The organism is Acidobacteriota bacterium (assembly GCA_016184105.1).
Lineage (GTDB): Bacteria > Acidobacteriota > Vicinamibacteria > Vicinamibacterales > 2-12-FULL-66-21 > JACPDI01.
Genome location: JACPDI010000046.1, coordinates 1 through 49,221, shown reverse-complemented (window position 1 = coordinate 49,221; position 49,221 = coordinate 1). Strand labels below are relative to the sequence as shown.

Annotated in this window: 43 protein-coding genes and 1 pseudogene; 20 read left to right on the top strand and 24 right to left on the bottom strand. The window is 68.4% G+C overall.

All coding sequences use genetic code 11. The features are described 5' to 3' along the window. Positions 1 to 424: hypothetical protein (locus tag HYU53_16125; protein MBI2222720.1), on the top strand; the 424-nt coding region annotated here is incomplete at its 5' end. Between the two features lie 994 nt (positions 425 to 1,418). Here HYU53_16125 and HYU53_16120 read toward each other — a convergent pair. The 3 genes from HYU53_16120 to HYU53_16110 all read right to left on the bottom strand — a co-directional run bounded on the left by HYU53_16120 (position 1,419) and on the right by HYU53_16110 (position 4,728). Continuing rightward, positions 1,419 to 2,927 (bottom strand): aldehyde dehydrogenase family protein, encoded by a 1,509-nt coding sequence (locus HYU53_16120; protein MBI2222719.1) that lies wholly within the window; start codon positions 2,925 to 2,927, stop codon positions 1,419 to 1,421. 32 nt (positions 2,928 to 2,959) lie between these two features. Further along, positions 2,960 to 3,313 (bottom strand): PilZ domain-containing protein, encoded by a 354-nt coding sequence (locus HYU53_16115; protein MBI2222718.1) that lies wholly within the window; start codon positions 3,311 to 3,313, stop codon positions 2,960 to 2,962. 83 nt (positions 3,314 to 3,396) lie between these two features. After that, complete coding sequence (locus HYU53_16110) at positions 3,397 to 4,728, bottom strand: M20/M25/M40 family metallo-hydrolase (GenBank protein ID MBI2222717.1); 1,332 nt, start codon at positions 4,726 to 4,728, stop codon at positions 3,397 to 3,399. Between HYU53_16110 and HYU53_16105 the strand changes: the two genes are divergently transcribed. Further along, on the top strand, positions 4,669 to 5,292 hold the full coding sequence (locus HYU53_16105; GenBank protein ID MBI2222716.1) for a four helix bundle protein: 624 nt from the start codon (positions 4,669 to 4,671) through the stop codon (positions 5,290 to 5,292). The genes HYU53_16110 and HYU53_16105 overlap by 60 nt on opposite strands. A 102-nt stretch (positions 5,293 to 5,394) precedes the next feature. Here HYU53_16105 and HYU53_16100 read toward each other — a convergent pair whose 3' ends face one another. From HYU53_16100 to gltS, 8 genes are all read right to left on the bottom strand, one after another. Continuing rightward, complete coding sequence (locus tag HYU53_16100) at positions 5,395 to 5,796, bottom strand: gamma-glutamylcyclotransferase (protein ID MBI2222715.1); 402 nt, start codon at positions 5,794 to 5,796, stop codon at positions 5,395 to 5,397. Positions 5,797 to 5,901: 105 nt separating this feature from the next. Further along, entirely contained in the window at positions 5,902 to 6,984 is a 1,083-nt protein-coding gene (locus HYU53_16095; protein ID MBI2222714.1) for a hypothetical protein, read from the bottom strand. A gap of 83 nt (positions 6,985 to 7,067) precedes the next feature. After that, complete coding sequence (locus tag HYU53_16090; protein MBI2222713.1) at positions 7,068 to 7,946, bottom strand: ABC transporter permease; 879 nt, start codon at positions 7,944 to 7,946, stop codon at positions 7,068 to 7,070. 30 nt (positions 7,947 to 7,976) lie between these two features. Continuing rightward, positions 7,977 to 8,900 (bottom strand): ABC transporter ATP-binding protein, encoded by a 924-nt coding sequence (locus HYU53_16085; protein ID MBI2222712.1) that lies wholly within the window; start codon positions 8,898 to 8,900, stop codon positions 7,977 to 7,979. After that, positions 8,900 to 9,739 (bottom strand): hypothetical protein, encoded by an 840-nt coding sequence (locus HYU53_16080; GenBank protein ID MBI2222711.1) that lies wholly within the window; start codon positions 9,737 to 9,739, stop codon positions 8,900 to 8,902. Before HYU53_16080 ends, HYU53_16085 begins: the two co-directional genes overlap by 1 nt. A gap of 19 nt (positions 9,740 to 9,758) precedes the next feature. Then, positions 9,759 to 10,709 carry an ABC transporter ATP-binding protein gene (locus HYU53_16075; protein MBI2222710.1) on the bottom strand — a complete coding sequence of 317 codons (951 nt, stop codon included), beginning with the start codon at positions 10,707 to 10,709 and terminating at the stop codon, positions 9,759 to 9,761. Between the two features lie 30 nt (positions 10,710 to 10,739). Further along, on the bottom strand, positions 10,740 to 11,306 hold the full coding sequence (locus HYU53_16070; GenBank protein ID MBI2222709.1) for an HDIG domain-containing protein: 567 nt from the start codon (positions 11,304 to 11,306) through the stop codon (positions 10,740 to 10,742). A 2-nt stretch (positions 11,307 to 11,308) separates the two neighbouring features. Next, a complete protein-coding gene (gltS, locus tag HYU53_16065; GenBank protein MBI2222708.1) occupies positions 11,309 to 12,538 on the bottom strand; it encodes a sodium/glutamate symporter in 1,230 nt (409 codons plus the stop codon). An 88-nt stretch (positions 12,539 to 12,626) separates the two neighbouring features. On the opposite strand from gltS, the gene HYU53_16060 reads away from it, so the two are divergent. Further along, on the top strand, positions 12,627 to 14,120 hold the full coding sequence (locus HYU53_16060; GenBank protein ID MBI2222707.1) for an amino acid permease: 1,494 nt from the start codon (positions 12,627 to 12,629) through the stop codon (positions 14,118 to 14,120). 269 nt (positions 14,121 to 14,389) lie between these two features. On the opposite strand, the gene HYU53_16055 is transcribed toward HYU53_16060, so the two are convergent. The 7 genes and pseudogenes from HYU53_16055 to HYU53_16025 all read right to left on the bottom strand — a co-directional run bounded on the left by HYU53_16055 (position 14,390) and on the right by HYU53_16025 (position 21,420). Continuing rightward, positions 14,390 to 14,890: an NUDIX hydrolase gene (locus HYU53_16055; protein ID MBI2222706.1), complete on the bottom strand. Its 501-nt coding sequence runs from the start codon at positions 14,888 to 14,890 to the stop codon at positions 14,390 to 14,392. A gap of 426 nt (positions 14,891 to 15,316) precedes the next feature. Further along, positions 15,317 to 16,417 carry a tRNA (adenosine(37)-N6)-threonylcarbamoyltransferase complex transferase subunit TsaD gene (tsaD, locus tag HYU53_16050; protein ID MBI2222705.1) on the bottom strand — a complete coding sequence of 367 codons (1,101 nt, stop codon included), beginning with the start codon at positions 16,415 to 16,417 and terminating at the stop codon, positions 15,317 to 15,319. Positions 16,418 to 16,428: 11 nt separating this feature from the next. After that, entirely contained in the window at positions 16,429 to 17,487 is a 1,059-nt protein-coding gene (gene mtnA / locus HYU53_16045; protein MBI2222704.1) for an S-methyl-5-thioribose-1-phosphate isomerase, read from the bottom strand. Positions 17,488 to 17,534: 47 nt separating this feature from the next. Continuing rightward, positions 17,535 to 17,951, bottom strand: coding sequence for a cytidine deaminase (locus HYU53_16040; protein ID MBI2222703.1), 417 nt, complete (start codon positions 17,949 to 17,951; stop codon positions 17,535 to 17,537). Further along, positions 17,938 to 18,762 (bottom strand): purine-nucleoside phosphorylase, encoded by an 825-nt coding sequence (locus tag HYU53_16035; protein MBI2222702.1) that lies wholly within the window; start codon positions 18,760 to 18,762, stop codon positions 17,938 to 17,940. Before HYU53_16035 ends, HYU53_16040 begins: the two co-directional genes overlap by 14 nt. A gap of 2 nt (positions 18,763 to 18,764) precedes the next feature. Beyond that, complete coding sequence (locus HYU53_16030; GenBank protein MBI2222701.1) at positions 18,765 to 20,150, bottom strand: NupC/NupG family nucleoside CNT transporter; 1,386 nt, start codon at positions 20,148 to 20,150, stop codon at positions 18,765 to 18,767. A gap of 5 nt (positions 20,151 to 20,155) precedes the next feature. Continuing rightward, positions 20,156 to 21,420: pseudogene (locus tag HYU53_16025) on the bottom strand (thymidine phosphorylase). 40 nt (positions 21,421 to 21,460) lie between these two features. Here HYU53_16025 and HYU53_16020 point away from each other — a divergent pair. The 16 genes from HYU53_16020 (at position 21,461) to HYU53_15945 (ending at position 41,454) form a co-directional block, all read left to right on the top strand. Beyond that, positions 21,461 to 23,722, top strand: a complete 2,262-nt coding sequence (locus HYU53_16020; GenBank protein MBI2222700.1) for a HEAT repeat domain-containing protein — start codon at positions 21,461 to 21,463, stop codon at positions 23,720 to 23,722. After that, a complete protein-coding gene (locus HYU53_16015; GenBank protein MBI2222699.1) occupies positions 23,719 to 25,104 on the top strand; it encodes an HD-GYP domain-containing protein in 1,386 nt (461 codons plus the stop codon). The genes HYU53_16020 and HYU53_16015 overlap by 4 nt, the downstream gene beginning before the upstream one ends. After that, on the top strand, positions 25,101 to 27,311 hold the full coding sequence (locus tag HYU53_16010) for a HEAT repeat domain-containing protein (protein MBI2222698.1): 2,211 nt from the start codon (positions 25,101 to 25,103) through the stop codon (positions 27,309 to 27,311). The genes HYU53_16015 and HYU53_16010 overlap by 4 nt, the downstream gene beginning before the upstream one ends. Continuing rightward, positions 27,312 to 28,667 carry an HD-GYP domain-containing protein gene (locus HYU53_16005; GenBank protein ID MBI2222697.1) on the top strand — a complete coding sequence of 452 codons (1,356 nt, stop codon included), beginning with the start codon at positions 27,312 to 27,314 and terminating at the stop codon, positions 28,665 to 28,667. 11 nt (positions 28,668 to 28,678) lie between these two features. Beyond that, the gene (locus HYU53_16000) at positions 28,679 to 31,363 is read left to right on the top strand and encodes a hypothetical protein (protein MBI2222696.1); all 2,685 of its coding nucleotides are present in this window, start codon (positions 28,679 to 28,681) and stop codon (positions 31,361 to 31,363) included. Between the two features lie 3 nt (positions 31,364 to 31,366). Next, positions 31,367 to 33,094 carry an amidohydrolase gene (locus HYU53_15995; protein MBI2222695.1) on the top strand — a complete coding sequence of 576 codons (1,728 nt, stop codon included), beginning with the start codon at positions 31,367 to 31,369 and terminating at the stop codon, positions 33,092 to 33,094. Then, positions 33,095 to 33,556 (top strand): hypothetical protein, encoded by a 462-nt coding sequence (locus HYU53_15990; protein ID MBI2222694.1) that lies wholly within the window; start codon positions 33,095 to 33,097, stop codon positions 33,554 to 33,556. Positions 33,557 to 33,579: 23 nt separating this feature from the next. Then, positions 33,580 to 35,166 carry an alkaline phosphatase family protein gene (locus tag HYU53_15985; protein MBI2222693.1) on the top strand — a complete coding sequence of 529 codons (1,587 nt, stop codon included), beginning with the start codon at positions 33,580 to 33,582 and terminating at the stop codon, positions 35,164 to 35,166. A gap of 8 nt (positions 35,167 to 35,174) precedes the next feature. Further along, on the top strand, positions 35,175 to 36,794 hold the full coding sequence (locus HYU53_15980; protein MBI2222692.1) for a peptidase M4 family protein: 1,620 nt from the start codon (positions 35,175 to 35,177) through the stop codon (positions 36,792 to 36,794). 7 nt (positions 36,795 to 36,801) lie between these two features. Then, the gene (locus tag HYU53_15975) at positions 36,802 to 37,557 is read left to right on the top strand and encodes a hypothetical protein (GenBank protein MBI2222691.1); all 756 of its coding nucleotides are present in this window, start codon (positions 36,802 to 36,804) and stop codon (positions 37,555 to 37,557) included. Continuing rightward, positions 37,526 to 37,876: an MGMT family protein gene (locus HYU53_15970; GenBank protein MBI2222690.1), complete on the top strand. Its 351-nt coding sequence runs from the start codon at positions 37,526 to 37,528 to the stop codon at positions 37,874 to 37,876. Before HYU53_15975 ends, HYU53_15970 begins: the two co-directional genes overlap by 32 nt. Continuing rightward, positions 37,863 to 38,465 (top strand): RNA polymerase sigma factor, encoded by a 603-nt coding sequence (locus HYU53_15965; GenBank protein MBI2222689.1) that lies wholly within the window; start codon positions 37,863 to 37,865, stop codon positions 38,463 to 38,465. The genes HYU53_15970 and HYU53_15965 overlap by 14 nt, the downstream gene beginning before the upstream one ends. After that, positions 38,462 to 39,232: a zf-HC2 domain-containing protein gene (locus HYU53_15960; protein ID MBI2222688.1), complete on the top strand. Its 771-nt coding sequence runs from the start codon at positions 38,462 to 38,464 to the stop codon at positions 39,230 to 39,232. The genes HYU53_15965 and HYU53_15960 overlap by 4 nt, the downstream gene beginning before the upstream one ends. A 2-nt stretch (positions 39,233 to 39,234) precedes the next feature. After that, positions 39,235 to 40,305, top strand: coding sequence for a DUF4097 family beta strand repeat protein (locus tag HYU53_15955; protein ID MBI2222687.1), 1,071 nt, complete (start codon positions 39,235 to 39,237; stop codon positions 40,303 to 40,305). A 72-nt stretch (positions 40,306 to 40,377) separates the two neighbouring features. Then, positions 40,378 to 40,920 carry an outer membrane beta-barrel protein gene (locus HYU53_15950; protein ID MBI2222686.1) on the top strand — a complete coding sequence of 181 codons (543 nt, stop codon included), beginning with the start codon at positions 40,378 to 40,380 and terminating at the stop codon, positions 40,918 to 40,920. Positions 40,921 to 40,932: 12 nt separating this feature from the next. Continuing rightward, positions 40,933 to 41,454, top strand: coding sequence for a hypothetical protein (locus tag HYU53_15945; protein MBI2222685.1), 522 nt, complete (start codon positions 40,933 to 40,935; stop codon positions 41,452 to 41,454). A gap of 3 nt (positions 41,455 to 41,457) precedes the next feature. Here HYU53_15945 and HYU53_15940 read toward each other — a convergent pair whose 3' ends face one another. The 6 genes from HYU53_15940 to HYU53_15915 all read right to left on the bottom strand — a co-directional run bounded on the left by HYU53_15940 (position 41,458) and on the right by HYU53_15915 (position 48,620). After that, complete coding sequence (locus HYU53_15940) at positions 41,458 to 43,038, bottom strand: Rne/Rng family ribonuclease (GenBank protein MBI2222684.1); 1,581 nt, start codon at positions 43,036 to 43,038, stop codon at positions 41,458 to 41,460. An 86-nt stretch (positions 43,039 to 43,124) separates the two neighbouring features. Next, positions 43,125 to 44,225 carry a rod shape-determining protein RodA gene (rodA, locus tag HYU53_15935; GenBank protein ID MBI2222683.1) on the bottom strand — a complete coding sequence of 367 codons (1,101 nt, stop codon included), beginning with the start codon at positions 44,223 to 44,225 and terminating at the stop codon, positions 43,125 to 43,127. A gap of 1 nt (position 44,226) precedes the next feature. Then, entirely contained in the window at positions 44,227 to 46,116 is a 1,890-nt protein-coding gene (gene mrdA, locus HYU53_15930) for a penicillin-binding protein 2 (protein ID MBI2222682.1), read from the bottom strand. A 9-nt stretch (positions 46,117 to 46,125) separates the two neighbouring features. Then, positions 46,126 to 46,641 carry a rod shape-determining protein MreD gene (gene mreD / locus HYU53_15925; GenBank protein ID MBI2222681.1) on the bottom strand — a complete coding sequence of 172 codons (516 nt, stop codon included), beginning with the start codon at positions 46,639 to 46,641 and terminating at the stop codon, positions 46,126 to 46,128. Then, positions 46,638 to 47,495, bottom strand: a complete 858-nt coding sequence (gene mreC, locus HYU53_15920; GenBank protein MBI2222680.1) for a rod shape-determining protein MreC — start codon at positions 47,493 to 47,495, stop codon at positions 46,638 to 46,640. Before mreC ends, mreD begins: the two co-directional genes overlap by 4 nt. A 30-nt stretch (positions 47,496 to 47,525) precedes the next feature. Then, complete coding sequence (locus HYU53_15915) at positions 47,526 to 48,620, bottom strand: rod shape-determining protein (protein MBI2222679.1); 1,095 nt, start codon at positions 48,618 to 48,620, stop codon at positions 47,526 to 47,528. 117 nt (positions 48,621 to 48,737) lie between these two features. On the opposite strand from HYU53_15915, the gene HYU53_15910 reads away from it, so the two are divergent. Further along, positions 48,738 to 49,221 (top strand): MBL fold metallo-hydrolase (locus tag HYU53_15910; protein MBI2222678.1); only part of this gene is annotated, 484 nt, incomplete at its 3' end.

Below are 49,221 nucleotides of genomic sequence, written 5' to 3'. Positions count from 1 at the left end.
TGACTTGGGCCCGCAGAGCGCCTCGGCACAGTCACTTATGCATGCGATCGCAGTGAAGACCGTGTCTTCTCCAGGGACCGCATGGCATTGCTGTCTGGAGTTCTTCTCAGTCGCGACGCGACTTCCGGCCGAATTCCGGCTGACGCCTGCCGACGCCTGCCTGTTGGTCCACGAAGAAGTGTTCCGCCGGATGGAGGTGTGCGATTTACCTTCGAAGGATCGGCTTGCGCTCCTTCGAAATGCCGCGCAGGAACGGGTCGCCGGCGGCCGCATCTACGATGCGCATATCGCGGAAATCGCGCGCGCCGCCGGCGCGGGAGTGATCGTGACCGCCAACCGTCGCCACTTTCTGGCCGCGCTCCGTCACGGCATTCGCGTGGAAACGCCGACGGAGTTCGTCGCGTTGCTCAAGGCTCGACGATAGCGCAGCGTTGGTTCAACACGAAGGTTGGCGACGATACACCACGAGGGTTCATCGCGGGTGTTCATACTAGCAGTCGCGCGGCGCACCGAGTCGCCATTGGTGGACTACGCTGTCGGTTCGGTGAAGATCTGAACCAAGAACCGCAGAATTGCTCAGCTCCGCCACCGAGAGTCCCCATTGAACGAATCTGCGGCAACGATCACAGGGTCCGCCAGCGTTACCGGTTTTCCGCAATTCCCCGCCGGACGACCGGCATCTCTTCGTAGGTGTCTGTCCTACAACGTGAGACCAGGTAGGTCCTGTGCCAGCCACTCAGGAGTGGCATCGCTTTCGCACGGCGTCGTACGGCTCGTGCCGCGGCAGTTGCCAGTCTCCGAACCACAGACACCGCCGGACACGACTGCGGACAGATCGGCTGCACGCACCGCCGCGCCACAAGTGGCCAAGCTGATCACAAGGACGCTGATCCGTCCGGACATCACTCACGGCGACTTCATTCAATGCGCCCAGGCCTTACGAGAGCTACTCGTTCACGCCTCAAAGTCACAGCGCGAGCAACTTGAAAGGATTGTTCATGCACTGAGTGGCTGTCTCTTCTCCCCCTGTGCCAATAATCCGTGAGACAACCTCCCGAGGAAGATTAGTGTAGGGGCGGGGAGGGCAATGTGGCACATTGCCCTGAGTTAACGCCGCACCTTGAGCGAATGCCGCTTCGTGACGTTGCGCCGATGTGGAGCGTCGAGACGCAAGCTGAAGTGAGTTCGGTCACCCCACCGCGCAATCGAAGTCCTGCCGGGGGTATCGAGGTCGAGCGGACGACTTCGAGCCTGGGTTTGCAGGCTTCCCTTAAAGAGAGAACCTCACGCGATAGCCACGCCGATCCACCTCTTTTACAGCCCGTAGAGTTAAGCACGGGTTGATAAAACTTGGAAGGCCAAAGAACAAATGCGGAAAACGTCTCCCGACGCTTTTGCCCTTCGTCCTTCGGCCTTGCCTAGACCTGTTCCGTGTCGATCTGCGCCCGCTGCAGCTTTCCGCTGTAGTCGATGTAGATCGACTTCCACTCCGAGAACAGGTCGAGCGCGGCGACGCCCGATTCGCGGTGGCCGTTGCCGGTGCTCTTCGTGCCGCCGAACGGCAGGTGCACCTCCGCGCCGATGGTGGGCGCGTTCACGTAGAAGATGCCGGTGTACAGCTCGCGCATCGCGGTGAACGCGCGGTTGATGTCCTGCGTGTAGATCGACGCCGACAGGCCATACTCCACGCCGTTGCCGATCTCAATCGCCTGGTCGAGCGACGTGCAGGGAATCACCGACACGACCGGCCCGAAAATCTCCTCGCGCGCGATGCGCATCTTCGAATCCACGTCGGCGAAGATCGTCGGCTCGTGGAAGTACCCCCTCGCGTGCGCCCCCTTGTCGAGCCGGTGGCCGCCGCACACCAGCTTCGCCCCCTCGCCCTTGCCGATCGCGACGTAGTCCATGTCGGTCTTCAACTGGCTCTCGCTGACCGCCGGCCCCATCTGGTTCTTCTCGTCCAGGCCGTCGCCCACGACGAGCGACCTGGCGCGCGTCACAAAGGCGTCGAGGAACGGCGTATACGCCTTCTCGTGCACGACCACGCGGCTGGCCGCCGTGCAGCGCTGCCCCGTCGTCCCGAAGCCACCCCAAAGGGCGCCGTCAACCGCCAGCTCGATGTTGGCGTCGTCCATCACCATGATGACGTTCTTGCCGCCCATCTCGAGGTGGACCTTCTTGAACGCCGGCGCGCACGCCTCGTTGACGTGCCGCCCCACGAGGGTGGACCCGGTGAACGACACGACGCGCACGTGCGGGTTGTCCAGAATCGAGTCGCCGACTTCCTCCCCGCCACCGGTGACGATGTTCACGACCCCCTTCGGGAGGCCGGCCTCCTCCAGGACCTTCACGAAGTTCACCGCCGAGAGCGGAGTCAGCGTGGCGGGCTTGAAGACGACGGTGTTGCCGCAGATGATCGCGGGAATGATCTTCCACGACGGGATCGCCATCGGGAAGTTCCACGGCGTGATGACGCCGCAGACGCCGATCGGCTGGCGGACCGACATCGCGAACTTGTTCGGAAGCTCGGACGGCGTCGTCTGGCCGAACATGCGCCGCCCCTCGCCGGCGTACAGGAAGGACATGTCGATCGCTTCCTGCACGTCGCCGCGCGTCTCGGCGAGCACCTTCCCCATCTCGCGGGTCATGTCGCGCGCGAACTGTTCCTTGCGCGCGACGAGGATCTGCGCCGCCTTGTAGACGATCTCGGCGCGGCGCGGCGCCGGCACGAGCCGCCAGCGGTCGTAGGCCCGCCGCGCGGCCTCGACCGCCGCCTCCACGTCCGTGCGCGTCGACTTCTGGAAGACGCCGATCAGGTCGCCGGTGTTGGCCGGGTTGCGGTTCTCGAAGAGCTGACCGGAGCTGGACGGGGTCCACTGACCGTCGATGTAGTTGTAGTAGGTGGTTGCGGTAAGCGCGGTCGGCATACACCGAAGATATCAGGGTTCAGGGTTCAGGGTCAGTCCACCCGCCTCGCCGCCTTGAGCGTGCTGACGAAGTCCTTGATCGCGCTGCGGACGTGCTCGGGGGGGTCGATGAATTCGACGCCGGTCCGGTAGCCGATGCGCTCCTCGTCGAGGTCCCCGATGTGGCAGTGCGCCACCCGCCCTTTGACCACGATCGAGCGGTCGCCGAGGGTCAGGCGGAAATCGTGGAGCGAGTCGAGCTGGAGCGGGAAGGCCGTCTCGATCTGCGCCCCTCCGGCGCTGATGTCGAGGATGTTCATGGGTTGAAACACCATGACCTCGCCCCGCAGCTCGCCGAGGATGGGAACCCGCTCGCGTTCCCGCTTGTCGTCGTCTTCAACGGCCATGAGGATTGCGGGATAGTAGCAAACGACAGTGGCCGGTGGCCAGTGGGCAGTGCGCCTTGTCCCTCGTGCCTCGTGCCCCGTGCCTATTCTCTGGTGATGACCCTCTCGTCCGCCCGTGGCGGGTTCACGTACGCCGAGACCAGGCTCTCGTGCCCCCCCGGCCCGATGGCGGCGACGCCGAACACGTAATCGTCAATCGACACGTCCTGGAGCACGTGCTCCGTCACGTTGCCGACGGCAAGCTCGTGCTCCCAGTCCGGCGCCCAGGCGCGGCGCCAGAAGATGCGATACCCGGCGGCGCCGGGCGAGGCGTCCCAGCGAAGGCGCGCGTCGTAGCCGCTCGGCTGCCGCCCGAGCAGAGGACCGCGAGGCCCGTTCACCTGCGGCGCCGGCGGCGCGAGGGCCAGCACGGCAGCCGCCGCCACGTTCACGCGCGCGTTGCGCGCGAGGTAGGTGAAGTCCACGCCGTCGACCGTGTCGTCCACGCTGTGCTGCCGCGCGTAGTTCTCGTTCGATTCGGTCAGGCGCACGCCGGCATATCCGTTCTGGTTGAACGCGGTGTGATCGCCGCCGCGGCCGAACCGATCGTGACGGGCAATCGGCCGGACCTGGTGCGAGGGGTAGTAGCGCGTCGCCCAGCGCTGGATGAAGCGCGCGATTTGCCGCGAAGGGGAATCCTCGGGGCCTTCCGCGAATACCCGCATCGACTCGCTGTCGATGGCGCCGTTCGCGCCGCCGCGGCTGTTCCCTACCATGTCGTTGTTCAGCACGGCCTCGATCGCGGCCTTCTCCGCCGCGGCCTTCTGCGCGTGCGCCTTTGCCCCGACGAGCCCCTGCTCTTCGCCGGCAAACGCGATGAACACCAGCGTCGCGTCGAACTCGATACCGCTCCCGGCAAACACGCGCGCCAGCTCCATCGTCAGCACCGTGCCGCTGCCGTCGTCATTGGCGCCGGGGGCGCGGTTGTCGGCATTCAGCCAGTCGAAGGACTGCTCCTGCGCCGCCCTCGGGCTGCGCGCGAGGGAATCATAGTGGCCGCTGATGTAGATGCGTCGCGCCGACTTGCCGGGCAGGACCGCCATCACGTTGCTCAGCTCGACGTCGCGAAGAATCCGCTGCCCCTGCCTGGGCAGTTGGTACGTGTCGAAGGTCACCTGCAACCGCGGGCTCGCGTTCTTCAACTCATCGAACATCCACTGGCGGGCCGCGACCAACGGCCGCGTGGGCGCGTCGGCGGTTGCCATGGTGTTGCGCGTTTCGAAGCTGGAAAGCTTCGTCAGAAGCCGCTCGAGCCGCTGCTCGGACACGGCGGCAATCAGTTTCTGAATCCTGGGATCGAGATCGGTGGCCTGGGCGTGCGCGACGGGCGAGACGACGGCCCACAACGTGAACGAGACGAGAAAGGTGCGAAGCATGGGGGGAATATAGCGCAAGGTTCGAGGGGGTTCGGTGCAAAAATCGCCTCGCCAACGGCTTTCCGAGTACGCAGCCACGGCACTCTGGAGCACGCCAGCTTCAAGAAAAGGCCGGTAAACGGCCTCGGCACGCTCGGTGCTTTGCCTTCACGCGTGGGCGCGAAATCGCACAAGGAGCTGATTGCGTGGCAGCTCGCTGACGCTCTGCGCCGCGAGATCTACTCGCTGATCTCCGGCGGACTCGCGGCAGCGGATCTGCGTTTCCGCTCCCAGGCGGAAGATGCGGCCAGTTCGACGTGCCGCAATCTCGCGGAAGGCTTTGCCAGGTTCAATCCGCGCGAGTTCGCGCAATACGCGCGATATTCCGCATCCTCGAACTGCGAAGTCGGGGACCTGATCGAGGACGGACTGGCGCGGCGCTTCTGGACGGCCGAACAGGCCGCACGGGCTCAAGACCTTCAGGTCAGAGCCGGAATTGCCGTGGGCCGCCTGCAGCGCTACCTGCGATCGAAACGCGCGAGGCGAAATGTGGTAAGAATCCTCAGCCGCGACGAAGCGAGGTGACCCCCCGGAACCTTCTCGAACCTTCTCGAACCGTTTCGAACCTTCTCGAACCTTCTCGAACCTTCTCGAACCCCCTCGAACCCCCTCGAACCCCCTCGAACCCTATCGAACCTTGATGTGCGCCAGATAGTCCCCCGAGGGGATTCGCTCGGCGCGCCCGAGTGGCGCGTTGTAGAAGTACACCCAGGCTCTCTCGTGGCGACCGTCCGTGAGCGCGACGTCCACCTGGGTGCGGATGTAGAGGCTGCGGTCGGGATCGTCCGGGCGGTAGCCCTCGATGTCGTCGAGGCCGCCAAGTGCCTTGTCCCGGTCTTTCACCGCGTACACTTCGCCCCACACCCGCCCGTCCGGCGCCGGCACCGCCGCAGGATAGATCCCCAGATCGAACAGGTCGGCGGCGATCGTGCCCCGCCCGAAGTACTCGATGTGCTCGTCGATACCGGCCCGCCGCCGGCGATCGAAGCCGGTCATCAGCGTGCCGTAGAAGAAAACGAGCTCAGGCATAGCGGGAACGAGAGCTTCGGAAGTGTAGGATCGACCGCACCCTGAGTCAAAAACAAAAGGGCGACCCCGGGGGGTCGCCCTTCGATACGTCCGGCGCGCGCTTCGTTACCGGTCCGGCACCGGCGGCATCGGCGGGCGGGGCGGCTCGGGGGGTTCCGGCGCCTCACCGCGCTCCATCTCCGTGTGGTGCCGGGCGCTCTTCGCAATCAGATCCACCACTTCGGCCGGCACGGCAAAGGAGAGAATCACCGTCTTGCCAGTGCCTCCAAGCTGCAGCGACTGGACGAGCGCCGCCGCGCGCGGATCGCTGCCGCCCTGCAGCTTCGCCAGCGCCAGCAGGCCACGGACCACGTCGCGCAGGTTTTCCGCCGCCGCGTCGTCGCGCGCCTCGGCCCGGAGGCTGCCAGACACGCCGCCGTTGACGTGGCCCGTCGCGGCAAACCACTTCACCGCGGAGAGCTGGTTGTGGACCTGCGCGGGAAGTTTTTCGTGGTTGCGCAGCGCGTCAAAGCGGCCGACCGCCCACGCGTTGCTGCCCGCCTCGATGTCGCCGACCAGGCGCATCATCTCTTCGTTGCCGGAAATGCTCTGCCCGGTGTGGTGGGCATCGATGGCTTTCTTGAGACCCGCCTCATCGCCGATCGCGACCAGACCTGTGTCCACGAAGGCAAGCGCCGGGTGCTTCCCGCCGTGACGGCGGACGCGGGGCTCGGTCGACTCTTCCGTGGCCTTCGCCACCATGCGCGACAGGATTCGCGCGCCCCGATATTCCTGGATCTGGCCGCCGTGCTCGCGTGCCAGAGCCTCCAGGCGCCCCTGGTTGAAGGTGCCGCGCGCCAGCACGACTCTGCTGCCGCCGTTGGCCGCGTCCGGACTCATCGCGGCGATGATGTACTGGATGTCGCGCTCGACGTCGATCCCGGTCTTCTCCTCGAACTCGTTCCGCTCGTTCTCCTTCATCGGAATCGCTTCGCGGAGCTTCTGCCGGAACTGCGAGTTCATGACGGTCTGGATGTCGGCGTACGCCACGACGGCGGCATCGGCCGGCACATAACTCAGCTCGTCTGGTCCGGTCCGCGACGCCGACAGCGCAGGAAGGCCGCCGTAATAGGCCACGAGGCCCGTGCAAAGGCCGAGGGCAAGCACCGTTGCCGCGCCAGCCATGAAGTACCGGGTCCGCTTGGTCATGGGCATGAACCTCTGTCTGAGTATAACGAGGTCGACGCTAAAAAGTTCCGTTTAAGGGACTTAGCTGTCCGGAAGCGGACAGCCTACTGCTCCAGCACGTACTCCTTCCGCTCCACCGTCCGCGCCGCCAACCATAAGAACCCGAACCAGATAATCGCCAGGCACAGCAGGCTTACCGGCAGGCTGGGCGTATCGCGGAAGAGCCCCTGGATGAGGCTCATCACCCCCTCCTGGGGCATGGCGTGCGGAACGAGCGCCTGGACGTAGTAGGCGATCGTGAACTTCTTCAGGTAGCCGGGAATCATCAGGGCTGCCTGCTCCCATCCGAACACGAAGATCAGGCCGGTCAGGAGGGGACGCTTGAACTTGGCCCCGATGAAGGCGAACAACGCCCCGTAGGCGCCCAGGCCGATGGCGAGCAGCGCGAGATCTTTCAGGAGCGGGATGAACGACACCGCCAGGCCGGTGCCGCCGATCGGCGCGATGAGCAGCCACACGATCATGACCGATGGCAGCACGACGAGCGACGTGACGGCGAAATACGCCAGGTATTTCCCGAGCAGCACGGCGCCGCGGCGGACGGGCCGCGTGAACAGGTATGTCAGCGTCTTGTCCTCGACCTCGTCGGCGATGAGCGCGGTGCCGTAGAACACGCCCAGCACCGGCACGGTGAAGCGCAGGTAGAAGAACCAGATCATCATGCCGAACATGGCCTGGCCCGTCATCGCGACGCCATCCACCCGCCCGACGCGCCCGGTCAGGAAGAGCGCGGCCCGAACGGCCAGCGCGATCACCACGGGCCCGCCGACGACGAGCGCCATGAAGATCGTGCGCCGCGACCACAGCATCTCGCCCACGGAGATGTCGAACACACGGACCGCGGACGAGAACAGGCTGGGCGAACCGCCGCGGGTGCTCCCGGTGCTTTGCGTGCCAGGGGTGCTCTCGGTGTCCATCTTCATCCCTCGTGCCTCGTGCCTCGTGCCCGGTGCCTACTGCTTGACCAGATACTTGAACACCGCCTGCAGGTTGTCGTCAGGCGACGTCACCTCGTCTATCCGCCCGAACTCGCCGGATGCGGCCATCTCGGTCAGCCGCGCGTAAAACGCATCCGGCCTGGCGGTCTCGATCACCACCGCGCCTTCCTCGAACCGCATGCTGAGCACGTCGTCGCGCGTGAGGAACTCGCGGGCGAGCCCGCGCGGGTCGGCGCCCCGGATGTAGACGGTATGTGGATGCTCGTCGATGAGATCGCGGATGTGGTGCACGTCCCCTTCGGCGAGGATCCGCCCGTTGTTGATCAGGAGGATGTTCGACGTCATCGACTCGATCTCGTGCAGGATGTGGCTCGAGACGACGACGCTCTTGCCGGCGCGCGCCCAGTCGCGGATGAAGCGGATCGTCTTGCGGCGCGCGAGCGGATCCATGCCCGAGAGCGGCTCGTCCAGGATCAGCAGCTCCGGGTCGTGGACGATGGCCTGTGCGAGCTTCACGCGCTGCCGCATGCCCTTGCTGTAGGCGCCGATCTTCTTGTTCGCCGCGTCCATGAGGTCGACCTGTTCGAGCGCGCGGCGGGCGGCCGCATCGGCGGATCCGTTGTCCAGGCCGTTCAGCCGCACGAGGGCGGTCACCCACTCGAGGCCGGTCATCCGGTCGTAGAAGGCGTCCTGCTCCGGGCAGAACCCGATCCGCCCGTACAGCGGCGGGTTATCCCAGATCGGCGCCCCGAGGACGCGGATCGAGCCTTTGCTCGGCTTCAACTGGCCGGTAATCAGCTTCAGGAACGTCGATTTGCCGGCGCCATTGGGGCCAAGCAGGCCGGTGACGCCGGGCGGCACCGACACCGTGACGTCGTTGAGGCCGATGACCTGTCCGTACCACTTCGACAGCTGCTCGGCGGTAATGAGCGGCGCCACTACGTCACCACTTCCACGCCGCGCACCCGCCGCTCGAGGACGGACGCGGACACGACGATCAGGCCGATGATGACGAGAAGGGACACGATCCACGGCACCTCGTACCGCGGCTTGAGCCGGAAGATCACGTCCACCACTTGAATGAGGTTGTCGCTGAACGACACCCAGGCGACACGGGTGCCTCCCGTGATGAGCGCCAGCGCGCCGAACATCGCCTTGGTGAAGAACAGCAGTCCGGCGTAGAGGATCGCGACGTACCGCGCGCTTTTCGAGAGCGACGAGAGCGCGAGCATCGTGAAGCTGGCGACGAGCACCTGGACGAGCCCCGCGAGCGTGATGGCCGGAAAGAGGAAGATGTTCTTTCTCGCGAACTCGAAGCTCCCGGCGAACGCAATCTGCAGCAGCAGCAGCAGGATGCCCGGCACGAAGGTCACCAGGGCCAGGAAGACGGCGAGGATCGCCAGCTTGCCGGCGATGTATTCGGCGCGCATCAGGGGCTTGGACAGGTAAATCTGCAGGGCGTTGGCGCGGCGATCGTTGGCGATGAGCCCGGCGCCGGCGTAAATCGTCACGAAGAAGACGAACGGCCCCTGCTGGTCCATGAACTCACGGAACGTCTCCGCGGTGGGCGCGAGCAGAGCGGCTTGCGGGAAGTTCGACGCGATGTAGATCTGCACCGCCCGGACGACGAACGGGAGCCACGCGAGGAGCAGCAGGCCGAGGAACATCTTCCGGCCGATCATGTTGCGGATCCCCGCCGCCGCGATGACCGTCCACGCCTTGCCCGGCTGGTCGCGCTTCCCGGCGTAGCGGCGGTAACTCTGATCGTGAATAGGCATTCGGGTCTCGCGTCTCAGGTCAGTCTTCGCCGACCGCCTTGGCGAACACGTCTTCGAGCGTCGGCAGGCTCGCCTTCAGGTGGCGCACCTGCACGCCGTGCTTCGCGGCCAGCGCGAACAGGGCCTGCTGGTCGTTCGCGGCCCCGAGCCGCGGCGCGGCGGCGCCTGGAACGAAGACGCGAATCACGTCCTCGTCCGTGTTGTGCGTCTCGAGGCCGGCCTCGTGCAGCCGCTCGAGGAAGCCGTGAAGGGTCCCGCCCGGGAACTTGACGCGCAGCTCGAAGACGCGGCCGGCCGGCCCTTTCAGCTCGCCGATCGGCCCCTGCGCGACGACCGTCGCCTTGTCCATCACGATGACGTGGTCGCACGTGTACTCGACGTCGGGCAGGAGGTGCGAGGAGAGAATCAGGTTCACGCGCTTGTTGTGCGCCAGGTCGCGGACGAGCTCGAGCATCTCCTCGCGCCCCTTCGGGTCCATCCCGTTGGTGGGTTCGTCGAGGAACAGCAGGTCGGGGTCGTGGACCAGCGCCTGCGCGAGCTTGATGCGCTGCTTCATGCCCGTGGAGTAGGTTTCCACGTTCCGGTAACGCGCCTCCCCCAGCCCGACGTAGTACAGCACCTCGTGCGCGCGCTGCATCGCATCGGAAAACGCCAGGCCGGCGAGCCGGCCGCAGTAGGCGACAAACGTCACGGCGTTCATGCCCGGAATGTGCGCATCGGTCTCCGGCATGTATCCCAGCCGCGCGCGAATCTCGAGCGGCTTGTCGGCCACATCCATGCCGAACACGCGCATCGCCCCCTCGTCCGGCTTCACGAAGCCGAGGAGCGCCTTGAGCATGGTGCTCTTGCCCGCGCCGTTCGGCCCAAGCAGCCCCACGGCCCCCGGCTGGAACGCCGCGGTCACGTCCTTGAGGGCGCGGTTGGTCCCGTAGGCGACGGTCACGCGGGAGAGGGTGACGATGGGGTCCATCTGCTCACTTTCCTTATACGTGTCCACCACTTACAGCGTTCCCCGCAGCCCGAGGTCGTCGGCGCGCTCGCGCATGCCGGCGATGACGTTCGTGATGTGCTGGTCGAGAGGCAGGCCCAGCTCCTCGGCCCCCTTCCGGAGATCGTCGCGCGGAACCGCGCGCGCGAACGCCTTGTCCTTCATCCGCTTCACCACGCTCGACGCCTCGAGGTCGAGCACGCTCTTCGAGGGGCGCACGAGCGAGGCCGCGGTGACGAACCCGGCCATTTCGTCGCACGCGAACAGCGTCTTCTCCAGCCGCGACTCGCGCGCCACGCCGGTGTAGTCGGCGTGCGAGAGGATCGCGCGCAGCACCCATTCGGGGTAGCCGAGGGCCCGCAAGTGCTCCACGCCGCGGTAGGGATGCTCCTCGCGCGTCGGGTGCCGCTCGTAATCGAAGTCGTGGAGGATGGCGACCACGCCCCAGTCGTTCTCGTCCTCGCCGAACAAGCGCGCGTATTGGCGGACCGCGGCTTCGACGGCGAGCATGTGCTTCCGGAGGTTGTCGTTCTGCGTCCATTCCCGCATCAGGGCGAGCGCGGCGTCTCGATTCAGCATGCTTACTGCACCAGGTTGATGAAGGTCGTGATGATGATGGCGTTGGTGAAATCGATGAAGAAGGCGCCGACCATGGGGACGACGAGAAACGCCCGCGGCGCCGGCCCGAACTTCTCGACGATCGACTCCATGTTCGCGACGGCGTTCGGCGTCGCGCCCAGGCCGAACCCGCAGTGGCCGCCGGCCATGACCGCGGCATCGTAGTCGCGCCCCATGAGGCGATAGGTCGCGAAATAGGCGAACGTCCCCATCATCGCGACCTGCACGGTCAGGATCACGAGCATCGGCAGCGCGAGATCCAGCAGCTCCCACAGCCGCAGGCTCATGAGCGCCATCGAGAGGAACAGCGACAGCGCGATGGTGCCGAGGTCGTCGACCACGCGCGGCTCGATCCGCACGACGCCGGTGAAATCCGCCGCGTTCCGGGCGATGGCGGCGACGAGCATCGCACCGATGTACGCCGGCAGGGTGACGTACTGGCCCAGCCAGCGGCTGAGGAGCCCGCCCATCCACATCGCGAGGAGGATCACCGTGATGACCTTCAGCAGCGTGTATGCGGTCGCCGGCTCCCCCGCCGGCTCGGTGTCAATTTCCTCGTCGAGCGCGTCCACCTGGGCCGCCGCCGCCTGCGCGGCCGGGCTGATGTGCCCCGGGGTGTGCTTCGGATGGTTACGCCGGATGAGCGCCGTGGCGATCGGCCCGCCGATCAGCCCCCCGCTGACCAGCCCGAAGGTCGCCGCGGCCATCGCCAGCGTCACGGCCGCGCGGAAGCCGTACTGATCTTCCATCAGCTTGCCGAACGCCGCGCCGGTGCCGTGGCCGCCGGTCATCGTGATCGAGCCCGCGATCAGCCCCAGAAACGGATGGACGCCGAGCAGCCTGGCGAGGCCGACACCGACCGCATCCTGGAAAATCGCCATGAGGCTGGCGATGACCCAGAACAGCAGCACCTGCGGCCCGCCGATCTTCAGCAGCCCCAGGCTCGCGCCGAGGCCGATCGTCGTGAAGAACGCGATCATGAGCGGGGTCTGCAGCGTGGCGTCGAACTCGAACCCCACGACCCCCTGCAGCCGCAGCGTCAGCGCAACCGCCGCAAAGAGAAACCCGCCGACGACCGGGGCCGGGATGTTGTAGCGATTGAGAATCCCGACGCGCCGCCGGATGCCATAACCGACGAAAAGGACGACGGACGCGAGGGCGAGCGTCTGGATCATGTCCAGCCGGACGATCAGCTTCGGCAATAAGCCTCCACGGAATGCGGTTGCATGATATATTTTCGCGCCAGCCTGCACAAAATTCAGGGGACATTCGATGGCTGACATGACGCGCGGCCCTGCCGCGGCGCCTTCCGGGACGGGCACGCTCGTCCAACTCGACACCGAATTCAAGCGCGGCCTCGGCCTCTACGCCTCGACGATGATCGTCGTCGGGTCGATGATTGGATCTGGCATCTTCATCGTCTCCGCGGAAATGGCGCGGCAGGTCGGCAGCCCGGGCTGGCTGCTGGCCGCGTGGGTGGTGACCGGCGTGCTCACGATCGCCGGCGCGCTGTCCTACGGCGAGCTGGCGGCGATGATGCCGCGGTCCGGCGGGCAGTACGTCTTCCTGCGGGAGGCTTTCTCTCCGCTGGCCGGCTTCCTCTACGGCTGGACGCTGTTCATGGTGATCCAGACCGGGACCATTGCCGCGGTTGCGGTCGCCTTCGCGCGGTACACCGGCTACCTGGTGCCCTGGCTGTCCGAAACCAACTATCTCGTGCCGCCGATGCACATTACCCAGGGGTATGCCGTGTCGCTCTCGACCGTGCAGCTCCTCGGCCTGGTGCTGATCGCCTTTCTCACCTGGACGAACACGCGCGGGCTGGACTGGGGCAAGGTGATTCAGAACGTGTTCACGACCGCCAAGACCGGCGCCCTTGTGGCGCTCATCCTGGTGGGGCTGCTCTTCGGCTGGAACGAGCTGGCGGTGAGCACGAACTTCGGCGACTTCTGGACGCCGCGGGGGTACACGCCGATCGCGCCGGGTGTGAGCGCGGCAACCACGTACGGGTTGCTCGTGGCGCTCGCCGTGTCGCAGGTGGGTTCCATGTTTTCGGCCGACTCGTGGCACAACATCGCGTTCGCGGCCGGCGAGGTGAAGGACCCGCGGCGCACGCTGCCGCTGGCGCTGGTGTTCGGCACGGTGATCGTCATCACGCTGTACGTGCTCGCCAACGTCGCGTACCTCGTCACGCTGCCGCTTGGCGCGATCCAGACCGCGCCGGCCGACCGCGTGGCCACCTCCACGCTCGAGGTCATCTTCCCGGGGCTGGGTGCGATGATCATGGCCATCGGCATCATGATCTCGACCTTCGGGTGCAATAACGGCCTGATCCTGGCAGGCGCGCGCGCCTACTACGCGATGGCGCGTGACGGGCTGTTCTTCCGGCGCGCGGGCGCGCTCAACGAAGAAAAGGTGCCGGCCTGGGGGCTGGTCATCCAGGGCATCTGGGCCGCGGCTCTCGTGCTGCCACGCACCTACAACACCGCGACCGGCACGTACGGGAACCTGTACAACGACCTGCTGACCTACGTCATCTCCGCCGCGCTGCTCTTCTACATCGCGACGATCTCCGGGCTGATCCGGCTGCGCTTCACACGCCCGGACGCGGAGCGGCCCTACAAGGCATTCGGCTACCCGGTGCTGCCGGCGATCTACATCCTGGGCGCCAGCGGCATCCTCCTCGTGCTGTTCACGTACCAGACCGCCACGACGTGGCCGGGACTGGCGATCATCCTCACGGGAGTGCCGGTGTACTTTCTGTGGAGGCGGTAGGTTCGAGGAGGTTCGAGGAGGTTCGAGGAGGTTCGAGAAGGTTCGAGAAGGTTCGAGGAGGTTCGAGGGTTCTGGTGAAACCCTCGGACCCGTCGTGGCTCAAGAAATCTTCTTCAGCTCGACCCGTCGGTTCGCCACGGGTCCGGTCTTCTCGATGGCGGCCGCGCGGGACCGAGATGGCGCACCATCTCGGTCCGCCCCTCGAGATGATCGAGCATCCCGGCATGCGGCTGAGGCGGGCCGGTCACCAAATCGCCAAATCCCCACATTCACAGGAGCTCCTTCCTCGGCTCCGGCCATCCGTCGCGGCGCAGCATCTCCACTCCGCGCTTGATGATCGCAGCGGCTTTCGGCGTCAGCCCGAACGCCTCCAACTGATCGGGCTCGACCAGCACCGCGGCGGCGACATCCGAGCCGTGCTGCAACCGCCCGCCAAGCGGGCGGCACAGATAGTCGATCAGCACGAAGTGATACCGCACCCGGTGATCCTCATCGAGCAGGATGCGATCGAACACTTCGATCACGGGGCCGACCTCCACGATGAGCCCCGTCTCCTCGAGAATCTCGCGCGCGGTACCCGCCTCCAGCGTCTCACCCACTTCGAGCGTTCCACCCGGCAGGCTCCACTGCCCTGCCAGCGGCTCGAACCGGCGCTTGATCAGGACGACCTTCGAGTCGGCGACGATGACGGCGCCGACGCCGACGATGGGGCGCGGAGGATACTTCCGCGAGCGATGGGGCGTGGCCGTCGGAACCGGCACATCAGCCATCGCGTCGTGGCCCGCCGGCTGAACGACGGAGCGCTGTTTCTCGATGAGCGCCCCCTCGCCGAGGTAGAAATGCGTATAGCCGGTGACGTGGTGCGCGCTGGAATCGTCCGAGGCGGGCTCGCGAAAGCCAGCCACCCATTCGGCGTGCACCCATCCGCGGCCGGTCTCCAGGCGGGCCAGCGTGCGGATGCGTACGAAGAGATTCCCTTCGAGCCCGGGACGGTACCGCGCGAAGAACCGGCGGACGGAGGCTTCCGTGCCGGCGTGGCCGCGAGCCGCGCCAGGCGGATCGGGAAGGAGGAAGACGCCGTCGGTCTCGCACGCGGGCGAATAGAAGGCCGTCACGGCGCCGGCGTCTCCAGCGTTGAAGGCACGGACGAAGTCGCGAACGCGGTCCAGATGGTCTTTGTTCATTCTCGCGGGCGTCTACAGCGGGAGCGAGGCTTCCGCGTTGAAGTCGAGCGGGGCGCGCGCGCCGGCCTCCATCTTGCGCAGGCCTGCCGCGGCGATCATCGCCGCGTTGTCAGTCGAGAGCGCAAGGCTGGGGACGAACACGGGCAGGCCGGCGGCCGCACCGCGTGCCAGCGCATCGGCGCGCAAGCGGCTGTTCGCGGACACGCCGCCCGCGATGCCCACGCTGCTGGCACCCAGCCACGCCGCCGCGGCAAACGTCCGGTCCAGCAGCGCTTCGACGACCACGCGCTGAAAGCTCGCGCAGAGGTCCGCGATCTGCTGCGGCGCGAGCATGCGCTGCGGGTCGCTTCCCTCGGGCGCCAGGCGGCGCACCTCTCGCAGCATCGCGGTCTTGAGCCCGCTGAAGCTGAAATCAGTCTGAAGCTCCACGGACCTGGGCAGCAAGCCGGGCGGCGGCGTTGCCGCTGGAGACACGCGATCGCGGTGCGTGATCCGGGTCACCGGCAGGTCGAACGCGCGGTCGCTGCCGGTCGCCGCGAGCCGGTCGATCACCGGCCCTCCCGGGTAGCCGAGCCCCAGCATCTTCGCGACCTTGTCGTACGCCTCTCCGGCCGCGTCATCGCGCGTGCGGCCGACCAGCTGATACTGCCCCGCGCGCGGCACCGAGTAGAGACTGGTGTGACCGCCGGAGACCACCAGCACGGCGGCGGGCAGCGGCAGCACGCCATTGTGGAGGAAGAGTGACTCGATGTGGCCGGCCAGATGATGGACCGGAACAACAGGCAGGTCGCGCGCGAACCCGGCGGCCTTGGCAAAGGCCACGCCCACCAGCAGGGAGCCCACGAGCCCGGGGCCCTGCGTGACCGCGATCGCGTCGATGGCCGGCCACGAAGTCGAGGCGTCGGCGAGCGCGCGCTCCACAACCCCGCAGATATCGCGGATGTGCTGCCGGGACGCCAGCTCGGGCACCACGCCGCCCCACTCGCGGTGGATGGCGACCTGCGAGGCGATGACGTTCGAGCGGATCGCCCACGGGCGAGCGGCGTCGCCCGTCTCACCGACGACGGCCGCCGACGTTTCGTCGCAAGACGTTTCGATGCCCAGGACGTTCACAACTTCAGGCCTTACCTCGCCGGCAGCGTCGGATCGGCCGTCGCCTTCAGCGTTTCCAGATACGGCGGATGAAAAATACCGCGTTCCGTGATGATGCCCGTCACGTAACGGTGGGGCGTCACGTCGAACGCCGGATTGCGGATCCGTGCTCCCTCCGGCGTCAGCCGCGACGAGCCGATATGCGTCACCTCGCGCTGGTCGCGCTCCTCGATGGGAATGTGCGCACCGTCGGGCGTCGCGAGATCAACCGTCGAGATGGGCGCGGCGACGTAGAACGGGATGTGATGCTCGCGCGCCAGCACGGCCACGGTGTACGTGCCGATCTTGTTCGCCACGTCGCCGTTGGCGGCGATGCGGTCGGCGCCGACGACGACCAGGTCGATTTCGCCGGCGTGCATGAGCGGCCCGGCCATCGACTCGGTGATGACGGTCGTCTCGATGCCGTCGCGCACCAGCTCCCACGCGGTGAGCCGCGCCCCCTGCATGAACGGGCGTGTCTCGTCGGCGAAGACCGCAATCTTCTTCCCCATCTCGACCGCGGCGCGAATCACGCCGAGCGCCGAGCCGTATCCGGCCGTCGCCAGCGCCCCCGCGTTGCAGTGCGTCAGCACCCGCGCGCGATCCGGGACCACCTCGGCGCCGTGCCGGCCCATCGCCCGGCAGCTCTCGACGTCCTCGTCGTGAATGCGGCGCGCCTCGCGCTCGAGCCGGGCCGCCAGCTCCTCCGGCGACTCACCAGCCTGCGCCCCTTCCGCGAAGGCGCGCTTCATGTGCGTGATCGCCCAGAACAGGTTCACGGCGGTCGGCCGGGTCGCGGACATCAGGTCGCAGATCTTCTGGAACTCCACGGCGACCTGCGTCGTCCCCCTGGCCTTGCTCTTCTTGACGCCGAGCGCGATTCCCATGGCCGCCGCCACCCCGATGGCGGGCGCGCCGCGGATGATCATCGTGCGAATCGCCTTGGCAACCTCCTGGGCGGAGCGGCACCGCACGTAGATTTCCTGCGCGGGCAGCTTGCGCTGGTCGACCATGACGATGGTGTCGTCCTGCCAGTCGATGGTTGGAAGCATAAAGAGTGATGATACCGAAGGAAAAAGGCAAAAGGGAAAAGGGACTCTTACTTTCCGAGCAATCTGCGGTCGAAGGGTGCGGGCAGCAGATCGGACATCCGGTACCGCGCCGTCACGCGGTCGAGGTTGGCGAGCACGACCTCGATGTCGCCGCAGAATTCCCACAGCAGCTGGCGGCAGGCGCCGCACGGGGGCGTCGGGTCATCGGTGGCCGCCACAACGGCCACGCGGGTGAACCCGCGGTGCCCATCCGCAATCGCGCGGAAGATCGCGGAACGCTCGGCGCAGATCGTCAGCCCGTAGGTGGCGTTCTCGACGTTGCAGCCGACCTCGATCGTGCCGTCCTCCGCTTCGAGCGCCGCGCCGACCTGGAAGCCGGAATACGGCGCGTAGGCGCGCGCGCGCACGGCGCGCGCGGCGTCCACCAGGCGGCGCTCGCCCGCCTCGCGGTCAGAGCCGGCCAATGACGTCCTCCAGCAGCGCGCCGAACGCCTTCCGCACGCGGCGCGCAGTCTCCATCACTTCGTGGTGATCAAGGGGCTGAGGCAGCACGCCCGCGGCCATGTTGGAGATGCACGAGAGGCCCAGCACCTCGACTTTCGCATGGCGCGCCGCGATGGCTTCCGGGACGGTCGACATGCCGACGGCGTCGGCGCCAATCGTCCGGAGGTACCGGATCTCGGCCGGCGTTTCGTAGCTCGGGCCGCGCAGCGCGGCGTAGACGCCGTGGACCACGGGGACGCCCGTGGCGCGCGACGCCTCGTCCGCGAGGGCGCGCAGCCGTCGCGAGTACACCTCGGTCATGTCGGGAAACCGCGGCCCGAACCGGTCCTCGTTCTCGCCGACGAGCGGGTTGTCGCCGAGCAGGTTGATGTGGTCGTCGATCACCATCAGCGCGCCCGGATGAAACGCCGTGTTCACGCCGCCGGCCGCGTTGGTCAGGATCAGCGTGCGCACGCCCAGCGCCGCCATCACGCGCGTGGCGAACGTCACGGTGCGCAGGTCGTGCCCCTCGTAGAAATGCACGCGCCCCGAGAGCGCGGCGACGCGCCGGCTGCGCAGCGATCCGGCGACGAGCTGCCCCGCGTGGCCGATGATGCGTGAGGCGGGCCAGTGCGGTATCCCGTCGTAAGGAATGGTGACGGCGTCCTGCAGGCGCTCGCAGAAGTCGCCCAGGCCCGATCCGAGCACCACCGCCACATCCGGCGCACCCGCGCGCGCCTCGAGCGCTTCGGCGGCTTCCCGGACGCGATCGAAGTAGGTCGCAGGCGCCATGGCTACAGGAGAAATCCGGCAATCGTCGCCGTCACGAAGTTGGCGAGCGTGCCCGCCAGCATCGCGCGAAGTCCGAGCCGCGCGAGGTCGTGCCTTCGGTTCGGCGCCAGCGCGCCGATCCCGCCAATCTGGATGCCGATCGAGCTGAAGTTCGCGAAGCCGCACAGCGCGAACGTGGCGATGGTGAACGACCGCGGATCGAGCGCGTCCTTGAGGGGGCCGAGTTGCGAGTAGGCGACGAACTCGTTGAGCACCATGCGCGTGCCCAACAGGTTGCCGATGGTCGGCGCATCCCGCCACGGCACCCCCATCGACCACGCGACGGGCGCGAAGACCCAGCCGAAAACCCGCTGCAGGCTCAGGTCCACCTGTATCGTGCCGCCGAGCCAGCCGAGCAGGGCGTTGACGAGCGCGACCAGCGCCAGGAACGAGATCAGCATCGCGCCGACGTTGAGCGCCAGGTGCAACCCCTCGCCCGTGCCGCGCCCCGCCGCATCGATGACGTTGACGTCGGTCTTCTCAACCTCCAGCTTCACGGTCCCCATGGTGAGCGGGGTCTGCGTCTCCGGGACGAACATCTTGGCCATGAGCAGCGTGCCGGGCGCGGTCATGATCACGGCGGTGAGCAGGTGCTTGGCCTCGATCCCGAAGAGGATGTAGGCGGCCATGATGCCGCCCGAGATGTGCGCCATCCCCGACGTCATGACCGTCATCAGCTCGGAGTAGGTCATCGACGGGAGGTACGGGCGGATGGTCAGCGGCGCCTCCGTCTGCCCCATGAAGATGCTGGCCGCGACGTTGAGCGACTCGGCTCCGCTCGCGCGCATGAAGCGCCGCATCACCAGCGCGAACAGCCGGACGATGAGCTGCATGACGCCGAAGTAGTACAGGATGGCGAACAGCGCGGCGATGAAGATGATCGTCGGCAGGACCTGGAAGGCGAAGATGACCGCATACGCCGCTCCGCCCTCGCCGAGCGCGGAGGTCATGACGCGCCCCCACACGGTCTTGTCACCGAGCGGCCCGAACACGAACGAGGCGCCAATGCCCGCGAAACCGAGCAGCCGGTTGATGCCATCGCCGAGCACAGCGAAGGTCCGCTGCCCCGCCGTCGTCTTCAGGACGAGCAGCGCGAACACCACCTGCAGCACCAGGCCCCAGGCGACCGTGCGCCGATCGATCGCCCGCCGGTTGCTCGAGAAGGCATAGGCCACGCCCAGGATCACGAACAGGCCGCAGATGGCCTGCACCTTGGGCGCGCCGAGCGCGCGGGCCGCGACCGCCGCGACCAGGGCCAGCGCGGCCGCCGCGCCGAGCACCACGAGATCGCGATATTCGAACGGACTGCGCAGGGGGACGGGTGCGGATGACGCGGTCGTCTCGTTCATAAGGATCAGCGGGACTCGCCGATAGTGTCGATGATGAGCGGCGCAACGGCGGGCGCGCGATCGCTCATCACGATGGCCTGCCCGGCCACGGGAATCGCGGCGCGCAGACGGGATTCATCCCTGTAGTGCAGCTCGAGGATCGGTTCTCCGGCCTCCAGCTCGTCGCCGGGTTTGGCGCGCACCGTGATGCCGACGGCGGGATCGATCCGGTCGGAGGCTTTTTCGCGCCCCGCCCCGAGGAGCATCGACGCGGTGCCGACCACAAAGCCGTCGAGCGAGGCGAGGTATCCCTCGACCGGCGCGCCGACCACGTAGGTGTCCGGGGCGACCGGCAGCAGGCTGTAGTCCTCCACGATGCGCGGATCCCCGCCTTGCTGCGCGACCATCTCGCGGAACTTCTCGACCCCCGCGCCGGAGGCGAGCGCGCCGCGCACGCGCGCGCCGGCGTCAGCCATCGTGGGACTGATGCGCGCGAGCACGAGCATGCGCGCGGCCAGCGCCACCGACAGCCGCTCGAGGTCGTCCGGACCCCGTCCCTTGAGCGTCTCGATCGACTCGCGGTCAGCAGCGCCTCGGTGCGCACGCCGGACGCCTGGCCGATGGCCACCAGCGAGTTGGCAAGCGCGCGCGCGTCGGCCTCGGTCTTCATGAACGCGCCGCGGCCCACCTTCACGTCGAGCACCAGCGCGTCGATCCCCTCGGCGATCTTCTTGCTCATGATGGACCCGCAGATCAGCGGGATGCTCTCGACGGTCGCCGTCACGTCGCGCAGGGCGTACAGGATCTTGTCGGCCGGCGCGATGCGGGCGGTCTGCTGGATCATCGCCAGGCCGGTCGCGCGAAGCGCCGCACGCATCTCGTCGAGCGACAGATCGAGGCGGAACCCGGGGATGGATTCCAGCTTGTCCACCGTGCCGCCCGTGTGCCCGAGACCGCGGCCTGACATCATCGGCACGATCGCGCCGCACGCCGCCGCCAGCGGCGCCAGCACCAGCGAGGCCTTGTCGCCGACCCCTCCGGTACTGTGCTTGTCCACCTTGACGCCGGGAAGATCCGAGAGGTCGGCCCGATCGCCCGAACGCACCATCGCCTGGGTCAGCCACGCGGTCTCCCGGTCGGTCATGCCGCGCAGCAACACCGCCATCAGGAACGCGGAGGCCTGGTAGTCCGGGATGGTACCGGCGGTCACGCCGGCGATAAACCAGCCGATGTGTTCTTCGGTGAGGGAGTGACCGTCACGTTTGAGGCGGATGATGTCGACGGCGGTCATGCGGGGATTTGCTGAGTATAATCCATGCGTCACCATCCACATGGCAAACGCCGCCACCTCCGAGATTCCGCGGCTGGTGCAAGGCCTTGCGCGAGCCATCGTCGCGGCGGCGCGAAGCCGCGCGCTGTACCCGGCCGAACACCCGGCGGTCGCCTCGTCGCTCTCCCGGCTCCGGTCCGCGCTGGACGAGGCGGCGCGCGAGCGGCCGCTCGCCGTCGGCGTCACGCCTGACGCGCTCATCATCGATGAGGGCGCGCCGATCGACCACGGGCCGGGCGCCGAGGCCGCCGCGCTCCTGCACGCGCGCGATGTCCTTCGAATCGTCTTCGCGCCGCAACTCGCGCCGGAGCCCGTGCAGGCCTTCGTCGAGCTGATCGCGTCCGACCCGGCGCAGCTGCGCGAGCGCGGGGGCCCGGCCGAAGCGTGGCGCACCACCGGGCTGCACGGCATCGCCATCGTGCAGGTGGACTACCGCAAGGTCCTCGAGGAGCGCGAGGCCGCCGCCGCCCCCTCGCGCCGCGACGATCTCTGGCAGGCGATCGTGCGGTCCGTGCTCGATCGCAAGAAGATCCTGGACGACGCCGTGCAGCGCCGCCTGCTCGAAATCGCCGGCAGCACCGACGCGATCGGCGCGCTGGCGCAGGACGTCATGGCGCCCAACTGCACGCCGGATGGATCGCCGCTCGTGACCACCCAGGCGGCGGCGATCGTCGCCGCCTACGACCACCTCCACAACATTGTCACGGTGCTGGCGCCGGAACGCCGTGACGAGATCGTCCGGAACCTGGCGGCAGCCACCGCCGAGCTCGATCCGCGGGTCGCGCTCCAGATGATGCGCGGCGCGCAGGACGAGCAGGCCGGCCGGCCCGGAACCGGACACGCTGCCTCAGTGGTGGTGATGGCGGGCGTCGCGGCGGCGTTCGACGACGTGAAGGTCGCGCAGCTGCTGGCGACCACGCTGGCGCTCGAAGGACAGGCGTCGGCGCGGCTCGCCTCGGTGTTCGAAACGATCGCGCCGGACGAAGACCGCCGCCGTCGCGTGCTGCGCCTCACGCGGACGCTGATGGCCGAAACCGAGTTCGGCCGGCGGAGCGAGTTCGAGGCCATGTGGCAGTCGATGGAGGAGCTGCTCCTCAACTACAACGAGCGCCCCTTCGTCTCCGCCGAATACCGCGCCGGGCTGGATCAGGCCGGCGAGCGGGCCGCGCGCATGGCGGCCGCCGCGGACCTGCCGCCGGAGCTGGGCGAGTGGATGCAGACGCTCGATCAGGATCACGTGCGCCGGCTGTCGGTCTCCCTGCTGATCGATCTGCTGAACCTGGAAAGCGACGCCGGTCGCGCGCCCGCCCTCGCGGCCGACCTGGCGGCGCTCGCCGAAGACATGCTGATGGCGGGCGACTACGAGGCGGCCGCCGCCATCGGCGCCGCGATGGCCGGCCGCGCGGCCGACCGCGCGGCGCCCACTCGCGAGGCGTGCCGCGTCGCGCTCGACCAGTTGGCCCGCACGCCGGCCGTGCGCGACACGGTGATGCTGCTCGACGACATGGACGACGCGCAGCTCGCACAGGTGGAGACATTCGCCGGCGCGATCGGCGCCGCCGTCGTGGACGCGCTGCGCGAGGTGATGACGCTCGACGATGGCCATCTCCCGCGAGCGCGGGCGCGTGCGTCGGCGATGATCGTGGCGTGCGGCGCCGCCGCCATCCCGCGGCTCGCGCCGCTGCTTGCGGACCCCAGGTGGCACGTGCAGCGCAACGCCTGTGAACTGTTCCAGGCGATCGGCTCGCCGGAGGCGGTGCCCTTCCTGCAGCCGTTGCTCCGCAGCCACGATTCCCGCCTGCTTCGGCAGACCGTCCGCGCGCTGTCGAACATCGAGGATCCCGCGGCGGCACGGGCGGTTCACACCGTGCTGCGCGCCGCCACGGGGGAGGCGCGCCAGGCGGTGGTCGGCGCCCTCGCCGCGGAGCGGGACCCGCGCGTGGTGCCGGTGCTGTCTCGCATCCTGGCGGAAAGCGACGCGCTCGGCGCGGACCACGCGGTCGTGCTCGACACGCTGAACGCGCTCGGGACGCTCGGCGCGATGGTCGGGGATCCGGCGGTCGGCACGGTGGCCGGCCTGATGCACCGGCGCAGGTGGTTCGCCCGCCGGAAGCGGCGGGCGCTCGCCGAGACCGCCGTGACGGCGCTGCGCCGGGTCGGGACGCCCGCGGCGCAGCGGGCGATCGCCGATGCGGCGGCGCGCGGCGATCGTCTGGTGAGAAAGATCGCGGCGGCCGGGCCGTCTCGCGAGAGCCGGGAATGACGGCGATGACTGGGGCGGCGCACGCCGAGGAGCTCGTCCGGCGCCTGGCGGCGGCCGTCCGCGCATCCTCGTTGTACGCGCCGGGCCACCCGCTCGTGCAGCGCGGGACCGACGCGCTCGCGGCGTTGTGCGCCCGCGCGCTGCAGTCGTCCGACCAGCTTGTCGTCGGATTTGTCGGCGATGAAGTCGTCGTCGACGGCCAGCGCCTCACGCGGAGCGCGGCCGGGCTTGTCGGCTTCGTGCGCGACCTGCGCGCGCGCGAGGTGGAGAAGATCACCTTCTCGCGCGGCGTCACGCGCGAGGAGGTGCGCGCGTTCGTCGCGGCGCTCGGCGACCACACCTCGCGCGAGCCGCTCGCGAGCCGGCTCGAGCGGAGCGCCCTGCGCGGAATCACCGTCGGCCGGATCGTGGTGTCGGAAGACGAGGGCGGCTCGGTCGGCCTCGTCGCGGCGAAGAAGCTCTATGGCACGGCGGTCGACACGGCCGAGTCCCTCTGGGACGCCGCGAAGGCCGGGGACCAGCCGGATCCCGCGGCCGCGCGCACGATTATCGACAGCCTGGCGCGCCTGGTCTCGCAGGACCGCACGTCGCTGATGGCGCTCACCGCGCTCAAGAAGTACGACAACTACACGTTTACGCACATGGTGAACGTCGCCGTGCTGGCGATGGCGCTGGCGCGATCGCTCAACGTGCAGGGGCCGCTGCTGCGCGAATTCGGGTTCGCGGCGCTGATGCACGACATCGGCAAGGTGAACACCCCGGTTGACGTCCTCAACAAGCCCGACAAGCTGTCCAGGGACGAATTCGAGGTGATGAAGCGGCACGTGATCGACGGCGCGCATATACTCCGGCGCACGCCCGAAATGCCGGCACTTGCGCCCATCGTCGCCTTCGAGCATCACCTGAAGCAGGACCTTTCCGGCTACCCGGAGAACATCGGGTCGCGGCGGCTCAACCTGTGCACGATGGTGGTCAGCATCGCGGACGTGTACGATGCGCTGCGCAGCAACCGCATCTACCGGCAGGGGCTCCCCACCGCGCGCGTCAAGGCCATCATGGCGCAACAGGACAGCACCGCGTTCAACCGCGCGCTGCTGCGGCGGTTCATCAACCTGATGGGCCTCTACCCGGTCGGCACGCTGGTGCGCCTCGGCACCGAGGAACTCGGCGTCGTCACGCACGAGCACCCGCACGATCCCTTCCGGCCTCAGGTGAAGATCATCCGCGATGCGCGGGGGGAACCCCTCGAATCTCCCGTCCTCGTCAACACGTGGGAACGGGACCTGCAGGGTGACTACGCCCGCGGCGTGGTGGAAGCGGTGGATCCGGAGACCGCGAACATCGACCCGCTGTCCCACCTGAACACGGAGGGTGCGAATTGACGGACGCGCGCGAGCCGCTGTCGCCGGAAATGACGCAGGCGCTCACGGAGTTCGCGCGCGCCTGCAAGGCGGCGGCGCGCGCGGTGTCGCTGTACCCCGCGGCGCATCCCGCAATCGGCGCGACCCTCGGGAAGCTGGTGGAGGCCACCTCGCGCGCCACCGCGGCCGGGCCGTTTGCGATGCAGCTCAGGCCGGACAGCATCCTCGTCGGCGGCGCACCCGCGGCGAGGCCGGACGCGGCGATCGCGGAGCTCGCGCAGCTCCTCCACCAGCAGACGATCGCCAGCATCGTGCTGCACGGCGGCGCCGACGAGCAGACGTGGCGATCCTTCCTGCTGCTGCTCGCGCGCACGCCCGAGGAAAACCGGGCCGATGGAGGGATCGCGCACCTCTGGAGCCGCAGCGGCGGATCGAGCATCGAGATCCACGAGGTCGATTACGCCGAGGTCCTGCGCGAGCGCTCCGGGACCGCGGCGCTCATCGACGACGTCGTGGCGGCGTGCCTGAAAGGGTCCCCTCGCCTCGAGGTCACCGACGAAGCCCTGCGCGCGCTCCTCGGCGTCGTCGGCGATCCGGCCAGGCTCCGCGAGCTTGTCGCAAAGCTGGAGGAGGCAGCCGAGAGCGAGGGGCACGGGGCGCACGCGACGGCGTTCCTGAAGCTGCTGAAAGGGCTCGCCGAGTACGTCGCGAAACACCAGCCCGACCAGCTCGAGGGCGTCCTGAAGACGATGGCCGACGCGGCCGGGCGGCTCAGCGCGGACGCCATGGTGAGCCTGCTCGCGCAGCGCATGACGCAGGAGGCGCAGGCGGGCCCGCTCGACGTGGTCGGGGCGGTCGTCGACCGGATGAGCGATCCGGCAATCGCGGGATTCGTCGCCGGCTCGGTCATCGAGGAGCACGGCGCGAGCGAGCGCCTCGCGCAGGCGTTCGAGACGCTCGTCCCGGACGTGGACCGCAAGCGTCAGCTGCTCGCCCTGGCCGAGGAGCAAGTCGCGCAGTCTCCCATCGGCCGGGAGGAAACCTTCGAGGAGCTGTGGGATCGCGTCGAGAAGATGCTGACGACCTACAGCGACGAGTCGTTCGTGTCCGAAGATTACGGGCGCGAGCTGTCCGGGTCGCGGTCGCGTGCCGTGGACGTCGAGAAGGCGAGCGACGACCCGCCGGAGCGCATCGCCGCGTGGATGGGCAGCGTCAGCGATGCGGCGATGCGCGATCTCGACCTGCAGCTGCTGGAGGACCTGCTGGCGGTCGAGCAGGACCCCGCGCGCTGGCGCGACCTGGCGGACACGGTTGTGAGCCACATCGACGACCTGGCGCGCCTCGGCCAGCTGGAGGTGGCTCGCCGCCTGGCCGAACTGGTGGCCGTTGAGGGAAGCCGGGAGGGGTCGCCGCGCGCGGCACAGGCCGGCCCCACGCTCGACCGGCTCGCGAGAGGCGCGCTGCTCCGGCACGCGGTCAAGATGCTCCGGACCGCCACCGACGACGAGTTCGAGTATTTCAAGCGGCTGTCCGGCATGGTCGGGCCCGCCGTCATCCCGCCGCTGGCCGAAGCGCTGGCGGGCGAGGCGGACCCGAAGGCGCGCCGCCGGGTGCGCGAAGTGCTCGTGATGTTCGGAAAGCGCGGGCGCGAGGCGGTCCAGCAGCTGTTGAACGCCTCGAACTGGGAAGTGCGGCGCACGGCGGCGTACCTCCTGAGCGAGTTCGGCGGCAGCGAGAACCTCAACACGCTCGAGCCGTTGCTCACCGATCGCGAGCCGCGGGTGCAGCGCGAGGCGCTCCGGACGGTGCTGCTTGGCGGAAACGAGCTGGCCTACGCGGCCGTGCTCAAGGCGCTCTCCGCCGACGGCCCCGCGCGCGCCAGCCTGGCCGGGGAACTCACGACGCTGAACGACGAGCGCGCGGCGCCGTTGCTCACGTACCTGCTGCCGAAGATCGATCGGCATGCGTTGCGGCCCCTGTTCCTCGCGGCCATCGAGGCCCTGGGCAGCTTCGGCGGCACCGAGGCGGTCGAGGCGCTCAAGTACGCGCTCTACCAGGGCGATCTCTGGTCGCCGTGGCAGACCCGGGAACACCGTCGGGCGGCTGTTGAAGCGTTGGGGCGCATCGGCGGCGAAACGGCGCTGCAGGCGCTGCGCGAGGCGGCGGCATCCGGCCCGCGCGGCGCGCGGCGCGCGGCACGAATGGAACTGGGAAGGCAGGGCAAGTAGGTGGCAGACATCGACCGCGTCGCGCTCTACGACGACGTGCTTCGCAAGCTCGCGTCCGGCATTCGCGGCTCGCAGCTGTACGCGCCCGGCCACCCGCTCACCGCGCGCAACCTCGAAGCGCTGCTCGCGCTCATCCGGCAGCTCCACGGGCTTCACCCGTCGCTCACGGCCGGCATCGTCGGCGGGCAGCTCGTCGTCGCCGACACGCCGATGGCGAAAGCCAGCGCGCAAATGGGCGACCTGATCAAGAAGCTGCAGTCACAGGGGATCGAGCGCGTGTCGTTCGAGCGCGGCATCGGCGGCGAGGAGCTGGAGGCGTTCATGCGCCTGGTCGCGACCTCGGCAAACGCCGATCAGTTCGCGTCGTTGCCGCACATCCGCGTGGGGCGCATCACGAGCCAGGAGGAATCGACCGAGGGCATCCAGAGCGACATGGCCGCGATCCGGCGGCTGTATGCCAACGCGGTCACCAGCGCGCAGTCGGTGTGGGACAGCGCGCAGAGCGAGGGCAAGCCGGACGTGGCGCTGGCGCTCCAGACCGTCGAAGGGCTTTCGGAGGCGGTGACGCAGAACCGGACCGCCCTGATCGCGCTGACGGCGATGAAGACGTACGACAACTACACGTTCACGCACATGGTGAACGTGTCGATCCTCACGATGGGTCAGGCGCGCGCCCTCGGGATCGAGGGCCGGCTGCTGCGGGAATTCGGCCTCTCGGCGCTGATGCACGACATCGGCAAGGTGCGGACGCCGAAAGAGGTGCTCAACAAGCCCGAGAAGCTCACCGACGGCGAGTTCGAGATCATGAAGCGGCACCCGGTGGAGGGCGCGGAAATCCTGCGGCGCACGCCGGAGATGCCGATCCTGGCGCCGATCGTCGCCTTCGAGCACCATCTTCGCGTGGACGGCACGGGGTATCCGGGCGGCGTGCGGCGGAGCGCGCTCAACGTCGGCACGCAGCTGTGCAGCATCGCGGACGTCTACGACGCCATGCGATCGCAGCGCGCGTACCAGGAGGCGTTTCCCTCGGACCGCATCCTGGCCGTCCTGAAGAAGGATGATGGCGCGCATTTCGACCAGCACCTCGTGCGCCGCTTCGCGCAGCTGATGGGCATCTTCCCGCCCGGCAACCTGGTCCGCCTGAGCACGGGGGAGCTGGCGGTCGTCGTCAAGATCCACGCACCCGATCCGTACCGCCCGCGGGTGCGCGTCATCGCGGATGCCGGCGGCGAGCGGCTCGACGTCCCGCTCGACCGCAACCTGTGGGACGCGGTCGACGCTCACGGTCAGCCTATGACAGTCAGCGCGCCGCTCGACCCGGCGCACTTCGGCATCGATCCCCTGACGTTCATGTAGGATTGGTCACCATGCACACGCACTCCCGCCTGCTCCGTCACGCCGTTGTCGCCGGCTGCCTGCTCGTGCTCGCGTCCTCCGCCGCCCCGGCGCAACCGGCGAAGGCGCCGACGCCGGAACAGTTCTTCGGCTTCAAGATGGGCGCGGAAAAGAAGCTCGCGCCGTGGAACCGCATCGTCGAGTACTTCCAGATCGTCGACCGGGCGTCGGACCGCGTCGTCGTGCAGGAACTCGGCAAGACGACGATGGGCAAGCCCTACATCATGGCGATCGTGTCGTCGCCCGATGCCATCGCGAGCCTGGGGGCCTACCAGGAGGCGCAGAAGAAGCTCGCCGATCCGCGAAAGACGAGCGAGGCGGACGCCGCGCGCATCGCCCGCGAGGGCAAGGCGGTGCTGCTCATCGGCACCAACGTGCACGCGACCGAGATCGGCAACAGCCAGATGGTCAACGATCTTTTGTACAAACTCGCCACCGAGCAGTCGCCTTGGGTGGACCACGTGCTGAAGAACGTCATCCTGCTGCTCATCCCCTCGCAGAACCCGGACGGGCAGCAGATGGTGGCGGACTGGTACATGAAGAACGTCGGCACGCCGCACGAGGACGCGCCGCTGCCGGAGCTGTACCACAAGTACATCGGCCACGATAACAACCGCGACAACTACATGCTCACGCAGGTCGAGACGCAGCACCTGACGCGCGTGACGTACAAGGACTGGCTGCCCGAGGTGTATCTCGACAAGCACCAGATGGGCTCGAACCGCGCGCGGATCTTCGTGCCGCCCTTCAAGAACCCGCCCAATCCGAACATCGATCCGCTCGTGTGGGCGGAGACCAACCTGCTCGGGCAGTCGATGGCGACCAAGCTGGCGGAGGCGGGAAAGACCGGCGTCGTCTGGGGCGAGCAGTACACGGGGTTCTGGCAGGGCGCGAACAGCACGAACCCGTGGTGGCACAACATGATTGCGCTGCTCACCGAGGTGGCAAGCTCGCGCCTCGGCACGACGCTCGTGCAGGAGAAGGCGGACCCGAGCCGCCCGCCCCGGCCGGCCGAAGCCCCCGGCCGCGAAGGCGGATTCGCGGACCGGGATCCGAGCGCGCCGGTGCCCGCTCCAACCGATGTCCAGTACCGGATGAACTACACCCAGCCTTGGCTGGGCGGTTCGTGGAGCCTGGCCGATGTCGTGGACTACCAGTTCACGTCGGCGCTCGGACTGCTCGAAGGAGTCGCGAACAACAGAGAAACCCTGAAGCGCAACTTCTACCTGATGAACCGGCGCGCCATCGATCTCTACGCCAAGGGCTCGCCGTACGCGTACGTGATCCCCGCTGACCAGCGCGACCCCGGCGCCGTCGTCAAGCTGGTGCAGCTGATCCAGGCGGAAGCCGGGGAGGTCCGGCGTGCGGAGGCGCCGTTCACCGCCGACGGGCGCACGTATCCCGCGGGCACGTACGTCGCGCTGCTCTCGCAGCCGTTCGGCCGCTGGATCAAGGACCTGCTCGAACCGCAGAAGTATCCCGACATCCGCTGGCCTTTCGCGAGCGCGCCCATCGACCGCCCGTATGACGTGAGCGCCTGGTCGCTCGGGATGCTCATGGGGGTGGACACGATCAAGGTGGACGCGCCGTTCGACGCCAGGCTCGCGTTGCTTCCCGATGGCTTCGACGCCAGGCTGGGGCGCGTGAGCGGGAACGGCGGAACGTTCGTGCTGGACCATGCGGCTGATGCCGCGGTCACCGCGAGCAACCGGCTGCTGAAGGCCGGAGCGGACGTCGCGTGGGCGCACGAGCCCATCGTGGTGAATGGCCGGAGCTTCGGCCCCGGCGCAATCATCGTCCGCGGCGCGTCGCGCGAGCAGGTCGCCAGGGTGTCCAGCGAGCTTGGGCTGGCCGTCGAGGCCACCGCCTCCGTCTCCGCGCGCACCCTGCCGGTGCGTGCGCCGCGCATCGCGCTGTTCGAGCCCTGGGGAGGCAACATGGACGCGGGGTGGACGCGCTGGCTGCTCGAGCAGCACGACTTCTCCTACACGCAGGCGCGCGCCGCCGACCTGCGGCGGCCGAACCTGCACTCGCGCTTTGACGTCGTCGTGTTTCCCGAGATGAGCGTCGCGCAGATCATGCGCGGCATCACCGCGCGCAGCGCCTACCCGGAGCACAAGGGGGGGCTCGGCGAGGACGGCGTCCGCAACCTGCGCGAGTTCGTCAACGCCGGCGGCACGATCGTGACGCTCGGCAACTCGGCGCAGTTCGCCATCGAGCACCTCGGCGTGCCCGCGGAAAACGTGCTGCGCGGGCTCGACCAGGACACGTTTTTCTGCCCGGGATCGATCCTGAAGATCGCGGTGGACAACCGGCACCCGCTCGGCTTCGGCATGCCGGAGTCGGCCGATGCGATGTTCATCAGCAACGGCGGCTATCGCGTGCTGCCGGCCTTTACCGCGACCCAGGCGTCGGTCGTGGCGCGGTACCCGCAGGAGCCGCTGCTGCGCAGCGGATGGATCATCGGCGACGAGAAGCTGCGAGGCAGCGCCGCGTCGATTGACTTCACGACCGGGCGCGGCCGCATCATCATGCACACCTTCCGGGTGCAGAACCGCGCGCAGACCTGGGGCACGTTCAAGCTGTTCTTCAACTCGCTGTACCTCGCGACGAGCACGGCCCAACCCGCGGCCCGCACGACCCCTTCGCCTAATTAGTCCATGCGCACACACGTCGCGGCGCTCCTCGTTCTCGCGCTGGCCGGGGCTTCTGCCGGCGCGCAGCCCTCTTCCCCGGCGGCGCCGCAGGCGCCCGCGGATCTCATCCTCCACAATGCGCGCATCTACACCGTCGATGCGGCCCGGCCCCGCGCCGAGGGCATCGCGATTCGCGGTGACCGGATCCTGCGCGTCGGCAGCAGCGCCGACGCGCTTGCGCTGCGCGGGCCCGCCACCCGCATCTTCGACCTGCGGGGCGCCACCATCGTGCCGGGCCTGCAGGACGCGCACGGCCATTTCACGGGGCTCGGGCAAAGCCTGCAGCGTCTCGACTTTCGCGGCACGACCAGCTACGACCAGATCGTGGAAATGGTGCGCGAGGCCGCCGCGCAGTCACGGCCGGGCGAGTGGATTCTCGGCCGCGCCTGGGACCAGAACGACTGGACGGACAAGGCGTTCCCGACCGCCGGCAAGCTCGACGCCGCGGCGCCCGCCAACCCCGTGTACCTGACGCGGGTGGATGGGCACGCGGGGCTCGCGAACCGCCGCGCGCTGGCCCTCGGCGGCGTGACACGGGGCACCCCCGACCCGCCAGGCGGCGAGATCATCCGCGACAAGGAGGGCAATCCGACCGGCGTCCTCATCGACACGGCGCAGCGGCTGGTCGCGCAGAAGATCCCCGCCCCGTCGCGCGAGCAGACGATCGATGCGATCCTCCGCGCCGACAGGGAGTGCCGGCGCCTCGGCCTCACGATGGTGCACGACGCGGGGGTCTCCGGCGACCTGGTCGAGGCGTATGAACAGCTCGTCGATGACGGCCGCCTTCAGACGCGGCTGTACGTGATGCTCCGCGATCGGCTCGAGCGGCTGCGCCCGTATTTCAACCGCGGCCCGATCGTCAACTATGGAAAGGGCCACCTCACGGTACGCGCCATCAAGATTTCGGCTGATGGCGCGCTGGGATCGTACGGGGCGGCGCTGCTCGAGCCGTACAGCGATCGCCCCGAGACGCGCGGCCTGCTGACCACGCCGCCCGAAGAGGTCTACCAGCAGACGCTGGAAGCCTCGAAGGCCGGCTTCCAGACGTGCATCCATGCGATCGGCGACCGCGCGAACCGCGAGGTGCTCGACGTCTTCGAGCGCGTGCAGTCGGAGGTCCCGGGCGCGCGCGCGCTGCGGATGCGCGACGAGCACGCGCAAATCCTCGACGCCCAGGACATTCCACGATTCGCGAAGCTGAACGTGATCGCCTCGATGCAGTCCACGCACGCCACGTCCGACATGCCCTGGGTGCCGACACGCATCGGGCCCGAGCGCACCGCGGAAGGGGCGTACGTGTGGCGGAAGCTGATGAGGTCTGGCGCCGTCCTGGCCAACGGCTCGGACTTTCCCGTCGAAGAACCCAATCCCATGCTCGGCCTGTATGCCGCCATCACGCGGCAGGATCCCCGGGGACACCCGGCCGGCGGCTGGATGCCCGGGCAGCGCCTGTCGCGTGAAGAAGCGCTCAAGTCGTTCACGATCGATGCCGCCTACGCGGCGCACATGGAGAAGGACCTGGGATCGCTCGAGGCCGGCAAGATCGCGGATCTCGTCGTGCTGTCGCGCGATGTGATGGCCGTGCCCGAACGCGAGATCCTGACCACCACGGTGCTCAAGACGATCATCGGCGGCCGCATCGTCTACGACGCGGGCGCGACGCCGGCGGGCGGCGCGGGCGCGCCGGAGTAGATGCTGCCGGGCACCGAAACCCTGCGCGCCCTGGTCGCGGCGTTTGTCGCGCTGGGCGGCGCGCTCGCCTGGCTTGCGGCGCGCGCCGGGGCCGTCCCCGGCGGCACCCCGGAACGGCTGATCGCGGAATTCCGCGTCGTGCGCCTCGCATCGCTCCTGCTCGCGGTCACCGCGGGAACTTCCATGGGGCTGGCGGCCGCCTACGAGGGCGTTCCGTCGGGCGCGCTCGACGTGACGTTTGCCGCCGGGTTCGTGGCACTGGCCGCGGTCGCCCTCACCAGGGATCCGCGCCAGGCGTTGATGCTGCTCGCAGGTGGCTTCGCCGCACACGCGCTCATCGCCATCGCGCACCGCCCCGGATGGCTCAGTCCTGACGTCGGCCCCCGCTGGTTCTTCATCGCGTCCGCCGTCTACGATGTGCTCGTCGGCGCGATATGCTATTTCCCGCTTCTCCGACGATGACCCGAAGAGGATTCGCTGTCGTCGTGGCTGCCGCTGCGTGCGTGACGGCGGGTGTGACGCACCCGCCGGCGGCCGCCGGCACCCAGGCGTCCCCGCGCCCGCGCCTCGTGGTGCTGCTCGTCGTGGACCAATTGCGCGCTGACTATCTCGAGCGCTACAGCGCGCGCTGGAACGGCGGGCTGAAGCGCCTGATGCAGGAAGGCGCGTGGTACACCAACGGCGCGTATCCGTACGCCAGCACGGTCACCTGTCCCGGCCACGCCACGATCTCGACCGGACGCTTCCCTCGGAGCCACGGCATCGTGATGAACTCGTGGTTCGAGCGCGAGCGCGGCCGAGTCGTCGAGTGCACGGCGGACGATCGCGTGCAGACGGTGACCTCCGGCGGCTCCATCGCCGGAGGGGACAGCGCCGCAAAGCTCCAGGGAAGCACGTTTGCCGGGCGTGTGAAGGCGTCCGGCGGTCGCGTGGTCACGATCTCCCTCAAGGGGCGTTCCGCCATCATGCCGGCGGGCCGGCAGTCTGACGCGACGGTCTGGTTCGGCGCCGGCGGAACGTTCGTCACGTCGACCGCCTTCGCACAGGAGCTTCCACCGTTCGCACGGGACACGCTGGCGGCGTTTCCCCTCGCATCAGAGCGCAGCTCCGGGCCGTGGACGAAACTGCTGCCCGAGGACGCGTATTCCGGCCCGGACGACGGCGTGGGCGAGAAGCCGCCGGCCGGATGGACCGCTTTGTTCCCGCATCCGATCGACATTCCGCAGTTCTTCGCGGCGTGGCAGGCCAGCCCGCTCTCCGATGCCTACCTGCAGCGGCTCGCCGCCGCCGCCATCGACGGATACAAGCTTGGACAAGGGCCGGCAACCGATTTCCTGAGCGTCAGCTTCTCGGCGCTCGATATCGTCGGCCACGCGTTCGGTCCCGACAGCCACGAAATCCAGGACATGCTCGCCCGCCTCGATCAGACGATCGGCGCCCTGCTGGCGCGGCTCGACGAGCGCGTGGGGCGCGGACACTACGTGCTCGCACTGACGGCCGACCACGGCGTCGCGCCCATTCCGGAACGGATGAAGGGCGAGGGGCACGACGCCGGGCGGATCGACACGCGGGGCGTGGCGCGCGCGGTCGACGCGGCGCTGCAGCCGCTGCTCGGGCCGGGCCAGTACGTCGCCGCCGTGCTTTACACCGATCTGTATTTCGCGCCGGGCGCCTGGGACCGGATTGTCGAGCGGCCCAGGGCCCTCGAGGCGGTGAAGCAGGCCATCCTGGCCTCTGGCGGCGTGCAGCGCGTCTTCGAGGCATCGGAGCTTCACCGCGTCCGCGCTGACGATCCGTTCCAGCGCGCGGCGGCGCTCGGATACTTCAAGGGACGCAGCGGCGATCTGATCCTCGTGCCGAAACGTCTCTGGATTGCGTCTGCCGCCGCGACGACGCACGGCACGCCGCACGATTACGATCAGCGCGTGCCGATCATCTTCTTCGGGGGATCGGTACGCGCGGCGCGGCTCGCCGAGCCCGCCACCCCCGCGGACATCGCACCCACGCTCGGGCGGCTCGCGCAGATCAGGTTTGACACGCCTGACGGCCGCGTCCTGCCGGTTCAGCCCTAGGAGGTTCGATGTCCAGGCACCTGCTCATCGCCCTCGCGGCGTGCGGAGCGCTCGCGGCAACCGCCCACGCGCAACAACACCCGGGGATGCGGCGCGTGGCGCCGGCAAGCGTGCCCGAGCTGCGCCAATGGGATCAGCACGTGGACGCGATGCAGCGCGGCGGCGAACTGCGCGTGGAACGGATGATCGCGGACGTTGATGTCCCCGGACGGACGCACGAACGCGCGCTGCAGTATTACAAGGGCGTGCGCGTGTACGGCGCGGACGTGACACGCCAGCTCGCGGCGGGCCAGACCCTCTCGGTCTTCGGCACGCTCTACGACGGGATCGACCTGGATGTCACGCCGGCGATCACGGCGGAAGACGCGGCGGCGGTGCTCGAGAAGTTGACAGGACAGGCGCTCGGCGCCTCGAAGATGCCGGTGCTGGCGATCCTGCCGCTCGACGCCGGCGGCTACGCGCTGGCGTGGCGCGCGCGCGTGATGACAAACGACGCGCTGATGGTGTACTTCGTTGACGCGAAGAGCGGCGCCGTTCTGAAACAGGTGAGCGACCTGAAGACCCAGTCGGCCGTCGGCAAAGGCACGGGCGTGCTCGGCGACACGAAGAAGATCAGCGCGTCAGCGAACCTGGGCCAGTACTACACGATCGATGCCCTCAGGCCGCCGGAAATCATCAGCTTCAACATGAGGGGAAACATCGCGCGCACGCTGGCCTTCCTCAACGGCCAGGCGACTCTCGATCTTTCCGACGTGGCGGTGGATTCCGACAACGACTGGACGGACGGCGCGACGGTCGACGCCCACGCGTACTCAGGGTTCACGTACGATTATTTTTTCAAACGCCACAACCGCGCGGGGCTCGACGGGCGCAACATCCGGTTGCTCAGTATCGTGCACCCGGTGAATCGCCAGGACCTCCTGACGCAGCCAAACGACATCATCGGGCTCTTTTACCTGAACGCGTTCTACGCCGGCGACGGCGTCATGGTGTACGGCGAGGGGCTGCCCCCGGGATACGTCCTGCTGCCGTTCCGGCAGACGGTGGACTTTTTCGCCGCCGGGCTCGACGTGATCGCTCATGAGCTGACGCACGGTGTGACCGACTACACGTCGAATCTGGTGTACGAGAACGAGTCCGGAGCGCTCAACGAGGCCTTCTCGGACGTGATGGCCGTGGGCGTCGAATTCATGTTCCAGACCCCGGGCAGCGGGCCGCGCACGGCGGATTACAGCATCGGCGAGGACGTCGTCCGGCCCGGCGGCGTCCGTAACCTGGCCAATCCGTCGATATTCAACGACCCCGATCACTACTCGCGGCGATTCACCGGCGCGGACGACAACGGAGGCGTGCACCTGAACGCCACGATTCCCGGCCACGCCTTTTTCCTCGCGATCGAGGGTGGGACAAACCGGACCTCCGGGCAGGCCGTGACCGGTGTCGGGGCGGCCAATCGTGGGCAGATTGAAAAGATTTTCTACCGGGCGTTCACGGCGCTGATGCCCGCGAGCGCCAACTTTGCGACGGCGCGCGCCGTGACGCTCCAGGCCGCCAGGGACCTGTACGGCGCCGGCAGCGCGGCTGAGCGGGCGGTCGCCGAAGCGTGGTCCGCCGTGGGAGTGAACTGAGGCCATCGTGCGACGCATGCTCGCGTTCACGCTGCTCGCGCTGGCCGGCCTGCCCCACCAGGGGCTCGCACAGGCGTGGCCTGGACGCGTCACCATCAGCCTCAACGGCGCGTTCCAGGCGACATCCTCCACGTTCGAGGATGACCTCACCTTCCTGCACCCGAACTCCGGCAACATCCCCGGCGAGGAGGCGGCAGTCGAAACGCGCTACGAGGTTCCCACCGGCGCGCTCTTTGACGGCGGCGCGGTGGTACGGCTGGCCGGGAACTTCGGGCTCGGTGTATCCGTCTCGATGGCGAATGGCACGAACGATGTCGAAATCGTCGCCCGGATCCCGCACCCGCTGCTCATCGGCGCGCATCGACAGGTGGAAGGGGCCGTTCCCGCACGGCACGTCGAGCGCGGCATCCACGTGCAGGCCGTATATCGCGTGGCGGCCACCGAACGCCTGTACTTCGCGTTCTCCGGCGGGCCGAGCCATTTCAACGTCGAGCAGAAGGTCGTCAGCGCCGTCACGGCCAGCGAATCCTATCCGTTCGACACGGCAACCTTCGCCAGCGCAAATCTCCAGGTGCTGCAGGGCACCGGATGGGGAGTCAACACCGGGGTGGACGCCGGGTGGATGTTCACCCGCAGGTTCGGCGTCGGCGGGTTGCTGCGCTATTCGAAGGGAACGGTCAGCCTCGCCCCCACGGGCCGCGAGGTCAGAGAGATCGACGCGGGCGGGTTGCATGCGGGTATCGGCGCCAGGATCGCGTTCTGAGTTCAGGGCGCGCGTGCTCTCGGCGGTGCGGCGCATCCCCGTGGGCCGCGTCGCCACCTATGGCGACGTGGCGCGGCTCGCGGGGCGCCCCCGCGCCTGGCGCGCCGTGGGAACGATCATGCGCACGTGCACCGACCCGGGCGTTCCGTGCCACCGCGTGATTGCGTCCGGCGGCCGGCTCGGCGGCTACGGTGGCAGTGAGGGGTTGAAGCGCGCCCTGCTGCAGGCGGAGGGGGTCGTCGTCGCCAACGGGCGGATCCGCGGCTTTCGGGACATTCGATACGCCCGGGCAACTCGAGTTCCCCATGGCCCCGTCTAACTTGACGAAGCGCGTGGACGGCCTGGCCGAGGTGCATCCGATCGTGTCCGCCCGCGCCGCGGATGCCGCGCTCGTCGAGCGCTGCCGGCGCGGCGAGCTGGGGGCGTTCGAAGAGCTGTACGGGCAGCACGCGGCACGGCTGTTCAACCTCGCCGTCCGCATGCTGGGCAGCACCGCCGACGCGGAAGACGCCGTTCAGGACACGTTCCTCGCGGCGCATAGGCGCCTGGATTCGTTTCGTGGTGAGGCGGCGCTGGGCACGTGGCTCTACAAGCTGGCCGTCAACCAGTGCCTGGACCGGCTGCGGAGCCGCGCGGCGCGCGAGGGGCAGGCCACCGATTCGCTCGACGAGCCGGTTGGCGCCCCGCAGCCCCGGGCGCGCCGTGACAGCGTCGTCGAGCGCATGGACTTGAGGAGCGCGATCGCGCGCCTGCCCCAGGGCGGGCGCACGGTGTTCGTGCTCCACGACGTGGAAGGCCTCGAGCACCGCGAGATCGCGAAGCTGCTCGGGATCTCGGAAGGGACGTCGAAGTCGCAGCTGCACAAGGCGAGGCTGAGGCTGAGGGAAAGCTTGAGAGGGGACCGGTGACCTGCGACGATTTCGCCGAATCGATCAGCGCGCTGGTTGACGGGTCGCTCGACCCGGCGCACCGGCCGCGCGTCGAGGCGCACATCGAGGCCTGCGACGACTGTCGCGCGCTGCTCGACGACTTGCGGGCGCTCGGCCGCGAGGCGTCCGTGCTGCCGCGTTCGCCGCTGCCCGACTCGCTCTGGCCGCGCGTCGCCGCACGCCTGCGCGAGCAGGGCGTGCGCGATGACCGCGCGCCGTCGCGCGCCGCGCTCTGGCAGTGGGGCGCGATTGCCGCGATGCTCGTCGCGGCGGTGGGGCTCTCGTTGATGCTGACCTGGACGCGTCGCCCCGCGCTGCCGACCGCACCGTCCGGGGCAGCCACGCAGGAAGCCGGGCACGCGGAGACCGGCGCCCGTCCGGCCGCGGCCGGCAACGCAGGGGGCGGCGCCTCCGTCGAAGGCGTAGAGGCGGAGCTCAGGATGGCCGAGGAACACTACGAGCGGGCGATCAGCGGTCTCGAGCAGGTCGCGGCGAGCGATCAAAGCTCGCTCGACCCGCAGGTCGCGGCGACCGTGAAGCGCAACCTGGAAGTCATCGACCGGGCAATCGCCGAAAGCCGAACGGCGCTCAGCACCGAGCCGCAGAACCAGCCGGCGCGTGAAAGCCTCTTCGAGGCGCTGCGCCGCAAGATCGGGCTCCTGCAGGACACCATCGCGTTGATGAACGAGATGCGGAAAGGCAACCAGGCCGGCGCCGCACGGATCGTCGAAGGCAACAAGTCATAATCATGCGCACATACACCATCGCCGTCATCGCGTCGCTCGCACTCGGCACCACCGTGGCGGCCGGCCAGGTGCCCGCGCCGCCGCCCGCCCCTCAGGCACTCCGGGCCCCCAGGATGCCACGTGTCGAGCAGCCGGGCCACGAGCGCGGCCGGGTCGAGGAGCACGATCGCAAGACGCTGACGGTGGCCGGCGCCGCCGAAATCGACCTGTCGAACATCGCCGGCGATGTCATCGTGATGCCGGGTGGCGGGCGCGACGCGATCATCGAATACACGCGCCGGGGGTTTGGCGACACGCCGGAAGAAGCCAGGCGGCAGCTCGAGACGATCGACGTGACGTTGACGGTGACCTCCGACGGCCGGGGGACGATCCGCAGCCGCTACACGGTGCCGCCGGGCTCCCGGGAACGCAACTTCCGCTCGTCGGTGGACTTCCGCGTCACCGCCCCCGCGCACACGCATGTCCGGGTGAAGTCGATCTCGGGGAACGTCTTCGCGTCGAAGATGAAAGGAGATCTCGCGCTCGAGTCGGTGAGCGGCAACATCCGCGTGGACACCAGCGGCAGCGTGTCGCTGGCCAAGACGGTGTCGGGCGACGTCGAGATTTCCGGCCTGACCGCCGGCGAGTCTCTGACGGCTTCGTCGATGAGCGGCACCGTGACCCTCCGCGCGATCAAGGCGCGTTACCTGGATCTCAACTCCATCAGCGGTGACATTGTCGTCAGGGATGTGGCGTGCCAGCGCGCCGAACTGCAGACGATCAGCGGCAGCGTGGAGTATGCCGGTGCCATCACGCGGGCGGGACGGTACGAGCTGAAGGCACATTCGGGCGACATCCGGCTGGCCGTGACCGGGGGCAGCGGCTTCGACGTGGAGGCGAACTCGTTCAGCGGCAGGATCCGCTCGGACCTGCCGATCAAGAACGAAGCGCTCGAGGAGGAGGACGCGATGGCCGGCGCCGGGCGCGCCCGTGTCAGGATCCCGCGGCGCGCAACGTTTCGCGGCACCTACAAGGACGGCGGCGCCATCATCGAGCTGACCACCTTCAGCGGCGATATCGTCATCACCAAGTAGGCCCCCGAGCACCCAAACCCGACAGGCGCCGGGGATCATCGTGGCGGCACTGCGTTTGCTACCTGTCGCCACATGCGATTGTTGACCTTCGGTGCCACCCTGCTCGGCCTGACTCTCCTGTCCACCCCCGTCAACGCGCAGGTGCCCGCCATGGGCATGTGGGCCGTCGGGGCCGACCTGGGCGCCTTCATCCCGCGCGACGAGATCTACGACAACACCCTCGATCTGCAGGGATTCGGCGAGTACTACCTCACCCCGCGCGTCGGCCTCCGGATCGGCGCCGGCCTGGCCAACCCTTCCGTCGGCCGGGGCGGCGACGATTCGGTACGAATGACGAGGGTGACCTTCGACGTTACATATAATTGGGAGCGTGGAACGACGCACCCGTTTGTCGGTGCCGGGCTCGGGGCCTTCTTCCTCCAGCCGCGAGACAACGACGAATCGGCGGGCGACTCGCAGAACGAAGCGGGGTTCAATCTGTTCGGGGGCTTGGAGTACTTCACGAGCCGCACGGTGAGCCTCAAGGGAGAGGCGCGCTACCAGATCGTCGGTTCAGATGTCCTGCCCGACCCGCACGGCCTCACGCTGAGCATCGGGCTGAAGAAATACTTCTAAGGAGGCAGACACATGAAGCGTGTGATTCTCGCGGCGATGCTGGCGGCGTCGGTCGCCGGCAGCGTGGCGGCACAGCAGCAGCCCGCGCCGCAGCCGCAAGCCGGAACGCCCGCACAGCCGGCCGCGACGAGCGGCCAAACCGAGCGCGCCACGCCGGCGGCGGCGCCCGAGGGAGCGATGACGCTGGGGACGGTGCGAATCACCCGCAAGGTGACCGCCGACGGAAAGCCGCTGGCGCCAGGACACTACCAGGTCCGCCTGACCGCGGAGGAAGCCAAACCAGTCGTCGCCGGCCAGGACGAAAAGCTCTCGCGCTGGGTCGAGTTCACGCAGCGCGGGCAGGTGAAAGGGCGCGAAGTCGTGTCCATCGTCCCCGGCGCCGAGATCGGCCAGGTCGCCGACGGCAGGCCGCCGCGCCCCGGCAGTTCGAAGGTTGAACTGCTCAAGGGGAACGACTACCTGCGCGTGTGGATCAACAGGGGGGGCACGCACTACCTGATCCACCTGCCGACGGGGGCTGTCGCGGGACTCTAGGATTCAAAGTGCCATGACGTCGAACTGTTCGTGATGCAGCTGGGCGTCAGGTCGTACGGTGACCTGGCGTCCCAGCGTCTGCTCGATATCCTTCAGCACGACCCCGCCGTTTTCCTTCAGCGTCTTGGCAATCTCCGGGTTCACGCGCAGCAGGACGTCGTGGCCGTCCAGCTCCGGCGCGATTTTCTGCAGCTCCGACAGGATCTCGTGACAGATTGTCGCGCTCGATTTGATCAACCCTGACCCCGAGCAGTACGGGCACGGCTCGGTGAGCTGGCGCTCGAGGCTCTGCTTCACGCGCTTGCGCGTGACGATGACGAGCCCGAAGTCGGAGACCTGCAGCGCCTTCGACGGGGATCGATCCTTGCGCAGCTCCTGCTCCACCGCCTGGAACACCTTCTGGCGGTTCTTCTTCTCCTCCATGTCGATCAGGTCGAGCACGATGATGCCCCCCAGGTCGCGCAGCCGGATCTGCCGGACGATTTCCTTCACGGCCTCGAGGTTCGTCTTGAGAATCGTATCCTCCAGCCGCCCCGTGCGCTTGCCGACGTACCGCCCCGTGTTGACGTCGATCGCGACCAGCGCCTCGGTCTGGTTGATCACGATGTAGCCGCCCGACTTGAGCCAGACCTTGCTGCGCAGCGCCTTGTCGATCTCCTGCTGCACGCCGTACTCGTCGAAGATCGGGAAGTCCTTCGCGTACAGCTTCACGCGGGGCAGCAGGGCCGGCATCATGCGTTCGACGAGCGCGACGACGCGCCGGTGCTCCTGCTCGTCGTCAATCCGGATGGTGGAGAACTCGTCGGTCAGCAGGTCGCGCAGCAGCTTCGTCACCAGGCTCTGCTCGCGCATCACGACGGCGGGGGCGCGCGTGGCGGACATCTTCTGCTGGATCTCGGTCCAGGCCTGGTGGAAGTACTCGAGGTCGCTCAGGATGTCGTCCTTCGGGCGCCCGGATGCGGCGGTGCGGATGATGACGCCGCCCGTGAACCCGTGCTGCTCGCGGAACTCGCGGACGATGCCGCGGAGCCGGCTGCGCTCCTCGCGGGATTCGATCTTGCGGGACACGCCGATGTGATCGACGGTCGGCATGAACACCAGGAACCGGCCGGGCATCGTGACGTGCGAGGTGATCCGCGCGCCCTTGGTGCCGAGCGGCTCCTTGACGACCTGGACGAGGATCTCCTGCCCTTCCTTCAGCAGGTCTTCGATCTTGGCGTCGGGCCGCTCGTCGTCGCGGCGGCCGCGGCCGCGGCGATCGCCACGGCCGTTGCCCCCGCGGGGCGTCTCGGCGCTCCCCTCGGCTCTTTCGGCGCCGTCCTCGTCGTCGGTGTCCAGCCCCTCGTCGTCGGTGTCCGGCGCGAGGACGTCAGAGACATACAGGAACGCGTCGCGCTCCAGGCCGACATCCACGAAGGCGGACTGCATCCCCGGAAGGACCTTGGAGACGCGCCCCTTGTAGACGTTGCCGGCCACGCCGCGCTGATGCTCGCGTTCGATGAAGATCTCGACCACGAGGTCGTCCTCGAGGATGGCCACCTGCGTTTCGTGGCCGGTCGAGGAGATGATCATCTCCTTGTTCATGCAGGGAACTCCGCAGGGCGCCCCGCAGGCGGACGGCGCCCGGCAGCAGGCCGGCCGGCACGATCGCGCACAACAGGATGTCCATGCTAATTGGTGAAGCGCCGCATCCGGACGTTGAGCACGAGCCCGAACGCAGCAAGGGTGGCAATGACGGCCGATCCGCCGTAGCTCAGAAGCGGCAGCGTCAGCCCTTTGACCGGCGCGAGGCCGGCCGACATCGTGATGTTGTAAATCACCTGGAACGAGAAGCCCGACACGATTCCCACGACGAGATACGCGCCGAGCCGGTCTTTGGCGAGCCGCGCCGCTTCGAGCGACCTGAGGATGATGAAGAGGTACAGCCCGAGCGCGACGAGGACGCCGATGAATCCCTGCTCCTCCGCGAGCACCGAGAAGATGAAATCGTTGTGGGCGACCGGCAGGAACTTGTATTGTCCCTGGGTGCCCTTCATGAATCCCTTGCCGGCCAGGCCGCCGGAGCCGACGGTGATCCGCGCCTGGATCTGCTGGTAGCCGGCGCCGCGCGCGTCGCGCTCGGGGCTGACGAATGTCTCCATGCGCTGGCGCTGGTAATCCTTGAGGCCGTACTTCCACGCCACGGGCGCCATCAGGGCGCCGACGATCGCGACGACGACGAGCAGCCGCAGCCGCATGCCCGCGATGTAGGCGATGCCGAGGAACACCGGCAGCAGCGTCACCGCGGTGCCCAGGTCAGGCTGCTTCGCCACGAGCACGAACGGCACCGAGACGAACGCGGCGCCGATGAGCAGGTCGCCGGGGGTGCGCGCGCCGCGGCGGTTCTCGCCGAAGTACATCGCCAGGACGAGCGCAACGACCATGCGCCCGAACTCCGAGGGCTGCAGGTTGAACGCCCGCAGGTTGATCCAGCGCTGCGACCCGCCGCGCGTCAGCCCGAAGAGCAGCACGTAGACGAGGAGCACGATCAGGCAGCCGTAGATCAGCAGCGAGTGCTCCGCGAGACGGCGGTAGTCGATCGACATGCAGACCGCCATGGCGGCGACGCCGAGCGCGAGCGCGTAGAGCTGCGTGTAGACCTCGCGCGACGCGACTTCCCTCACCGGGTCGTACGTCGTGCTGTAGATCATCGCGACCCCAAGCCCCGCGAGCAGCAGGATCGCGCCGAGCAGCAGCCAGTCGATGTGGAAGTAGAGGCGGCGTTCGAACATGTCAGGGCATCCCGACGGCGTTGGCCGCCACCTGCGCCGCGGGAGCCGGCCGTGGCGCGGGCCATTCCGGCAGCGGGCGCCCTTCCTTCCTGGCGAAGTACGTTTCCATCGCGTATTTCGCGATCGGCGCCGCGAGATAGCCGTGCTCGGAGTGCTCCGCGAATACGACCCCGGCGATCTCCGGGTTGTCGCGCGGCGCGAAGAACACGAACCAGCCGTGGTCGCGCAGGTCCTTGTCGGTCCGCCCGGCGGCGGCCTTCCCTCCCTGCAGCGAGATCACCTGCGCCGTGCCGGTCTTCCCCGCGACGTCGCGTCCCGGGATGCGGCCGCGGCCGCCGGTCCCGGCGGCGTTGATCACCATCCAGAGCCCGTCGTGAAGCGCCGCGACCGTCGACGGCTTCATCTGCGCGAGCGAACGCACGGAGGCGGGCGGAAGCGGCTTCCACCCCTGCCCTTCATCGACCGCCTTGAGGAGCTGCGGCTTGAAGAGCGTCCCGCCGTTTGCCACCGTCGCCATCATCAGCGCGAGCGAGATCGGCGTCACCGACACCTGGCCCTGCCCGATCGCGACCGAGATGGTTTCTCCCGGGTACCACTTCTCGTTGTAGCGCTTCCGTTTCCACTCGGTGGAGGGCATGAGGCCTTCGATCTCGTGGGGCAGATCGACCTCCGACTTGACCCCGAGCCCGAGCCGCGTGGCCCACTTGTGGATCTGATCGATGTTCAGCAGGCTGCCCAGCGTGTAGAAGTACACGTTGCAGGACTGCTCGATGGCGTGCCGCATGTCCACCGTGCCGTGGCCGCGCTTCAGGTGGCACTGGAAATACCGGCCGTAGAAGTACGCGCCCCCGGAGCAGTGCGTCTTGAACTCGGGCGTGACGATGCCCTCCTCGAGCGCCGCCACGGCCATCACGATCTTGAAGGTCGACCCCGGCGAGTAGCGCCCCTGGATGGCGCGGTTCTGAAGCGGGTGGAGCTTGTCGGTATTCAGCGCGTGCCACGTCGCGCGATCGATGCCCACCGCGAAGCGGTTGGGATCGTAGGCGGGCAGGCTCACCAGCGAGAGCACCTCCCCGTTGCGCGGGTCGAGGATCACCGCCGCGCCGTTGTACCCGCTCTTGCGGAAGCCTTCCTCCACCGCGCGCTGCACGTCATAGTCGACCGTGAGCTGGAGGCGGCGCCCCTCCACGGGCTCCTGCTCGCGCAGCGCCTCGATCTCGCGGCCGAGGCTGTTGACCACGACGTAGCGGCTGCCGTCCTTCCCCATCAGCAGCGCGTTGTAGGTCTGCTCGATGCCGGCCTGGCCGACGATGGCGCCGCTCTGCAGCCCTTCGTAGCCGGCGCGCCGCAACTGCGCGTCGGTCACCTCGCCGACGTACCCGAACAGGTGCGCGGCGATGTCATCGGACGGATACTGCCGCGTCGGCACCTGCTGGACGATGACGCCGGGCAGCTCGTACTTGCGCGCGGTGACCGCCGCCACCTGCGCCAGCGAGGCGTCCTCGACGATGCCGATGGGGCGATAGCTCGGCTCGCGCCGGCGGCGCCGGACGACCTCGCGGATCGAATCTTCGTCAATGCCCGTGGCCGCCGCGAGCGTGCGGATGGTGTCGTCGAGGTTCGCGGTCTGCTCGCGCACCAGCGCGATGGTGAACGAGTAGCGGTTCTCGACCAGGACCTTGCCGTGACGGTCGAACAGCACCCCGCGCGGCGCGCGCATCGGCAGCGTCCGGAGGTGGTTGTTCTCGGCCATCTCCGCGAACTTGCGGTGCTGCGCGACCTGGAAGATCCAGAACGCGACGGCCAGCATCGCAAACACCGCGGCGACGCTGTACTGCATCGCCGAGAGTCTCAGCGACACGCTGCGCCGGTCGTCGTAGTGCAGGGCCATCGTCGTAGTCTAAACTCGCCGCCGCCTGTACGCGCGGTTCATGCGCCGCCTCTGCAATAACCCGGGCAGCCCTTCAATCGTCTGGAAAATCAGCAGCCCAACCACGCCGTTGGCCGCCGCCTGCACGACCGTCCGGCCATACGGCACGGCGATCGAGCGCGCGTCGGGCAGCAGCGCGTGGACGCCGAGAAAGCACGCCGTGTGCACGAGGGTCGCGACGAAGAACATCACGAACCGCGGCAGCGCGGACGACACGATGAACTGCGATCCAATCGTCCCGGCCAGGAACCCGACAATGGACTTGGCCAGCCCGCCGATGCCGATGACGCCCCCCGACAGCGCGTCCTCCGCCAGCCCCGCGACGCTGCCGCCGAGCAGTCCGGCCACGGGGCCGAACGACAGCGCCACGAACACCACCGCGATCAGGACGACATCGATCGTCATCCGCCCGACGAAAAACCGCGCGACCGTCGTCTGCAGCGTGATCGCCGCGGCGAGGATCAGCAGAACGAGTGCGCCCCTCACCGGCGCGGCTCCGGGGAGCCGGCCGGGAGCCCCTCCGGCGCGGGCGACGCCATCACGACGAGGACCTCTTCGATGCTCGAGAAGTCCACGACGGGCCTGACGCTGATCCGGCGATACAGCCCGGCGCCGCGCTCCACCGATTCGACGCGGCCGACCGGGTAGCCCTTCGGATAGATCCCGTCCGTGCCGGCGGTCACGACCAGGTCGCCCACCTTCACGTCGGCGAGGTTGGAGACGTACTCCATCAGCAGCGGCGGGTCCTCGCCGCCCCCCACGACCACGCCCCCCGCGCGCGAGCGCTCGATCATGACGCCGGCGCCGGCATTGCGGCTGATGAGGAGCTGCACGCGCGCCGCGCGTGCCGCCGGCCGGTCGAGCACGCGTCCGACGACGCCCTGCGGCGAGATCACCGCGAAATTCGCGCGGACGCCGTCCGCCTCCCCCTTGTTGATCGTGACGGTATGAAGCCCCGGCGACGCGTCGCCGCCGATCACTTCCGCGGCCAGCGTGGGCAGCACCACGCGGCTGCGCAGATCGAGCAGCTGCTGCAGCCGCGCGGTGCGCTGTGCGAGCGCGTGCTCCTGCTGCAGCTTCACCTGCACCTCCGCGAGCTGGTCCCGCAGCGACTCGTTTTCCGCCCGGAGGCCCCGCAGCGCGACGTAGCGGCTCCAGATGTTCCGCACGCTGCCGATGAGGCCGCCGGTGCCGCGCTGGACCTCGGAGAACGCCGAAAAGATCGCCGTCTCGAGGAGTCGCCCGCCGGACTGCGACTGGACCTGCGCGGAGATGAGCAGGATGTGCCCGAGGGTCACGACGAGGAACAGATACCCGGTGCGCTGGCGGACGTCGAGCATCCCTGGCCTCTGGCCTCTGGTAGCCGGCCTCTAGTCAATCGAGATCTTCCGCAACAGGTTGAAGTCGGACAGCATCTTTCCGGCGCCGAGCACGACCGACGAGAGCGGGTCCTCCGCCATCGCCACCGGCAGCCCGGTCTCCTCGCGCAGACGCTTGTCCAGGTTCTTCAGGAGCGACCCGCCGCCGGTCAGCACGATGCCGCGATCGACGATATCGGCCGACAGCTCCGGCGGCGTCCGTTCGAGCGCCACGCGCACGGCGTCGACGATCACGTTGACGGTCTCCGCAAGCGCCTCGCGGATCTCCTCGTCGGTGATCGTGACCGTCTTCGGCACCCCTTCAATCAGGTGCCGCCCCTTGATCTCCATCGTCATGCGCTCCTCGAGGGGATACGCGGACCCGATCTCCATCTTGATCTGCTCGGCGGTGCGCTCGCCGATCAGCAGGTTGTACTTCTTCTTGATGTACTGGATGACGGCCTCGTCCATCTCGTTGCCGGCCACCCGCACCGACTTGCTGTAGACGATGCCGGCCAGCGAGATGACCGCGATGTCGGTGGTCCCCCCGCCGATGTCGACGATCATGTTGCCGGCCGGCTCGGTGATCGGCATGCCCGCCCCGATGGCGGCGGCCATGGGCTCCTCGACCAGGTGGACCTCGCTGGCCTTTGCCCGGTAGACGCTGTCCTTGACGGCCCGGCGCTCCACCTGCGTGATCTCGGACGGCACCCCCACGATCACCCGCGGCCGGACCCAGTCACGGTTGCCGCGCGCCTTCTTGATGAAGTGGCGCAGCATCGTCTCGGCCGCCTCGAAGTCGGCGATGACGCCGTCGCGCATCGGCTTGATCGCCGTGATGTTGCCCGGCGTCCGGCCGAGCATCTCCTTGGCGTCCCGGCCGACGGCCTCGATGGCGGAGTTGAGGGTGTTGATGGCGACGATCCCCTTCGGCACCCTGTCTCCCGGGCCGCGCGTGTGTTTCCTCGGCGGAACTGCCGCGACCCCCCGGCGATTACGCGCTTCGCAAGTCTCATACCGATCGCCCGCGCGGTCGAGCGAGTCGATTTTCCGGGCCGCAATGCGAGTCACGAGGCCGAGCCGGCGTAGCGGGCGGTCGGGCCGCATTACCATCCTGTAGCCCGCGATCCCATTCTTGGCGACCGGATCGCAACGCCGTCGTGTCCCGGCCGTGATAAGATCCGCCTTCTTTCGCTGGGGTTTTTTCTGACAGGAGCAGACGCCATGACCCTCACGCGCCGCCAGTTCGTGCTCACCTCGTCGCTGGCCTTCGCCGGAGGCGTGCTGCCCCGGGTTGCGATCTTCGGCCAGCAGCCGGCGCCGCCGCCGACGAAGACGAGTTTCGAGACGCTTCGCGACAGCGTCGGGATCTTCAACGGACGCGGCGGCACCATCGGGTGGTTCGTGTCGCCCGACGGCGTTGTCGTCATCGATAGTCAGTTTCCCGACACCGCCCAGGCCTGTCTCGACGGTCTGAAACAGCGCTCACCGCGGCAGATCGACGCGCTCATCAACACGCACCACCATGGCGATCACTCCGGCGGCAACGCGGTGTTCCGGCCGGCCGCGAAAAAGATCGTCGCGCATGCGAAAGTTCCCGGCCTCCAGAAGGCCCAGGCCGCTCAGGCGGGCAACGAGGCGGGTCAGGTCTACCCCGACACGACGTTCGAGGATGCCTGGAAGATGCAGCTCGGCACCGAAAGCCTGG

What these genes read in the sequence shown, in the direction of transcription:
- HYU53_16120 (MBI2222719.1), bottom strand. Translation starts at nt 2,927, where the DNA reads ATGCCGACCGCGCTTACCGCAACCACCTACTACAACTACATCGACGGT.
- HYU53_16115 (MBI2222718.1), bottom strand. Translation starts at nt 3,313, where the DNA reads ATGGCCGTTGAAGACGACGACAAGCGGGAACGCGAGCGGGTTCCCATC.
- HYU53_16110 (MBI2222717.1), bottom strand. Translation starts at nt 4,728, where the DNA reads ATGCTTCGCACCTTTCTCGTCTCGTTCACGTTGTGGGCCGTCGTCTCG.
- HYU53_16100 (MBI2222715.1), bottom strand. Translation starts at nt 5,796, where the DNA reads ATGCCTGAGCTCGTTTTCTTCTACGGCACGCTGATGACCGGCTTCGAT.
- HYU53_16095 (MBI2222714.1), bottom strand. Translation starts at nt 6,984, where the DNA reads ATGACCAAGCGGACCCGGTACTTCATGGCTGGCGCGGCAACGGTGCTT.
- HYU53_16090 (MBI2222713.1), bottom strand. Translation starts at nt 7,946, where the DNA reads ATGAAGATGGACACCGAGAGCACCCCTGGCACGCAAAGCACCGGGAGC.
- HYU53_16080 (MBI2222711.1), bottom strand. Translation starts at nt 9,739, where the DNA reads ATGCCTATTCACGATCAGAGTTACCGCCGCTACGCCGGGAAGCGCGAC.
- HYU53_16075 (MBI2222710.1), bottom strand. Translation starts at nt 10,709, where the DNA reads ATGGACCCCATCGTCACCCTCTCCCGCGTGACCGTCGCCTACGGGACC.
- HYU53_16070 (MBI2222709.1), bottom strand. Translation starts at nt 11,306, where the DNA reads ATGCTGAATCGAGACGCCGCGCTCGCCCTGATGCGGGAATGGACGCAG.
- HYU53_16060 (MBI2222707.1), top strand. Translation starts at nt 12,627, where the DNA reads ATGACGCGCGGCCCTGCCGCGGCGCCTTCCGGGACGGGCACGCTCGTC.
- HYU53_16055 (MBI2222706.1), bottom strand. Translation starts at nt 14,890, where the DNA reads ATGGCTGATGTGCCGGTTCCGACGGCCACGCCCCATCGCTCGCGGAAG.
- mtnA (MBI2222704.1), bottom strand. Translation starts at nt 17,487, where the DNA reads ATGCTTCCAACCATCGACTGGCAGGACGACACCATCGTCATGGTCGAC.
- HYU53_16035 (MBI2222702.1), bottom strand. Translation starts at nt 18,762, where the DNA reads ATGGCGCCTGCGACCTACTTCGATCGCGTCCGGGAAGCCGCCGAAGCG.
- HYU53_16030 (MBI2222701.1), bottom strand. Translation starts at nt 20,150, where the DNA reads ATGAACGAGACGACCGCGTCATCCGCACCCGTCCCCCTGCGCAGTCCG.
- HYU53_16020 (MBI2222700.1), top strand. Translation starts at nt 21,461, where the DNA reads ATGGCAAACGCCGCCACCTCCGAGATTCCGCGGCTGGTGCAAGGCCTT.
- HYU53_16015 (MBI2222699.1), top strand. Translation starts at nt 23,719, where the DNA reads ATGACGGCGATGACTGGGGCGGCGCACGCCGAGGAGCTCGTCCGGCGC.
- HYU53_16000 (MBI2222696.1), top strand. Translation starts at nt 28,679, where the DNA reads ATGCACACGCACTCCCGCCTGCTCCGTCACGCCGTTGTCGCCGGCTGC.
- HYU53_15995 (MBI2222695.1), top strand. Translation starts at nt 31,367, where the DNA reads ATGCGCACACACGTCGCGGCGCTCCTCGTTCTCGCGCTGGCCGGGGCT.
- HYU53_15990 (MBI2222694.1), top strand. Translation starts at nt 33,095, where the DNA reads ATGCTGCCGGGCACCGAAACCCTGCGCGCCCTGGTCGCGGCGTTTGTC.
- HYU53_15980 (MBI2222692.1), top strand. Translation starts at nt 35,175, where the DNA reads ATGTCCAGGCACCTGCTCATCGCCCTCGCGGCGTGCGGAGCGCTCGCG.
- HYU53_15970 (MBI2222690.1), top strand. Translation starts at nt 37,526, where the DNA reads ATGCGGGTATCGGCGCCAGGATCGCGTTCTGAGTTCAGGGCGCGCGTG.
- HYU53_15965 (MBI2222689.1), top strand. Translation starts at nt 37,863, where the DNA reads ATGGCCCCGTCTAACTTGACGAAGCGCGTGGACGGCCTGGCCGAGGTG.
- HYU53_15955 (MBI2222687.1), top strand. Translation starts at nt 39,235, where the DNA reads ATGCGCACATACACCATCGCCGTCATCGCGTCGCTCGCACTCGGCACC.
- HYU53_15950 (MBI2222686.1), top strand. Translation starts at nt 40,378, where the DNA reads ATGCGATTGTTGACCTTCGGTGCCACCCTGCTCGGCCTGACTCTCCTG.
- HYU53_15945 (MBI2222685.1), top strand. Translation starts at nt 40,933, where the DNA reads ATGAAGCGTGTGATTCTCGCGGCGATGCTGGCGGCGTCGGTCGCCGGC.
- HYU53_15940 (MBI2222684.1), bottom strand. Translation starts at nt 43,038, where the DNA reads ATGAACAAGGAGATGATCATCTCCTCGACCGGCCACGAAACGCAGGTG.
- rodA (MBI2222683.1), bottom strand. Translation starts at nt 44,225, where the DNA reads ATGTTCGAACGCCGCCTCTACTTCCACATCGACTGGCTGCTGCTCGGC.
- mrdA (MBI2222682.1), bottom strand. Translation starts at nt 46,116, where the DNA reads ATGGCCCTGCACTACGACGACCGGCGCAGCGTGTCGCTGAGACTCTCG.
- mreC (MBI2222680.1), bottom strand. Translation starts at nt 47,495, where the DNA reads ATGCTCGACGTCCGCCAGCGCACCGGGTATCTGTTCCTCGTCGTGACC.
- HYU53_15915 (MBI2222679.1), bottom strand. Translation starts at nt 48,620, where the DNA reads ATGCGGCCCGACCGCCCGCTACGCCGGCTCGGCCTCGTGACTCGCATT.